Annotated in this window: 34 protein-coding genes; 3 read left to right on the top strand and 31 right to left on the bottom strand. The window is 66.9% G+C overall.

Annotated elements, in window-relative coordinates:
- The 18 genes from B0W88_RS06010 to B0W88_RS05925 form a co-directional block, all read right to left on the bottom strand.
- The coding region (locus B0W88_RS06010; protein ID WP_255378649.1) for a pilus assembly protein at window positions 1-4,419 on the bottom strand (4,419 nt) is incomplete at its 3' end.
- Window positions 4,420-4,440: 21 nt separating this feature from the next.
- A complete protein-coding gene (locus tag B0W88_RS06005) occupies window positions 4,441-5,097 on the bottom strand; it encodes a hypothetical protein (RefSeq protein ID WP_144006630.1) in 657 nt (218 codons plus the stop codon).
- 5 nt (window positions 5,098-5,102) lie between these two features.
- The gene (locus B0W88_RS06000) at window positions 5,103-6,221 is read right to left on the bottom strand and encodes a PilW family protein (protein WP_158080805.1); all 1,119 of its coding nucleotides are present in this window, start codon (window positions 6,219-6,221) and stop codon (window positions 5,103-5,105) included.
- 2 nt (window positions 6,222-6,223) lie between these two features.
- The gene (locus B0W88_RS05995) at window positions 6,224-6,640 is read right to left on the bottom strand and encodes a prepilin-type N-terminal cleavage/methylation domain-containing protein (protein ID WP_077033747.1); all 417 of its coding nucleotides are present in this window, start codon (window positions 6,638-6,640) and stop codon (window positions 6,224-6,226) included.
- An 18-nt stretch (window positions 6,641-6,658) separates the two neighbouring features.
- Complete coding sequence (locus tag B0W88_RS05990) at window positions 6,659-7,270, bottom strand: Tfp pilus assembly protein FimT/FimU (RefSeq protein WP_077033746.1); 612 nt, start codon at window positions 7,268-7,270, stop codon at window positions 6,659-6,661.
- The gene (locus B0W88_RS05985) at window positions 7,264-7,734 is read right to left on the bottom strand and encodes a type IV pilin protein (protein ID WP_077033745.1); all 471 of its coding nucleotides are present in this window, start codon (window positions 7,732-7,734) and stop codon (window positions 7,264-7,266) included. Before B0W88_RS05985 ends, B0W88_RS05990 begins: the two co-directional genes overlap by 7 nt.
- 219 nt (window positions 7,735-7,953) lie before the next feature.
- Complete coding sequence (locus tag B0W88_RS05980) at window positions 7,954-9,429, bottom strand: glutamate synthase subunit beta (RefSeq protein ID WP_077033744.1); 1,476 nt, start codon at window positions 9,427-9,429, stop codon at window positions 7,954-7,956.
- A gap of 12 nt (window positions 9,430-9,441) precedes the next feature.
- Complete coding sequence (locus tag B0W88_RS05975; protein ID WP_144006628.1) at window positions 9,442-14,214, bottom strand: glutamate synthase-related protein; 4,773 nt, start codon at window positions 14,212-14,214, stop codon at window positions 9,442-9,444.
- Between the two features lie 117 nt (window positions 14,215-14,331).
- The gene (locus B0W88_RS05970) at window positions 14,332-15,036 is read right to left on the bottom strand and encodes a transposase (RefSeq protein ID WP_077033743.1); all 705 of its coding nucleotides are present in this window, start codon (window positions 15,034-15,036) and stop codon (window positions 14,332-14,334) included.
- A 36-nt stretch (window positions 15,037-15,072) separates the two neighbouring features.
- Complete coding sequence (locus tag B0W88_RS05965) at window positions 15,073-16,209, bottom strand: deoxyguanosinetriphosphate triphosphohydrolase (protein WP_077033742.1); 1,137 nt, start codon at window positions 16,207-16,209, stop codon at window positions 15,073-15,075.
- Window positions 16,210-16,211: 2 nt separating this feature from the next.
- The gene (gene aroB / locus B0W88_RS05960; RefSeq protein ID WP_077033741.1) at window positions 16,212-17,309 is read right to left on the bottom strand and encodes a 3-dehydroquinate synthase; all 1,098 of its coding nucleotides are present in this window, start codon (window positions 17,307-17,309) and stop codon (window positions 16,212-16,214) included.
- A 9-nt stretch (window positions 17,310-17,318) separates the two neighbouring features.
- A complete protein-coding gene (locus B0W88_RS05955) occupies window positions 17,319-17,894 on the bottom strand; it encodes a shikimate kinase (protein WP_255378648.1) in 576 nt (191 codons plus the stop codon).
- A gap of 12 nt (window positions 17,895-17,906) precedes the next feature.
- Window positions 17,907-19,901 (bottom strand): S-layer family protein, encoded by a 1,995-nt coding sequence (locus B0W88_RS05950; RefSeq protein ID WP_144006627.1) that lies wholly within the window; start codon window positions 19,899-19,901, stop codon window positions 17,907-17,909.
- Window positions 19,902-19,964: 63 nt separating this feature from the next.
- On the bottom strand, window positions 19,965-22,172 hold the full coding sequence (gene pilQ / locus B0W88_RS05945) for a type IV pilus secretin PilQ (protein WP_077033739.1): 2,208 nt from the start codon (window positions 22,170-22,172) through the stop codon (window positions 19,965-19,967).
- Window positions 22,169-22,702 carry a pilus assembly protein PilP gene (locus tag B0W88_RS05940; RefSeq protein WP_077033738.1) on the bottom strand — a complete coding sequence of 178 codons (534 nt, stop codon included), beginning with the start codon at window positions 22,700-22,702 and terminating at the stop codon, window positions 22,169-22,171. Before B0W88_RS05940 ends, pilQ begins: the two co-directional genes overlap by 4 nt.
- Window positions 22,699-23,379: a type 4a pilus biogenesis protein PilO gene (locus tag B0W88_RS05935; RefSeq protein WP_077033737.1), complete on the bottom strand. Its 681-nt coding sequence runs from the start codon at window positions 23,377-23,379 to the stop codon at window positions 22,699-22,701. The genes B0W88_RS05940 and B0W88_RS05935 overlap by 4 nt, the downstream gene beginning before the upstream one ends.
- 18 nt (window positions 23,380-23,397) lie before the next feature.
- The gene (locus B0W88_RS05930; protein WP_077033736.1) at window positions 23,398-24,015 is read right to left on the bottom strand and encodes a PilN domain-containing protein; all 618 of its coding nucleotides are present in this window, start codon (window positions 24,013-24,015) and stop codon (window positions 23,398-23,400) included.
- Window positions 24,012-25,091 (bottom strand): pilus assembly protein PilM, encoded by a 1,080-nt coding sequence (locus B0W88_RS05925; protein ID WP_077033735.1) that lies wholly within the window; start codon window positions 25,089-25,091, stop codon window positions 24,012-24,014. The genes B0W88_RS05930 and B0W88_RS05925 overlap by 4 nt, the downstream gene beginning before the upstream one ends.
- A gap of 300 nt (window positions 25,092-25,391) precedes the next feature.
- Between B0W88_RS05925 and B0W88_RS05920 the strand changes: the two genes are divergently transcribed.
- Window positions 25,392-27,785 (top strand): penicillin-binding protein 1A, encoded by a 2,394-nt coding sequence (locus B0W88_RS05920; protein ID WP_077033734.1) that lies wholly within the window; start codon window positions 25,392-25,394, stop codon window positions 27,783-27,785.
- Here the strand turns inward: B0W88_RS05920 and cyaY are convergent.
- Complete coding sequence (gene cyaY, locus B0W88_RS05915) at window positions 27,775-28,137, bottom strand: iron donor protein CyaY (protein ID WP_083748610.1); 363 nt, start codon at window positions 28,135-28,137, stop codon at window positions 27,775-27,777. The two genes, B0W88_RS05920 and cyaY, sit on opposite strands and share 11 nt — an antisense overlap.
- Between cyaY and B0W88_RS33485 the strand changes: the two genes are divergently transcribed.
- The gene (locus tag B0W88_RS33485; protein WP_158080804.1) at window positions 28,136-28,300 is read left to right on the top strand and encodes a lipoprotein; all 165 of its coding nucleotides are present in this window, start codon (window positions 28,136-28,138) and stop codon (window positions 28,298-28,300) included. The two genes, cyaY and B0W88_RS33485, sit on opposite strands and share 2 nt — an antisense overlap.
- Here B0W88_RS33485 and B0W88_RS05910 read toward each other — a convergent pair.
- From B0W88_RS05910 to B0W88_RS05885, 6 genes are all read right to left on the bottom strand, one after another.
- Window positions 28,297-29,289 carry an ABC transporter ATP-binding protein gene (locus B0W88_RS05910; protein ID WP_077033733.1) on the bottom strand — a complete coding sequence of 331 codons (993 nt, stop codon included), beginning with the start codon at window positions 29,287-29,289 and terminating at the stop codon, window positions 28,297-28,299. The two genes, B0W88_RS33485 and B0W88_RS05910, sit on opposite strands and share 4 nt — an antisense overlap.
- Window positions 29,286-30,272 (bottom strand): ABC transporter ATP-binding protein, encoded by a 987-nt coding sequence (locus B0W88_RS05905; protein WP_077033732.1) that lies wholly within the window; start codon window positions 30,270-30,272, stop codon window positions 29,286-29,288. Before B0W88_RS05905 ends, B0W88_RS05910 begins: the two co-directional genes overlap by 4 nt.
- 2 nt (window positions 30,273-30,274) lie before the next feature.
- On the bottom strand, window positions 30,275-31,183 hold the full coding sequence (locus tag B0W88_RS05900) for an ABC transporter permease (protein WP_369973845.1): 909 nt from the start codon (window positions 31,181-31,183) through the stop codon (window positions 30,275-30,277).
- Window positions 31,184-31,195: 12 nt separating this feature from the next.
- Window positions 31,196-32,173, bottom strand: a complete 978-nt coding sequence (locus B0W88_RS05895) for an ABC transporter permease (RefSeq protein WP_077033731.1) — start codon at window positions 32,171-32,173, stop codon at window positions 31,196-31,198.
- A gap of 103 nt (window positions 32,174-32,276) precedes the next feature.
- Window positions 32,277-33,386: a porin gene (locus tag B0W88_RS05890; RefSeq protein ID WP_077033730.1), complete on the bottom strand. Its 1,110-nt coding sequence runs from the start codon at window positions 33,384-33,386 to the stop codon at window positions 32,277-32,279.
- A 201-nt stretch (window positions 33,387-33,587) separates the two neighbouring features.
- A complete protein-coding gene (locus B0W88_RS05885; protein WP_077033729.1) occupies window positions 33,588-34,649 on the bottom strand; it encodes a porin in 1,062 nt (353 codons plus the stop codon).
- A 230-nt stretch (window positions 34,650-34,879) separates the two neighbouring features.
- On the opposite strand from B0W88_RS05885, the gene coq7 reads away from it, so the two are divergent.
- Window positions 34,880-35,527 (top strand): 2-polyprenyl-3-methyl-6-methoxy-1,4-benzoquinone monooxygenase, encoded by a 648-nt coding sequence (gene coq7 / locus B0W88_RS05880; RefSeq protein ID WP_077033751.1) that lies wholly within the window; start codon window positions 34,880-34,882, stop codon window positions 35,525-35,527.
- Between the two features lie 10 nt (window positions 35,528-35,537).
- Here coq7 and B0W88_RS05875 read toward each other — a convergent pair whose 3' ends face one another.
- The 6 genes from B0W88_RS05875 to B0W88_RS05850 form a co-directional block, all read right to left on the bottom strand.
- On the bottom strand, window positions 35,538-35,960 hold the full coding sequence (locus B0W88_RS05875) for an OsmC family protein (protein ID WP_077033728.1): 423 nt from the start codon (window positions 35,958-35,960) through the stop codon (window positions 35,538-35,540).
- Between the two features lie 326 nt (window positions 35,961-36,286).
- Window positions 36,287-37,111, bottom strand: a complete 825-nt coding sequence (gene kdgR / locus B0W88_RS05870) for a DNA-binding transcriptional regulator KdgR (protein ID WP_077033727.1) — start codon at window positions 37,109-37,111, stop codon at window positions 36,287-36,289.
- Between the two features lie 36 nt (window positions 37,112-37,147).
- On the bottom strand, window positions 37,148-39,433 hold the full coding sequence (locus tag B0W88_RS05865; RefSeq protein ID WP_083748609.1) for a pectinesterase family protein: 2,286 nt from the start codon (window positions 39,431-39,433) through the stop codon (window positions 37,148-37,150).
- Complete coding sequence (locus B0W88_RS05860; RefSeq protein WP_077033725.1) at window positions 39,430-40,596, bottom strand: oligogalacturonate lyase family protein; 1,167 nt, start codon at window positions 40,594-40,596, stop codon at window positions 39,430-39,432. The genes B0W88_RS05865 and B0W88_RS05860 overlap by 4 nt, the downstream gene beginning before the upstream one ends.
- Before the next feature lie 2 nt (window positions 40,597-40,598).
- The gene (locus tag B0W88_RS05855) at window positions 40,599-41,894 is read right to left on the bottom strand and encodes an ABC transporter substrate-binding protein (RefSeq protein WP_077033724.1); all 1,296 of its coding nucleotides are present in this window, start codon (window positions 41,892-41,894) and stop codon (window positions 40,599-40,601) included.
- Window positions 41,891-42,266 (bottom strand): TOBE domain-containing protein (locus B0W88_RS05850; protein ID WP_144006626.1); only part of this gene is annotated, 376 nt, incomplete at its 5' end. The genes B0W88_RS05850 and B0W88_RS05855, both read right to left, overlap by 4 nt.

The raw sequence follows: 42,266 nt of genomic DNA, 5'->3' as shown, positions 1-42,266 counted from the left end.
GCCCGGCCCCGCCGGCGTGCAGTCGGTGGCGACGCTGGACGGCTTGTTGGCCGCCGCCGTGAGCATGTCGAAGGACAGCTCCATGTCCACGTTGATGCGCTCGCCGGCCGTCAGCAGGTCCACGTACCAGCCGTTGTTGACGGCCCAGTTGACCGGGGTCGAGGTGCTGCCGATGACGCGCGGAGAGTCGCTGCTGACCGCCTGCTTGACCAGCTTCGCGCCGGTCGACCGGGCGTTGCCGATGCCGGTGGAGCCGAGACTGTCCTTGATGGCATAGATGCTCTGCGCGTCGGTGTTGGTGACGTCGGTCTTGCCGAGGTAGCGGCCGGTACCCACGTAGACGACCGCCCAGCTGCCGCCGTTGGCATCGACCTGGCCGAGCTGGGGCATTGTGGTGATCGGCTGCGCCTTGCCGCTGGCGTCGGTCAGCTGGGCGATGCTCAGCGCGGCGTTCTTCGGATCCTGGATGCCGTCGATGTCGAAGCGCCAGACATTGCCCAGCAGGTCGCCGGCGTAGAAGCGCTTGCCCAGGTTCTCGGTGTCGGAGTCCACCCAGACGTTGAGCTTGTTCAGGCCGCTCGAATTGCCGGCCGAGCCGACGCCGGTGTCGATGGTCTTGCTGGCGAGCACCGGGGCGCCGGTGATCGCGTTGACGACGAACAGGTGGCCGCCGCCATCCGGGTTGTTGTAGCCGGAGGTGAAGGCGACGATCCAGGTGCCGTCCTTGCGCTTGGTGATGACCGGGTTGCCGAAGGTATAGCCCAGGGAGGAATCGGTGTACTCCCACAGCGCCACCGGCGTGGCCGGGTCGGTGATGTCCAGCGCGTAGTAGCCGCGGCCACCCGAGTTGAGCCCGCCGACCAGGATGGTCCGCCACTTGCCGGCGGTGGCGTCATAGACGTCGCCGACCGCCGGGGTCGCGTCCACGTAGTACTGGTGCTTGGAGGCATAGAAGCTGTCCGCCAGCAGGTACAGGTTGGGCATCACCAGGCGCGGGATGTAGGCCCAGCGCTCGGTGCCCGAGGAACTGGTGGCGACGGCATTCTTGGTGCTCGGGTCGATCGTCGTCTCGGCATTGAAGGCGTGCAGCATGCCGTCGTTGGCACCGACGTAGATGGTCGGCTTGCGCCCGGACTGCGCGTTCTTGAAGCCGGCGTAGTTGTTTTCCGTGTAGTTGAACGCGGGCTTGCCGACATACACCGGCGAGGAGTTGACGATGTCGCCCAGCAGCTTGGCCGGCGTGCGGTACTGCGCCTGCGGCTGCCCGCGCAGGAAGCTGAGCAGGTTGGCGCCGGAGTTGAAGTTCGTCAGCGCCGTGCCCGACAGGCCGGCGCACTGGGACAGCACCGGCGTCTTGTTGCATGCGTTGTCGAAGTAAGCCAGCTCGGTGCTGGTCATCTTGGTCGTGTCGTAGACGAAGGGCTGCAGCGTGCCGGTGAAGCTGCCGGCGGTGCCGCTGGGGCGGAAGTAGTAGATGTTGCGCGTGGTCGAGGTGGACAGCTGCGCGGCGGCGGACCAGATGGCCAGGTCCACCGGCTTGCCGTCAGCGCCCAGCGCGGTGGTGGCGACGACGCCGGTGGTGACGTCCATCGAGTAGGCGCGCAGGTCGCCGGTCCAGTCCTGCGACTGGAACTGGGCGACGAAGACGCCGTTGTCGCCCTGCACCGGCTGCAGCGTGCTGGTGGCCGCCGCGGAGGACGAGCCCTTGACGCCCTGGATGGTGCTCAGCGTAGCGGCCAGGCTGCTGGCCAGCGTGCTCGGGTCGGTGGCGCTGAAGTAGCGGCCGCGCCCGTTGACGGCGGCGTGCCAGAGGTCGTCGATGTTGACGGCGCCGGCATCGCTGCTGGGCACCGGCCAGTTGGCCGCGCCGCTCTTGACGTTGGCATAGTCGCCGCTGGTCTGGCTCAGGTAGTTGGGGTCATACAGCAAGGTCCCGCTATTGCCCAGGCTCAGCGTGTAGGTGCTCATGTGCAGCCAGGTGGCCGTGTCGTCGCCGAAGCCGACGACGGGCTGGGTGCTGTCGCAAAGGCTGGTGGCCAGCGCGCCGGTGCAGTTGCCCATGCCCGTGGTGCGCAGCGCATTGGAGTAATAGAACATGGCCACGTCGGCCAGCGAGCTGGACGAGCCGCCGCTGCTGGTGGTCGTCGTGGTGGTGGTCGGGTTGGTGGTGGTGGTCGTGGGCGTCGTGCTGGTCGTCGTGGCCGTGCCGACCACGGTGCTGCTGCTGGGCGTCGTCGTGACGTTGTCGGGGATCGTCGGCAGCGCGATGGCGACCGGCGTGGTCGCCGCGCTCGCGCTGGAAACGCAGGTGGCGGTCACGGTCGGCGTGCTGGTCTGGGTCCAGGCGGTCCAGCCAAACGTGCCGTTCTGGTTGGCCGGGGGCGTGGGCTGCGGTTGCGTCGGTGCCTGGCTGCCGTTGACGACGCCGGTGTCGCTGATCGGCGTGGTGGTGCTGTTGCTGGTGCTGGTCGTGTTGTCCGAGCTCTGCACGCCGTTCACCGCGATGATGGTTTCGGTGTAGTTGGTAGTCGTCGAGTAGCCGGTCACCACCGTGCGCGACTGCTGCGTGTCCAGCGAACTGATGGTGGTGCTGGTCAGCGTGGTGCCCTTGTTCTGTGTCTCGGTCCAGGAGTACTGGAAGGACTTGCCGCTCGAGCAGCTGCTGCCGCTGAAGGTGACCGTGCCGGTATTGCCGGGCGTCCCGATGCCGCGCGCCAGCCCGGTGATAGTGACGGTGAAGGTCTTCGTGTCGACGGCCGTGATCGTGTAGGGACCGCCGTTGAAGTTCGAGACCGAGAGCCCCGACAGCGTGACGCTCTGGCCGGCCACGAAGTTGCCGGCGGTACCGAGCTTGACGGTCAGCGTGCAGCTCTGCTTGCCGCCCGAGGTGTTGGAGCAGCTGGTCGCGATGGTCGAGGTGGCGAAGCCCGGGCTGGTGAGCGAGTAGTTGGTGCGCTGCTGTGCGTTCGTCGGCGTGTACTTGATCGTGACCGTCGTGGTCTTGTCGGTCTTGACGTCCGGCGTGGTCACCGTGGACTGGTAGCTCGTCGTCGCGCTCCAGGTCTTCACCGTCTTCACGGTCGAGGTGTTGCCGTCGTACTGCGGCCGGGGCGTGGCACCGCCGTCCTGCTCGCCGACCAGGGTGGTGTTGTCGAACTTGTAGGGACCGTAGTTCGTCGCCGCCGTGCCGTTGGAAACCTCATCCTGGGTGTTCCAGTAGCCGTCGGTGGACAGGATCGTGAAGTTCTTCTGGCACGAGTACTGGATCGGGTCGTAGGTCTGGCCGGACACCTGCTTGGCATAGTAACGACCGACCTTGGACAGTGCGCCGCGCAGCGGCGTGTAGGGCCCCGGCACGGCCCCCATCAGCTTGCTGTAGAAGCTGGTCTTCTGCGTGCTGTCGAAGTCACGGACGTTCAGGAAGGTGGTGCCCTCGGTAACGCCCGTGTCGGAGATGGTCGTGAAGCCGATGCGATAGTCACTGCCCATCACCGCGAAGGCCTGGCTGGTGCTGGTCTGCATCATCAGCATGCGGGTGCGGTAGTACTGGTACCAGTTGGCGTAGTTCTGCGCCTCGGTCGAGGCGGCCGTGACCATCTTCAAGGTGAACACGCCCGCGCCGGGCGAGGCGCTGATGGCGCTGTTGCATTCCTTGTAGAAGGTCGAGCTGGTGTCCAGGCTGTTGCCGGGATAGCGGTAGCTCATCGCAGTACTGCTGCCGCTGTAGGCGTAGTAGTACTGCTGCACGGGGGAGTCATCGCCGACGGTGACCGTGCTGAGCGTGCCCGAGCCGACGGCCAGCAGCACGTTGATGGACAGCGCACCAGTGGATGAATCCCAGCTCGCCACCGTGCCCACCATGTACTTGGCGCCGGTGCTGGACGTGCTGTTGTCGAACACCGTCACGATGTTGCCGGCCACGTACCAGGAACTCTGCTTGCTGCTGACGTTGATCGTCAGGTTCAGCGTGCCGGAGGAGACGATGGTGGCCGAGGTCTGCGAGACCGTGCGCTGGTTGTAGGTGCCGGTCTTCGCGTTGCCGCCGCTCAGAAAGCTGGTGGACCCAAGAGCAAGGTTGTTCCCGCTGGCGTCCTTGGGCGGCGAGTAGCTCAGCGCGGGGTTGTAGGCCACGCCATTGCACTGGGAGCTGCGGCGACCGTACTGGATGGCGTTGCCAAACTTGTTGCGGGCGGGGACGACATAGTCGGCATCGTCGGGCAGGTAGTCCGACGCCATCGAGCCCGAATCGTCCAGGATGAACATCACGTTGGGCTTGACCTGGCTGGTCGAGGTCGTGAAGAGCGGCGCGGTGGCGATGTCGGTGTCGGCACGGGCGGGGCTCGCGAGGGCGGCCGCCAGCAGCGCCAGGCCGCCGAGCCAGGCGCGGCTGCGTTGCAACGGATCAAATGTCGGATTCATAGCAGTCCCCTGAGCCCTGGATCAGAAATGCACCAATGTCTCGGTGTAGGCCACCGTGCCGCGCGCCCCGACCGTGCGGGTCAGGATGCGGTAGGCCGTGCCCGTGGAAAAGGTCGTGAAGCGGCCGCCCGGCTTGAGCGCGCCGCGCTGGTGCGTGGTGGTGGTCTGCGCCGTGACCGGCGTGACGCAGCTGTTGCTGCTGTCGTTGGGGCCGGCGTTCTTGCACAGCCGCGTGATGACATAACGCGAATTCCCGTCGGCATCCAGCGCCTGCGTCTTCAGGCACACCGGCGTGGTCTTGGCGCTGACGCTCTGGCAGTCGTCGCCCTTCCAGTCGGGCACGACGACGGCGGTCGCCGAGGTGGCGACGAGGCTGCCCGTCGGGTCGAGGTTGGCCGGCGCGGTGGAGGAATAGCCGTTGGCCGGGATGTCGCTATCCAGCATGCCGGACACGGCCGTGCTGTTCTGCAGCCAGGTGATCGCGCTCTCGGCCGTCAGCGAGCCGGCCGCGACCGCATCCTTCTTGAAGCCCAGGTTGCCCAGCACCAGCATGCCGGTGTCCACCGAGCGCACCAGCGCCACGGCGCCGATGGTCAGCACCGCCAGCGCGCAGAGCGCGAACAGCATGGACACGCCGCGCTGGGCCGAGGCGGCAAGGCGCCGGGCTGACGTCGTCATCGTCTTCATGATTTCCACAGCTGGTTGCGCAAGGGGACGAGCACGTCGAAGACCTTGTAGCGGTAGTGCTTCCAGTCGGCCGCGCCGTCCACGTGCAGGGCGATGCAGTTGGAGGTGCCGCAGGCGCTGGCGCCGGTGATCGTGCCGACGCTGCCGACGTCCCACTGCGGGTTGCTCGTCGTCACCTCGTCCTTCTCGTACTCGGCGCTGCGCGCCACCACCGCCAGGCGCACCGCGCGCACCTTGAGCCAGTCCGCGTTGCTGGCGGGGGTGACGCTGTCGTAGGTGTCGATGATGTTGTCCCCGTCGGTGTCCTTGCCGTACAGCGCCTTGAGCATGACGATGTTGGACTGCACGTCCTGGGTCGTCGCTGCCTGGGTACTGACGCTGTAGCTGGTCTGGCGTAGCCGCATGTCGGCGGTGAGCGAGAAGCTGATGTCGTTGAGCGTGCCCAGGTTGACGAGGTAGGCCCCGGCGGCGGTAGCCTTGGTCGGGTACTTGTTGGCGTTCCAGCTGTTGTCGTTGCGCATGACGACGGTGGTGGTGGACGGCGTCGCGGGCGGATCGACGTCGCTGGCCTGGAACACCTCGCAGGTCGTGTCCGGCGAGCCGTAGACCAGGGCCAGCAGGTCGCCCTTGGCGATGCCCAGCGTCGACTTCACGTTGAAGGTCGTGTTCTGGTTGGAGGAGCTCTGGTTCGGGTCGTAGAAGGGCGCCATCAGGGGCGCGGCCATCACGAAGTTGGTCTTCGAGCTGGACAGGATGCGCACCGCGTCGGCGGTGCTGGCGTTGCCGGCCGTGATGATCACCGGCGCCAGCACCGGCGGCGCGCCGGCAATGGCGGCCCCGCCGCTCTGGACCGACAGCGTGCAGCCGGCGGTCCAGGAATCGGTGACGATGCCGTAGCCGGCCATCTTCAGCTGCCGCTCGATGGTGTAGATCGCCAGCCCGCCGTTGATCTGGGCATCGGATCCGCTGGAGGTCGTGCGCCGCTGGTTCTCAGCATTGACCAGCACCGCGGCGATCGCGATGGTCACCAGCAGGCCCACGGTCATGCCCACCAGCAGCTCGATCAGCGTGAAGCCGGCCTGGCCGGGCGCAGGGTTGGTGTGCGTGCGCATCATCATCACGGCTGCCAGATCATCGTGGTGGAGAAGCTGTTGCGGTCGCTGCCCTGGGCCCAGCTCACGGTGACCGTGATCGTGCCTGTGGCCGTCGCCGCGGCGACGGTGGCCTGCCCGGACGGCAGCCTGACGCCGACGCGGCGCAGCCAGTCCTTGCAGCGCGCATAGGCCGCGCACTGGTCGCCGTTGTACGAGGCCAGGTTGGCCGGCGCGTCGGTCTGGATCAGGCCGAACAGCTCGGAGGCGAGGTTGGAGGCATCGGCGCGGTAGTGGGCGGAGCTCTGGGCGCGGGTCATCGAGGCCTGCAGTCCGATCAGGCCGAGGATGCCGAAGGCGAAGATCAGCATGCCGACGAGCGCCTCGATCAAGGCGATGCCGCGCTGCTGATGACGCTGATTCCTGGAGTTAGCGCGAGGCATGCGTGTGGTTCCTGCTCATCAAAGCGTCGGGCAGACACGCGGGTCGCCGGCCGCCACGTCGGGATCGCAGTTGCGCACCGAGCCGCCGGCCTCGACGACCACCCGCAGCCGGCGACCGCCGCCTGCGGCCAACGTGACGTCGATCGTCTGGATCGGGTCGGCCCCGTCGGCAATGACCTGGCCCAGCCCGTTGAAGGTCACATGGTTGGCGGCGTTGGCGCCCGAGGACTGCGCGCTGATGCTGACGGCGCTGCTGGACTCGCCCGCCTGCGAGCGGAAGGCCAGCTGTGGCGCGTCCGTCAGCGAGGCCACGGCATTGCACTGGCCAGCCGGATTGCCCACGCTGACCACCCACTGCGAGGAACTCGACGACACGCTGCACGAACTGCCGGGCACGCTGGAGGTGGTGTCGGACACCAGCCAGAAGGTCACGTTGCCGTTGCGCCGCAGCGACTCGTTGCGCGCGCGCTCGATGCCACCGCGCAGCGACTCCGCCACGTTGCGCATCTTGATGCTGGTCAGCCAGTCGGCCACGTAAGGCATCAGCCGGGACAGCACCAGGCCGAGCACGATCAGCACGACCATGACTTCGACCAGGTTCACCCCGCGCTGACGGCTTCTGTTCAGCATTCGTCGCCCTTGATCAGCCAGCAGGACTTGTCGACCGTCTGGCCCTTGAACTTGCTCGTCTTCATCAGGCCGGTGTTGTCGATCGAATAGACATGACCGGAAGCTGCCGTCCCGGTCTTGCCGCTGGCGGTGATCGTGTACCCCGCCCCGCCGCCGGACACCGCGCAGCCATAGGTGAAGTACTTGGCGCCGTTGGGCGCGAAGGTGTTCCAGCTGGGCGCGGCCACGCCGCCGGTGGCGCAGGCGGCGCTGGTGCCGTAGTTGCGGTTGTCCTGGAAGAACTGCTCCATCTGCACCCGGTAGGTGGACAGCGCGGAAGTGGCCTCGGGCAGCTGTCCGCGGCGCACGTAGTCGGTATAGGCGGGGATCGCGACGGCCGCCAGGATGCCGATGATGACCACCGTGATCAGCAGTTCGATCAGGGTGAAGCCGGCCGTGCGGCGGGGGCGGTGGTGCAGGCTCATGGTGTTCTTTTCCTAACGGTCTGTCTCGACGCAGCGCGATGGGCGCCATTCTCGGCAGCACCGGCCTGGGGCGCCGTGAACAAGTGCACACATTAATCCCTAGTTTCGACGAACGGGAGTGGGCTGGCGACCAGTGGCGCGGCCTTTGTAACGAATCGTCGGGCGCGGAAACGACAGAAGCCGCCCGAAGGCGGCTTCTTTTTGCTAAGCGCTGAAGGGTCAGCGCGGCAGGTCGCTGGTCCCCATCAGGAACTCATCCACCGCCCGCGCCGCCTGGCGGCCTTCGCGGATCGCCCACACGACCAGGCTCTGGCCGCGCCGCATGTCGCCCGCCGCAAACACCTTGTCCACATTGGTGGCATAGCCGCCGGTGAAGTCGGTCGTCGCCTTGGCATTGCCGCGGGCATCCTTGCTGACGCCGAAGGCATCGAGCACGGTGGCGATCGGGGCCGTGAAGCCCATCGCCAGGAAGACCAGGTCGGCCTTCAGCGTCTGCTCGGTGCCCGGCACTTCCGTCAGCTTGCCGTCCTTGAACTCGACCTTGACGGTCTTGAGGCCGGTCAGCTTGCCCTTCTCGCCGACGAATTCCTTCGTCGAGATAGCAAACACACGCTCGCAGCCCTCTTCATGGCTGGACGAGGTGCGCAGCTTGATCGGCCAGTAGGGCCAGGTCAGCGGGCGGTCTTCTTCCTCGGGCGGCTGCGGCATCACCTCGAACTGGGTGACGCTCTTGGCGCCATGGCGGTTGCTGGTGCCGACGCAGTCGCTGCCGGTGTCGCCGCCGCCGATGACGATGACGTGCTTGCCGTCGGCGCGGATCTGGCCCTTCAGCTTGTCGCCCGCGTTGACCTTGTTCTGCTGGGGCAGGAACTCCATCGCGAAGTGCACGCCCTGCAGTTCGCGGCCGGGCACCGGCAGGTCGCGCGAGTTCTCGGCACCGCCGGTCAGCAGCACGGCGTCGAACTGTGCCTTCAGCTCATCGGCGCTGATGACTTCCTTGGCCCAGTTGGTGACCTTGTGGCCTTCGGGGATCGAGCCGACCAGCACGCCGGTCTTGAACACCACGCCCTCGGCTTCCATCTGCGCGACGCGGCGGTCGATGTGCGACTTCTCCATCTTGAAGTCGGGGATGCCGTAGCGCAGCAGGCCGCCGACGCGGTCGTTCTTCTCGAACAGCGTGACGCTGTGGCCGGCGCGCGCCAGCTGCTGCGCGGCGGCCATGCCCGCCGGGCCGGAGCCGACGACGGCGACCGTCTTGCCGGTCTTCACCTTGGCCACTTGCGGCTTGACCCAGCCCTCGGCCCAGGCGCGGTCGATGATCGCGTGCTCGATGGACTTGATGCCTACTGCGTCGTCGTTGACGTTCAGCGTGCAGGCCGCCTCGCAGGGCGCGGGGCAGATGCGGCCGGTGAACTCGGGGAAGTTGTTGGTGCTGTGCAGGACGGTGATCGCGGCCTTCCAGTCCTCATTGCGGCCGCGATACACGAGGTCGTTGAAGTCCGGAATGATGTTGTTGACCGGGCAGCCGTTGTTGCAGAAAGGCGTGCCGCAGTCCATGCAGCGCGCGCCCTGCACCTTCGCCTGGTCGGTGTTCAGGCCGATAACGAATTCCTTGTAGTTCTTGACCCGCGTCGGGACGGCCTCGTAGCCCTCTTCCAGACGCTCGTACTCCATGAAGCCGGTGACTTTTCCCATGGTTCTTCTTCCTCAGACTTTGGCGGCGGCGCCGGCGGCGGGGGCCTTGGCGTGGACGATGGCTTCTGCAGCTTCCCTGGCGGCGTGGATCTCGCCCAGGGCGCGCTTGTACTCGTGCGGGAACACCTTGATGAACTTGGCGCGTGAGGCGGCCCAGTTGTCCAGCAGCTCGCGGGCGCGCTGGCTGCCGGTCCAGCGGTGGTGGTCTTCCAGCATCTTCTTGACGATGGCCTCGTCGGTCTGCTGCTCGCTGCCTTCGCCGAGGTGGTGCCAGATGGCCTTGTCGACGGTCGCTTCCTGCTCAGGCGAAGGCAGCAGCTTGTCCAGCGCCACCATCGAGGTATTGCAGCGCTTGTGGAACTCGCCGTCCTCGTCGAACACGTAGGCGATGCCGCCGCTCATGCCGGCCGCGAAGTTGCGGCCGGTCTTGCCCAGCACCATCACCGTGCCGCCGGTCATGTACTCGCAGCCGTGGTCGCCGGTGCCCTCGACGACCGCCGAGGCGCCCGACAGGCGCACCGCGAAGCGCTCGCCGGCCACGCCGCGGAAGAAGGCCTCGCCGCGCGTGGCGCCGTAGAGCACCGTGTTGCCGACGATGATGTTCTTCGTGGCGTCGCCGCGGAAGTCGATGGACGGGCGCACGACGACGCGGCCGCCGGACAGGCCCTTGCCGGTGTAGTCGTTGGCGTCACCGATCAGGTAGAAGGTGATGCCCTGCGCCAGGAAGGCGCCGTAGCTCTGGCCGCCGGTGCCTTCCATCTGGATGAAGATGGTCTGGTCGGGCAGGCCCTCGGGCTTGCGGCGGATCAGCTCGCCGGACAGCATCGCGCCGACCGTGCGGCGTACGTTGGTCACCTGCTGCATGAACTGCACCTTTTCGCCCTTCTCGAAGGCGGGGAGGCACTTCTCGATCAGCTTGACGTCCAGCGCCTTGTCCAGCGCGTGGTCCTGCTTTTCCACGTGGATGCGGGGCACGTCGGCCGGCACCTCGGGGCGATGGAACACGCGGCTGAAGTCCAGGCCCTTGGCCTTCCAGTGGCTGATGCCCTTCTTCGTATCGAGCAGGTCGGCGCGGCCGATCAGGTCCTCGAACTTCTTGATGCCCAGCTGCGCCATGATCTGGCGCGCTTCCTCGGCGACGAAGAAGAAGAAGTTGATCACGTGCTCGGGCTTGCCGGTGAACTTGGCGCGCAGCACCGGGTCCTGCGTGGCGACGCCGACCGGGCAGGTGTTCAGGTGGCACTTGCGCATCATGATGCAGCCCTCGGCCACCAGCGGCGCGGTGGCGAAGCCGAACTCGTCGGCACCCAGCAGCGCGCCGATGACGACGTCGCGGCCGGTCTTCAGCTGGCCGTCGGTCTGCACGCGCACGCGGCCGCGCAGGCGGTTCAGCACCAGGGTCTGCTGCGTCTCCGCCAGGCCCAGCTCCCACGGCGTGCCGCAGTGCTTGATGGAGGACCAGGGCGAGGCGCCGGTGCCGCCGTCATGGCCGGCGATCACGATGTGGTCGGCCTTGGCCTTGGCCACGCCGGTCGCCACCGTGCCGACGCCCACTTCCGACACCAGCTTCACCGACACGTCGGCGCGCGGGTTGACGTTCTTCAGGTCGTGGATCAGCTGGGCCAGGTCCTCGATCGAGTAGATGTCGTGGTGCGGCGGCGGCGAGATCAGGCCGACGCCCGGCACCGAGTAGCGCAGGAAGCCGATGTACTCGCTGACCTTGCCGCCCGGCAGCTGGCCGCCCTCGCCGGGCTTGGCGCCCTGGGCCATCTTGATCTGGATCTGGTCGGCCGACACCAGGTACTCGGTCGTCACGCCGAAGCGGCCGGAGGCGACCTGCTTGATCTTGGAGCGCAGCGAGTCGCCGTCCTTCATCGTGTAGTCGGCGGCGATGACCTTAGAGCCGATGACGTCGGACACCTTGGTGCCGTCGGTGATCTTGATGCCCTTCAGCTCATTGCGATAACGGGCCGGGTCTTCGCCGCCTTCGCCGGTATTGCTCTTGCCGCCGATGCGGTTCATCGCGATGGCCAGCGTGGAGTGCGCTTCCGTCGAGATCGAGCCGAGCGACATCGCGCCGGTGGCGAAGCGCTTGACGATGTCGGCGGCCGATTCCACTTCCTCGACCGGGATCGCCTTGGCCGGATCGAACTTGAACTCGAACAGGCCGCGCAGCGTCATGTGGCGCTTGCTCTGGTCGTTGATGATCTGGGCGTATTCCTTGTACGTGTCGAACTTGCCGGAGCGCGCGCTGTGCTGCAGCTTGGCGATCGCGTCGGGCGTCCACATATGGTCCTCGCCGCGCACGCGCCAGGCATATTCGCCGCCGGTCTCGAGCAGGTGCTCCATGATCGGGTCGTCGCCGAAGGCGGCCTTGTGCAGGCGGATCGCTTCCTCGGCCACCTCGAACACGCCGATGCCGCCGACCTGCGTCGGCGTGCCGCGGAAGTACTTCTCGACGAAGTCCTTCTTGAGGCCGATCGCCTCGAAGATCTGCGCGCCGCAGTAGGACATATAGGTCGAGATGCCCATCTTGGACATGATCTTCGACAGGCCCTTGCCCACGGCCTTGATGTAGTTGTAGATCGCCTTGTCGGCGCTGAGGTTGCCGGGCAGCTCGGCGTGCATGCCGCTCAGCGTTTCCAGCGCGAGATAGGGGTGGACCGCCTCGGCGCCGAAGCCGGCCAGCACGGCGAAGTGGTGCACCTCGCGGGCGGTGCCGGTCTCGACGACCAGGCCGGCCGTCGTGCGGCGGCCTTCGCGCACCAGGTGGTGGTGGACGGCCGACAGCGCCAGCAGCGCGGGGATCGCGATGCGGTCGGCGCTGAGGTGGCGGTCGGTGATGATCAGGATGTTGTGGCCGGTCTTGATCGCGTCCACGGTCTCGGCGCACAGCGAGGCGAGCTGGGCCTCGACGCCTTCGCGACCCCAGGCGGCCGGGTAGGTGATGTCCAGCTCATAGGGCTTGAACTTGCCGTTGGTGTGGGCCTCGATGCCGCGCAGGCGGGCCATGTCCTGGAAGTCCAGGATCGGCTGGTGCACCTCGAGGCGCATCGGCGGGTTGACGGCGTTGATGTCCAGCAGGTTCGGCTTCGGGCCGATGAAGCTGTTCAGGCTCATCACGATGTTCTCGCGGATCGGGTCGATCGGCGGGTTCGTGACCTGGGCGAAGAGCTGCTTGAAGTAGTTGAACAGCGGCTTGTCCTTGCCCGAGAGCACGGCCAGCGGCGAGTCGTTGCCCATCGAGCCGATGCCTTCTTCGCCGTTCGTGGCCATCGGCGCCATCAGGAACTTGATGTCTTCCTGCGTGAAGCCGAAGGCCTGCTGGCGTTGCAGCAGCGGCGTCGCAAACTCGGCCTTGGGTACCTCGACCACCGGCAGGTCATCGAGCTTGACGCGGACGTTCTCGATCCACTGGCGGTACGGACGCGCGTTCGCGTACTGGTTCTTCAGTTCCTCGTCGTCGACGATGCGGCCCTGCTCCAGGTCGATGAGGAACATCTTGCCCGGCTGCAGGCGCCACTTCTTGACGATCTTGTTCTCGGGGATCGGCAGCACGCCGGACTCCGAGGCGAGGACGACCAGGTCGTCGTCGGTGATGCAGTAGCGGGCCGGGCGCAGGCCGTTGCGGTCCAGCGCGGCGCAGACCTGGCGGCCGTCGGTGAAGGCCATGGCGGCGGGGCCGTCCCAGGGCTCCATCATCGCGGCGTGGTACTCGTAGAAGGCGCGGCGGCGCTCGTCCATCAGCTCATGCTGCTCCCAGGCTTCCGGGATCATCATCATCGCGGCGTGGGCCAGCGGGTAGCCGCTCATCGTGAGCAGCTCCATCGCGTTGTCGAAGGTGGCCGTGTCGGACTGGTGCTCGAAGCTGATCGGGTAGAGCTTCTGCAGGTCGTCGCCCAGCACCGGCGACTTCATCACGCCCTCGCGGGCACGCATCCAGTTGAAGTTGCCCTTGACGGTGTTGATCTCGCCGTTGTGGGCCACCATCCGGTACGGGTGGGCGAGCGGCCACTCGGGGAAGGTGTTGGTGGAGAAGCGCTGGTGCACCAGGGCGATGGCGGAGACCACGCGCGGGTCGGCCAGGTCCTTGTAGTACTTGCCGACCTGGTCGGCCAGCAGCAGGCCCTTGTAGATGACCGTGCGGCAGCTCATGCTGGGCACGTAGTACTCGCGGCTGTGCGTGAGCTTCAGGGCCTGGATGGCGCTGCTGGCGGTCTTGCGGATCACGTAGAGCTTACGTTCCAGCGCGTCGGGCACGATGATGTCCGGGCCGCGGCCGATGAAGATCTGGCGGATCACCGGCTCCTTCTCGCGCACGGTGGGCGACATCGGCATCTCGCGGTCCACCGGCACGTCGCGCCAGCCCAGCAAGACCTGACCCTCGACCTTGATCGCGCGGGCCAGTTCCTGCTCGCAGGCCAGGCGGGAGGCGGCTTCCTTGGGCATGAAGATCATGCCGACGCCGTACTCGCCGGGCGGCGGCAGGTCGATGCCCTGCAGCTTCATCTCGGCGCGGTAGAACTCGTCCGGGATCTGGATCAGGATGCCGGCGCCGTCGCCCATCAGCTTGTCGGCGCCGACGGCGCCGCGATGGTCGAGGTTCTCGAGGATCTTGAGGCCCTGCTGGACGATGTGGTGCGCCTTGTGGCCCTTGATGTGGGCGACGAAGCCGAGGCCGCAGGCGTCCTTCTCGTTCTCGGGGCGGTAGAGGCCGTGGGCGCTCAGGTCCTGTTTTTCTTGGTCGATCTGGGCGGCGGTGGTGATCGGGATGATCTTCTGCATGGCTCTCTCCGCATCGGAAATGGCAAACGAGCGCGAAGCTTACTGCGCCGCAGCAAAACGCTCAATCAAGAATAATTGGGGTCAGACTCTTATTGAATGAAACGAGTCGTTCGCACATCAATTAATTGGGGACATAGTCGATTTCGGCGGGCGGCCCCGGCGACGCGGGCTGACCGGCCGATCCGTCACCTCGCCGATCGCTCGCAAGAAGGGTGCCGAACCGAGCGGCCAGCCCTTCAGCGCCGCCTCGCCCAGCCGTTTCGCCTCGTCCTCGGTGACGCCCTGCTCCAGCCAGGCCTTGTAGGCCGCTTCGCGCTCGAAGGGCGTGTTGCCGATGCCCCAGAACAGCGCGTGGTCCAGGACCAGCGGATCGCGCCGCTTCCCCAGATGGTGCGCGGCGCTGGACCAGCGGTAGTCCTCCGGGCGGACCGCCTGGCCCAGCCGCTGCGGATTGGTCTCGATGAAGCGCATGCAGGCGAGCAGGTACTCACTTGCTTCCAGCGGCGCGGCGCGGAAACGTCCGTCCCACAAGGTGCCGCTGCGGCCGTGGCGCTTGTTGAAGGCCGCCACGTAACGGCGGCCGAGCGACTGCATCATCCGGCTCAAGGCCTCGTCGGTCTCCGGCGTGGCCAGCAGATGGATGTGGTTGTCCATCAGGATGTAGGCGTGCACCGCCACCTTGTGCAGCGCAGCGCATTCGCGCAGCTCGGCGAGCAGGCGCTCGCGGTCCGTATCGTCGGTGACGATGGCCTGGCGGTTCAGGCCGCGCTGGATCAGGTGGTGCGGATGACCGGCGAGGGTCAGTCTTGCGAGGCGAGCCATGGCGGGATCAGCATTTGAGTCTGACCCCGATTATGTTCAGAACAAAGTGCGCCCGGTCAGCCGCTGGTGCTCCTTCATCGCGAAGCGGTCGGTCATGCCGGCGATGTAGTCGGCGATGGCGCGGTAGCGGTCCTCGGCCAGCGCGTATTCGTCGGGTAGCAGGGTCGGGTCTTGCGCGTAGAGGGCGAAAAGCTCGCGCAGCAGCGCCTCGGCGCGCACGCGCATGTCCTGCACCTGCGGGTGGCGATAGAGGTTGGCGAAGAGGAAGCGCTTCAGCTCCGTGCTGGCCGCGCGCATCGCGGGGCTGAAGCGGATCAGCGGCTTGGCTTGCGCGCGCACCGCATCGGCATCGGCTGGCGCCGCGTGATCGAGCGCGGCCTGGCTGGCGTCGATGATGTCGTAGACCTGCGCCGACAGCATGCGTCGGATCGTGTCGAACAGCAGGCGCTTGCCCTTCAGGCTCGGAAACTCGGCCAGGGTGGCACGCAGATGCTCCGCCACCAGCGGCACGGTCTCCAACTGCTCCAGCGTCACCAGGCCGGAGCGCACGCCGTCGTCGACGTCATGGGCGTTGTAGGCCACCTCGTCAGCCAGGTTGCACAGCTGTCCTTCGAGGCTGGTCTGCCCGCCGTGCAGGAAGCGGTGGGCGATGCCGCCCGGTTCGGCCGCCTCGATGATCTCGGCATAGCGCTTGGCGCAGTGCTTCAGGATGCCCTCGCGGGTCTCGAAGCAGAGGTTCAGCCCGTCGAAGGCCGGGTAGCGCTGCTCCAGCGCATCGACGACCCGTAGCGACTGGAGGTTATGTTCGAAGCCGCCGTGCGTCTTCATGCAGTCGTTCAGCACGTCCTGGCCGGCGTGGCCGAAGGGCGTGTGGCCGAGGTCGTGGGCCAGCGCGATGGCCTCGATCAGGTCTTCGTCGAGCCGCAGGCTGCGGCCGATCGAGCGGCCCAGCTGCGCCACCTCCAGCGAGTGCGTCAGCCGCGTGCGGAACAGGTCGCCCTCGTGGTTCATGAACACCTGGGTCTTGTAGACCAGACGGCGGAAGGCGGTGCTGTGGATGATGCGGTCGCGGTCGCGCTGGAACTCGCTGCGCGTGGGCGCCTGGGGCTCCGCGACGCGCCGGCCGCGGCTGCGAGTGGGGTGACTTGCGTACGCGGCCAGTTTTGCTGTCATCGTCAGGCGGTGTGAGCCTCGATGACCTGGGCCACCAGATCGTCCGGCGCGGGCCGCATCGACGCCGTGCCCAGCGCCTCGATGACGACGAAGCGTATCGCCCCGCCCTCGGCCTTCTTGTCCACGCGCATCAGTTCCATGTAGCGCGACACGCCGAGCTTGGGGCCGACGACCGGCAGGCCGGCCCGCTCGATCAGGATCTTCATGCGAGGCAGGAACTCGGGCGGCATCAGCCCGAGCCTGACGCTCAAATCGCTCGCCATCACCATGCCGCAGCCGACGCCCTCGCCGTGCAGCCATTCGCCGTAGCCCAGGCCCGTCTCGATCGCGTGACCGAAGGTGTGGCCGAAGTTCAGGATCGCCCGCAGGCCCTGCTCACGTTCGTCCTGGCCGACGACGTCGGCCTTGATCTCGCAGCTGCGCCTCACCGCATAGGCCAGCGCCGTCTTGTCGCGCGCCAGCAGCGCGTCGATGTTCGCTTCCAGCCAGCCGAGAAAGGCGGCATCGGCGATCGGGCCGTACTTGATGATCTCGGCCAGGCCGGCGCTCAGCTCCCGCGGCGGCAGCGTGTCCAGCGTGTCCAGGTCGGCGATCACCCGCTGCGGCTGGTAGAACGCGCCGATCATGTTCTTGCCCAGCGGATGGTTGATCGCCGTCTTGCCGCCGACCGAGGAATCCACCTGCGAGAGCAGCGTCGTCGGCACCTGCACGAAGGGCACGCCGCGCATGTAGACGGCGGCGGCGAAGCCGGTCATATCGCCGATGACGCCGCCACCCAGCGCAAAGAGCACGGTCTTGCGATCGCAGGCCTTGGCCAGCAGGTGGTCGAAGATCGTGTTGAGCGAGTCCCAGTCCTTGTGGGCCTCGCCGTCGGGCAGGATCACCGCGTCCACGCGCCCGTAGACGGGCGCCAACTGGCGCTTCAGGCGCTCCAGGTAGAGCGGCGCGACGGTAACGTTGGTGACGATCACGGCCACGGCGGCACTGGGCAGGCCCTGCCAGCTCGATGGCGCATCCAGCAGCGCGGAGCCGATCAGGATGTCGTAGCTGCGCTCCTGGTCGAGCGCGATGGAAACGGTGGTCGGGACAGCAGCAGTCATGCCCCGAGTTTACGGGTGCTGCTGCGCTCCCACCGTGGCGGCCACGCGAGCCGGGTCGATCAGGCCGGCCAGTTCGAGCTGCATCAGCGCCATGTTGACCAGGCCGTGCACCGACGGGCGGCCGGTCTCGAGCACGTAATGTGCACAACGGCGATACAGCGGATCGCGCTGCGCATACAGCTCCCGCAGCTTGGCCAGCGGGTCGCGCACCTGCAAAAGCGGGCGCTGCGTGTCGTGGCGCAGGCGGCGGAACAGGTCCTCGGGCGTGGAGCGCAGGTAGAGCACCGTCGAGCGCGAGTGCAGCAGCTCGCGGTTGGCCTCGCGCAGCACCGAGCCGCCGCCGGTGCCCAGCACCAGTTCGCCGTCCTCGGACAGGATCCGCTGCAAGACCTGACCCTCGATGTCGCGGAACGCAGCCTCGCCCTCGCGGTCGAAGAAGCTGCGGATGGACTCGCCGAGCCGGTGCTCGATCTCGGCATCCGAGTCGATGAAACGGACGCCCAGCTGGCGGCCCAGCTGCTTGCCGACGGTGGACTTGCCACCGCCGGGCATGCCGACCAGGGCAATGATCCCGGTCGGGCTCACCTCACACCCGGATCAGTTCGAGTCCGTGCAACTGGTCGACTGACCGTAGGGGCTGATGCGGTACGCAGGTGCGGGAACATGGGTGACGATGGATGTGGCGTCGGCAGGCAAGGTCGCGACGGCTGTCGGACTCGGAGAGTATGCCGGAGGACTGAGCACGCCCCCTGCCGCGGCGGTAATGCGGTAGTTGACCCAGGTGGCCTTGTCCTTGAGGTACTGGATCACCAGGATCGCCGACCCGTTGGCATCGGTCACCGTGCTGCCGGACATGCTGATGCTGACGTCCGACTTGCGCGGATCCAGCTGCGCATTTCCATTGATGTCCTCGCCGCTGTCGATCGCGCCGTTGCGGTTCAGGTCCTCGTTGAGGCAGGTCGCGGTGATCGTCTGCACCCAGATGCTGTTGGCCGCATCCCAGGTGTAGAAGCCCTTGTTGTAGCTGATCAGGTCGATCGAGGGCGTGATCTGCACGTTCGCCTGCGGGTTGCCGGCGGTGTTGACCACCAGCAGGCCGAAGCTCTTGACGAGGTTCAGGTTGTTGTTCGAGAAGCCGACCGTCTCGTTCTCGCCGATCGTGATGGACACGGGCTCCGACACCACCGTCAGCGTGGTCAACGCCTGGTTGGGGCAGGCACCGGCGGCAAAGTCGGTCAGCGACCAGCAGGCGCGGATGGTCACGCCGTTCACGGGGCTGGAGCGGGTACCCGGCGAGTAGGTGGTCGCCACATTGCCGTTGGCGTCCGAATACACGATCGACGTGCCCGAGCCGAGCGTGCCGCCAATGCTGTTGCTGTCGCCGTTCAGGTCGAAGCGCACGCGCACGTTCTTCACCGGCGCGTTGTTGGCACCGAGGAAGAGCGCACTGATCGCCGCGAGATTCGCCGTGCCGGTCGAGTTGACGGCCACCACGTTCGGCGCGGCCGAGAGCGTTGCCGAGGACACGGCCGGCGTTGCGTCCGGCACGGAGGACGTGCTCGACGGCACGGTCACCGTGGTCTCGGACTTCGCACCGCCCGCAGTGGCGGTGATCAGGATCGCGCCTGCGGTCGCCGGCGCCGTGTAGGTGTACGGATAGGCCCCGTTGATGTCGGTCACGCCGGTTGCCGTCGGCACGCCCGGACCCGACACACTGATTGCCACGCCGGGCATCGGGTTCTTGTTGACGTCGGTCAGCGTGTACTGCACCTGGTTGCCGGTGCTGCCCGCGGTGAGCACGGACGGCACGGCCTGGCCTTGCAGCTGCGCACCCGTGACCTGGAACGAAGCGGTCTGGACCAGCGTACCGCTGGTGGCGGTGATGGTGATCAGGCGATTCGACTTGTCGGCGCCGATGGTCGCCACGGCGGTGACGACGCCGGACGCATTGGTGGATCCGCCCGAAGTGATCGTGCCGTTGTTGTCGATGGCCAGCGTCACAGGAATGCCAGCCAGCACATTGTTGGTGGCGGTCACCGCGGTAACCGTGACGTTGACGGGCGTGCCGCCCGCATTGCCCACATTGCTCCGGTCCAGCGCAACGGTGATGCGCGCCGCGGTTGGCGTGGTCGCGGAGGCCGGCGGGTCGACGACATCGAAGGACACCGATCGCGTGATGCTGCCGCTGACGACGGTGATCGTCACCTTGCCGTTGGTCGTGCTGTTGCCCAGCGTGACGACGGCCTTCAGCTGCCCGCTGGTGTCGGTGACCGTGCCGGCCGGCGTGGCGATCCCGCGATCCACCGAGAACGAAACGCCCACGCCCGACACCACATTGCGGTTGGCATCGACCGCAGTCGCGGTGACCGTGACGCCGCCGGTGTCGATGTTGGTGATGCTGGACTTGTCCAGCACCACCACGAGGTCGTTGGCCGTCGCCGTCGGCTTCGCCGGGCTGCTGGCCGAATCACCCGGCGTGAAGACGGAGGTCCCCGCGTTGGAGCCCCCACCGCACGCCGTCAGCACGCCCGCCAAGGCCAAGGCCAGCAGGCCCTGCACCGCACGGCGTCCCATTACAACGAGATTGCTCACTTTTTCCTCTCCTGCCGATCTGTCTCGGCTTCTTCCTACCGCGTTTCCCTGGACCGAATCCGCTCAACGCACCGGCGCCCGCTCGCTGACCACCTTCGGCGTCAGGAAGATCAGCAGCTCCGTCTTGCTGGACGTCTTGGACTTGTTCTTGAACAGGTTGCCGAGGATGGGGATGTCACCCAGCAGCGGCACCTTGGAGATGTTCTCCTGCTCGTCCATCGTGAAGATGCCGCCGATGACGACGGTGCCGCCGTTCTCGACCAGCACCTGGGTCTGCACGTGCTTGGTGTTGATCGAATAGCCCTGTGGCGTCAGCGTGCCGCGGCTGTCCTTGGTGACGTCCACGCTGAGGATCACGCTGCCTTCCGGCGTGATCTGCGGCGTGACCTCGAGCTTCAGGTTGGCCTTGCGGAACTGCACCGAGGTGGCGCCGCTGGAGGTGGCGACCTGGTAGGGCAGTTCCTCGCCCTGCTCGATCAGCGCCTTGACCTGGTCGGCGGTGATGACGCGCGGGCTGGAAACGATCTTGCCCTTGCCGTCGGCCTCCAGTGCCGAGAGCTCGAGGTTCAGGAAGCGGTTGGCGGCCGAGCTGAACAGCGACAGCGCGAAGGTCGCCGCGGTGCCGGAAGCGAAGGCGTCCGAGGAGACGTTGGCCGGCAGGTTGACGAACTGCGTGTTGCCGAGGTCGGTTGCGGTCGACGACTGCCGGGTCTGGTAGGCATTGGACGCGTAGTTGTTGCCCACGGTCACGTAGTTGCTGCCGCCGACGCTATAGCCCGGAATGCCACCCTGGATGCCGCGCAGGTCGCTGGTGCCGAGCTTGACGCCCAGCGAGCGGCCGAAGGTGTCCTGCGCCTCGACGATGCGCGCCTCGATGAGCACCTGGCGCACCGGGATGTCGATCTTGGCGATCATGGCCTGGATCTCTTCCAGCTTGGCCGGCGTGTCGGAGACGAACAGCTGGTTGGTGCGGGTCTCGTAGATCACGCTGCCGCGCGGCGACAGGATGCGGGTCGTGGTCGAACCGCCGCCACTGCTGCTGCCACCACCCTGGCCGGTGGTCTGGCCGGTCAGTCCCTTGGCCACTTCCTCGGCCTTGGTGTAGTTCAGCTGGAAAGCCTGGGTGCGGAGCGGCTCCAGCGCGGCGATCTGCGCCTTGGCCTCCAGCTCCAGCTTCTCCTTGGCGGCCAGCTCGTCCTTGGGCGCGATCAGCAGCACGTTGCCCGACTTGCGCATGCCCAGGCCCTTGGCCTGCAGGATGATGTCCAGCGCCTGGTCCCAGGGCACGTCCTTCAGGCGCAGCGTGACGTTGCCGGTCACGGTGTCGCTGGTGACGACGTTGAAGTTGGTGAAGTCGGCGATGACCTGCAGCAGTGCGCGCACGTCGATGTTCTGGAAATTCAGCGACAGCTTGTCGCCGGCATAGCCCGGCCCTTGCGTCAGCTTGTTCGGGTCGACCTTCTGCGGGCGCACCTCCAGCACGAATTGGTTGTCGCTCTGGTAGGCGCTGTGCTCCCAGGCGCCCTTGGGTTCGACCACCAGGCGCACCCGGTCGCCGGTCTGGCTGGCGGTGACGAACTGCACCGGGCTGCCGAAGTCGGTCACGTCCAGGCGGCGGCGCAGCCGCTCGGGCAGGCTGGAACGCAGGAACTCCACGACCAGGTTCTGGCCCTGCTGCTGGATGTCCACGCCCACCTGGGTGCTGGGCAGGTTGACGATGACGCGGCCGGCGCCATCGGGGCCGCGGCGGAAGTCGATATCACGCAGGGCCAGCGGCGCGTCGTTCTGGGCCTGGGCGAAGTGCACCGGCTCCGGCGTGCCGGGCGCACGGGCCGCGGCGGTCGGCGCCTCCAGGATCAGCAGCAGCGCATTGCCGTCGAGCTGCGCGCGATAGCCCGAGGCCTGGCGCAGGTTCAGCACGATGCGGGTCCGCTCGCCGGCCTGGGCGACGTTGGCGGTGCGCAGGTTGCCCTGGTTGAACTCGACCACCGAACGGCCGATGCCGTTGATGACGCCGGGCAGGTCGATGGCGACGCGAGGCGGCGTCTGCACGGTGAAGCCGTTGGGCACTTCGCGCAGCGGCTCGGACAGCTCGATGCGGACCACCTCCACGCCGGCCTGCTGCGTGCTGTTGATGGCCTTGATCGTCGCCTGCGCGAAGGCCTGCGATGCCGATCCCAGTCCCAGGGCCAGGCCCGCGGCCAGCGTCCAGGTTGCGCGCCAAACGTTCCTCATCCGGGACTTCTCCTGCAGTGCTGGCTTCTTGTTCATCGACCCTTCTCCTGAAGCTGGAGGGTACTTGTGCGTTCTATCCACTCGCCCGCAGCGTCCTGGACGACTTCCCGCAACGTCACATCGGTTTCTGAGATCTTCATGATTCGGCCGAAGTTCTGGCCGAGGTAGTCCCCGACCTTGACCTGGTAGAGCAGGTTGTCCACCCGCAGCAGCGCATAGCGCTTGTTGTCGCGCGTGAGGCTGCCGACCATGCCCATGCTGTCCAGCGGATAGGCTTCCAGCGGCTCGCGGCGGCGGTTCATCTCGGCCGTCAGCAGCGAGTTGGGTTGCGCAGCCTCCTGCTTGACCGCCACGCTCAGCTTCTGGACGCTGAAGGGGTCGACGCCACCGGCGGCCTCGTAGGGCTGGGGCAGGAACTTCTTGGGTGGCAGCAGCGGCTTGATGGTGGCATGGGCCGCGTGGCGCTGCTCCTCCATCCACTGCCGCAGTTCGTCCAGGTCGGCGGAGCAGCCGGCCAGCAGCAGGCCAGCAAGTAGCGCCGTGGGGAAATAGGCTGCGCGCATCATGGCTTCTTCGGCTTGGCGGCCGCCTTCTTCTGGTCGGCCAGCTCGGTCTGGTCCAGATAGCGGTAGGTGCGGGCCGTGGCCTCCATGGCCAGGTTGCCGCTGTTGATGTCCTTGCCGGTGGGCGCCACGACGACCAGGTTGTGCAGGGTCACGATGCGCGACAGGTTGGCCACGTCGGCGGCGAAGGCGCCGATGTCGTGATAGCGGCCCGACACGCGCAGCGAGATCGGCAGCTCCGCGTAGTCCTTGATGACCATCTGGCCGGGCCGGAACAGTTCGAACTGCAGGCCGCGGCCGAGGCCCGCCTGGTTGATGTCGGACAACAGCGCATCCATCTCGGCCTTGCCGGGCAGCTGCTTCTCGAGCTGGGTCACGTATTCCTCGACCTGGCTCTTCTGCTTGCGCAGCTCGGGCAGGTTCACCGCCTGGGCCAGCTTGGCCTTGAAGTCTTCCTTGAGCACCGGCTCGCGGGCGCGCTCGGCGTCGAGCTTGGTCTGCTCGTCCGACAGCAGCAGCAGCCAGCCGAGGACCACCACCAAGATGCCCACGGCCACGAAGGCCGCCACCTTGGGCAGCGTGGGCCACTGGCCGGGCTCCTTGGGGTTGAGGCCGCGGAACTGGTCCTGCACGCCCTCGAACCAGGCGTTCAGATCGAAATTGAGTGCCTTTGTCGCCATGGCTGTCTCTGTCTTCACTCAGGGCTTGGCCGCCGAGGCGGGCAGCGCAGCGCCCGGCGCTGCTCCGGGCTCGGCCGCCGGCGCCTTCATCGTCACACGCATCGAGAACTCGAACAGCCGCTTCTGGTCACGCGTGTTGGCCGTCAGGTTGGCGACCTTGGTCTCCACCAGCTCGGGCTTCTCCAGCCATTCGGAGTTGCGCGACAAGTTGCGCAGCAGCTCGGACACGCGCTCGTTGGTCTGCGCGATGCCGGTCAGGTTGACCACCTTGTCGGCCTGGCGGATGGCCGTCAGGTAGATGCCCTCGGGCACCAGGCGGGCCAGCTCGTTGAGCAGGTGCACCGGCGTGTTGCGATCGGTCTGCAGGTCCTCGACCGCCTTCTGGCGCGCCTTCAGCGATTCGATCTCGGAGCGCAGGTTCGCGATGTCCTTGATCTGCACTTCCAGGCGGCTGATCTCGCTGCCCAGATACTGGTTGCGGCGCTGCTGCTCGGAGGTCAGCTGCTGCAACAGCAACAGGGCCGCCACGACGACGCCGGCGCCCACGGCCGCGGCCACGCCCAGGCCCACGAAGAAGGCGTTCTTGCGACGCTTGCGCTTCTCTTCCCGGTACGGCAGCAGGTTGATCAGGATCACTGGAAAAACCTCCGCATCGCCAGACCGCAGGCCGTCAGGTAGGCGGGCGCCTCGCGCCGCAGCTTGGGCTCGCGCACGGCCGAGCCGAGCGCCATGTTCTCGAAGGGATTGACCACCATGCAGGCGAAGCCGGTGAGCTCGGTCACGCGCTCCTTGAGGCCCGGCAGGGTGGCCGTGCCGCCGGCCAGCATCACGTAATGCACCTTGTGGTGCGGCGTGCTGGTGAAGAAATACTGCAGCGCCCGGCCGATTTCCTGCGACAGGCTGTCCACGAAGGGATTCAGCACCGCCGATTCATAATCTTCCGGCAAATCGTTGGACAGTTTCTTCTGCTCCGCCTCTTCGAATGAAAAGCCGTATTGGCGCGAAATCAGCTGCGTCAGCTGCGAGCCGCCGAAGGCCTGGTCGCGGTCGTAGAGCATCTCGTCGTCGCGCAGCACCTTGAGGCTGGTCGTGTCGGCGCCGATCTCGAACAGCGCCACCAAAGCGTCCTTGCCGCTGTTGGGCAGGTTGGCGATCAGCCGGCCCATCGCCATGCGCGAGGCATGCGATTCGATGTCCAGGATCACCGGCCGCAGGCCTGCCGCCTCGGCCAGGCCCTGGCGGTCCTGCACGCGATCCTTGCGGGAGGCGGCGATCAGCACTTCCACGTCGCCCACCGAGGTCGGGCTCGGGCCGATCACGCAGAAGTCGAGGCTCACTTCGTCCAGCGAGAACGGAATGTACTGGTTGGCCTCGGCCTCGACCTGCAGTTCCATCTCCTCGTCGCGCAGGCCGGCGGGCAGCATGATCTTCTTGGTGATCACGGCCGATTGCGGCATGGCCAGCACGGCGTCGCGCGTCTTGGAGCCGCTGCGCGCCACGACGCGGCGCACCGCGTCGGCCACCTCGTCGAATTTCTCGATCTGCCCGTCGGTAATCCAGCCTTTTTCGAAAGGCTCGGTGGCAAACCGCTCGAGCACCATTTCCCCATTGACGCTCTGGTTCAGTTCAACCAGCTTTACGCTGGACGAGCTGATATCCAAGCCGATCATGGGCGGGTGCTTGCGTCCCCGCAGTACGTCAAGAAAGCCCATGACGCTATTCCCCAAGAAACCTGCCGCCGCGCAGATTCATGAATTGCTGCAACATTTGGCGTCAGACTATTAATAAGTTACTTGAATGCTAGCAGCAAAGCCGTTGAGCCCCCAAGGTTTTGGGGGTGCCCAGAGTAAGTCGCCGTTGCGAAACATACACGCATGAGCAGTCGTAAAAGGCTGTAAGCCGCCCGCCGTTTGCGGACTTGTTCACAGTTGGAGAAGGACCTGCTGGCGCTTTTTCGGCACAGCCAGCGCCCCTGCGGGTTTTCTATAATCAGGGCACCGCATCGGAGGCCCATGAGCGACGCCAAGAACAAGACCCCTCAGAATCCCCCCTCTGAGTCTCGCCCCGCTTCTCGCAATCCCACCCTCGCCTTCCTCACTCGCGCCTTCGCGGGATTTGCGGGAGTGCTCGTGGCCGGCGCATTTGGAATCGCGCTACTGGTGGCCCTGGCCCTGGCCATGGCATACCCCAACCTGCCCGATATCAGCGGGCTGACCGACTACCGCCCGAAGCTGCCGCTGCGCGTGCTGTCCAGCGACGGGCAACTGCTCGGCGAGTACGGCGAGGAACGCCGCAACTACCTGCCGATCAAGGACATCCCCAAGGTCATGCAGGACGCCGTGCTGGCCATCGAGGACGCCCGCTTCTACCAGCACGGCGGTGTCGACTACCTGGGCATCATCCGCGCCGGCCTGGCCAACGTCGGCGAGTCGCGCAGCCAGGGCGCCTCGACGATCACGATGCAGGTGGCGCGCAACTTCTACCTGACCACCGAGAAGACCTTCACCCGCAAGATCTACGAGATCCTGCTGGCGATGAAGATCGAGAATGCGCTCTCGAAGGAGAAGATCCTCGAGATCTACATGAACCAGATCTTCCTGGGCCACCGCGCCTACGGCTTCGCCGCGGCCAGCGAGGTCTACTTCGGCAAGCCGCTGAAGGACGTCACCGTGGCCGAGGCCGCGATGCTGGCCGGCCTGCCCAAGGCCCCTTCCGCCTACAACCCGATCAACAACCCGCGCCGCGCCAAGGTGCGCCAGCAGTACATCATCGAGCGCATGCTGGACAACGGCTACATCACGCCCGAGCAGCGCGACGAGGCCAAGGCCCAGCAGCTGCGCTACCGCACGGTGACCGACCTGCCCTCGCACGGCGAGTTCGTGGCCGAGTCGGCCCGCCAGCTGATCTTCAACCAGTACGGCGACGAAGCCTACACCCGCGGCCTGAACGTCTACCTGACGATCCGCGCCGACGAGCAGAACGTGGCCTACCGCGCGCTGCGCCGCGGCATCCTGGACTACGAGAAGCGCCAGGTCTACCGCGGCCCCGAGGCCTATGCCGACCTGCCCGCCGACCCGGCCGACCTGGACGTGCGCGTGGCCGAGGCGCTCGCCGACCACCCGGCCAACGACGAACTGCTGGCCGCCGTGGTGCTGGAGGCCGACCCGAAGAAGGTCGTGGCCGCGCTGCAGAGCGGCGAGTCGATCACGATCACCGGCGACGGCCTGAAGCCCGCCACCTCCGGCCTGGCCGGCACCAACCCGAAGACCAAGATCCGCCGAGGCGCGATCATCCGCGTGGTCAAGGGCACCGATGCCAAGACCGGCAAGGACAGCTGGACGCTCACGCAGCTACCGGAGGTCGAGGGCGCATTCGTGGCGATGGACCCGCGCAACGGCCGCTTGCGCGCGCTGGTCGGCGGTTTCGACTGGGCCAAGAACAAGTTCAACCACGTGACCCAGGCCTGGCGCCAGCCGGGCTCCGGCTTCAAGCCCTTCATCTACTCGGGCGCCCTGGAGAAGGGCTTCACCCCGGCAACGATCATCAACGACGCCCCGCTGTTCTTCGACGCCGGCGCCACCGGCAGCCAGCCCTGGGAGCCGAAGAACTACGACGGCAAGTTCGAGGGCCCGATGACGATGCGTCGGGCGCTGGCGCAGTCGAAGAACATGGTGTCCATCCGCATCCTGCAGTCGATCGGCGCGAAATACGGCCAGCAGTGGGTGACCCGCTTCGGCTTCGATGCGGACAAGCACCCGGCCTATCTGACCACCGCGCTCGGCGCAGGTTCAGTCACGCCGATGCAGATGGTGCAGGGCTATGCGGTCTTCGCCAATGGCGGCCACCGGGTAGCGCCGCAGCTGATCTCACGCGTGACCGACGCCAAGGGCCGCCTGCTGTTCGAGGCGCCCGCGGTGACGCTGGGCGAGGACAGCCGCGTGATCGAGGCGCGCAACGCCTTCATCATGAACAGCCTGCTGGAGGAAGTGGCCCGCACCGGCACCGCCGCCAAGGCCCAGGCCACGCTGAAGCGCCCCGACATCGGCGGCAAGACCGGCACCACCAACGACTCGATGGATGCCTGGTTCAACGGCTACCAGAAGGAGATGGTCGCCGTGGCCTGGATCGGCTACGACACGCCGCGCAAGCTCGGCGACCGCGAGACCGGCGGCGGCCTGGCCCTGCCCGTGTGGATCGAGTACGCCGGCTTCGCGCTGCGCAATGCGCCGGTCGAGGACCAGCCGGTACCCGAAGGCGTCGTCAACGTCGGCGGCGAGTGGTACTACGACGAGTACAGCGGCAACGCCGGCGTGCGCGCGCTGGGCGGCGACGATGCGTCGGGCAAGCTGCCTCAGACCGGCAGCGAGGACGAGAAGAAAAGCATCCTCGACCTGTTCAAGCGCTGAAGTCCAGGGCCTTGCCGGCCTGGGCGCTTCCTTGCTCGGACAGCACATCCAGGAACTCGACGCTGGTCTTCGTATCGAGCCAGCGTCCGTCCACGTGGCGGAAGTGGAAGCCGCCGCCGCGCGCCGCCAGCCACAGCTCCTGCAGCGGCGGCTGGGTGTTCAGCACGATCTTGCTGCCGCCCGGGAAGCTCAGCTCCAGCAGGCCGCCGCTGCGGTGCGAGTCGATGTCGATCACGTCCTCGTCCAGCCAGCGGTCGATCAGCGCTTCGATGCGGTCGAGCAGGGCGCGGGTCTGCGCGTGGTACTCGGCGTCGGACAGCGGCGTGGCGGCGGGTGCAGGAGTCTGGGACATGGGCGATAAACTGCTTTTGATGATGAACAAGAACCGACTGCTGCGAAGTGTAGGCCTCGCCACCCTCTCCCTCTGCGCCGCGCTGCTGATGGGCTGCGGGCAGAAGGGGCCATTGGTGCTGCCGAAGCCGGCGGGCGCCGCCAGTTCTCCGCAGCAACGCTAGATCCGGCCTTCCTCGACGGCGTGGCAGGCGATCTGCACGCCGCCGATCGTCAGCAACGCCGGCCGTTCGGCCTTGCAGCGTTCGTTGGCATGCGGGCAGCGCGGGTGGAAGCTGCAGCCGGTGGGCGGCTGCAGCGGATTGGGCACCTCGCCCTGCACCGGCGTGCGGCTGCGGCCGCTCATGTGGATATCGGGAATCGCGTCCAGCAGCATGCGCGTGTACGGGTGCCGCGGCCGCGCGAACAGCTCGGCCTTGCCGGCCAGTTCGACCAGACGGCCGAGATACATCACGCCCACCCGGTCCGCCACGTGCCGCACCACCGCCAGGTTGTGCGAGATGAACAGATAGCTCAGGCCCCGCTGGCGCTGCAGGTCCTTCATCAGGTTCAGCACCTGCGCCTGGACGGAAACATCCAGAGCCGAGGTCGGCTCGTCGCACACCAGGAACTCGGGCTCGGTGGCCAGCGCTCGGGCGATCGAGATGCGCTGGCGCTGGCCGCCGGAGAACTGGTGCGGGAACTTCTCGCTATCGGCAGCCGTCAGGCCCACCGACTGCAGCAACCCAGCCACGCGCGCCTGCAGTTCGGCCTTGCCGGTGACCAGGCCGTGCTCGATCAGCGGCTCGGCCACGATGTCCTGCACCTTCCAGCGCGGGTTCAGCGAGGCATAGGGATCCTGGAAGATCATCTGCATGCGGCGCCGCAGGGCCGCCGCGCCACTGCCGGCCAGCGTGGCCGCCGCATCGGCGCCATCGAAACGGACGGTCCCATGGGTCGGCGCATACAGGCCCACCAGCAGCCGCGCGACGGTGCTCTTGCCGCAACCGGACTCACCCACCAGCGCCAGCGTCGTGCCGCGTTCGATGGCAAAGCTGATGCCGTCGACCGCATGGACGAACAGCCGCCCCTTGCGCTCGATGACGCGGTTGAGCCAGGGCGGCGAGACCTCGAAGGTCTTCGCCAGGTCCTGCACCTCGACCAGCGCGGTCATGGCGCCACCTCCTCGGCCAGCAGCCAGCAGGCGGCCCGGGTGCCCGGCGCCGCCAGCAGTTCGGGCCGCTCGACCCGGCAGCGCTCGAAGACACGCGGGCAGCGCGGGTTGAAGGCGCAGCCGGTCGGAATCGCGTTGAGGCGGGGCATGGAGCCGTCGATCTGCAGCAGGCGCTCGCGGTCCTCGTCCATCGCGGGGATCGAGCCCATCAGGCCGACCGTGTAGGGATGGGCCGGCCGGTGGATGACCTCGGCCACCGGGCCGATCTCGACGATGCGGCCGGCGTACATCACGGCCACCCGGTCGCAGGTCTCGGCGATCACGCCCATGTCGTGCGTCACCAGCATGACCGCCGCATCCTGCTCGCGGCAGACCTTCTTCAGCAGCGAGATGATCTGGGCCTGGATCGAGACGTCGAGCGCCGTGGTCGGCTCGTCGGCGACGATCAGCTTCGGCGCAGCCGCCAGCGCCAGCGCGATGACGACCCGCTGGCGCATGCCACCGGAGAACTGGTGCGGATACTGGTCGATGCGCTGTTCGGCAGCGGGAATGCCGGTGGCCTGCAGCAGCTCGATCGCGCGCCGGCGCGCGGCGGCCTCGTTCATGTCCAGGTGGGTGCGGATCGTCTCCACCAGCTGGCGGCCCACCGTGTACAGCGGGTTCAGCGAGGTCAGCGGGTCCTGGAAGATGGCGCCGATCTGGCGGCCGCGGATGCGGCGCATCTGCTCGTAGGGCAACTGGTCGATGCGCCGGCCTTCGAGCAGGATCTCGCCGCCGGCGATGCGGCCCGGAGGATCGAGCAGGCCGATGATGGCCGCCCCGGTCAGCGACTTGCCCGCACCGGATTCGCCGACCACGCCGAGGATCTCGCCCGGCGCGATGTCGAAGGACACGTCGTCCAGCGCCAGGAGCGTGCCGCGCCGTGTCGGGAACTCGACACGCAGCTTGCGCACTTCCAGCAGGGATGAGGAGGATGAAGCCATGTTCAGCGCAGCCGGGGGTTGAGCGCGTCGCGCAGCCAGTCGCCCAGCAGGTTCAGGCTCAGCGCGATGGTCACCAGCATCGCGCTGGGCCAGACCAGGATCCACCACTCGCCGGAGAAGAGGAAGTCGTTGCCGACACGGATCAGCGTGCCCAGCGAGGGGCTGGTCGGCGGCACGCCGACGCCGAGGAAGGACAGCGTGGCCTCGGTGATGATGGCCGCCGCCACCTGCAGCGTCGCCAGCACCAGCACCGGGCCCAGCACATTGGGCAGCACGTGGCGGCGCATGATGCGCAGCGGCCGCACGCCGATCACCCGCGCCGCCTGCACGTACTCCTTGTTGCGCTCGACCAGCGTGGAGCCGCGCACCGTGCGCGCGTAGGACACCCAGCCGGACAGCGAGATGGCGAGGATCAGCACCGCGAAGGCCAGCACGTCATGCGCGTCCGGATACAGCGCGCGGCCCACGCCATCGATCAGCAGCGCGATCAGGATCGAGGGGAAGGACAGCATCACGTCGCAGACCCGCATGATGAAGGCGTCCACAACGCCGCCGACGAAGCCGGCCAGCAGGCCCAGGCCCACGCCCAGCACCATCGAGATCAGCACCGAGGCGAGGCCCACCAGCAGCGAGATGCGCGCCCCGTACATCAGCGCCGACAGGATGTCGCGCCCCTGGTCGTCCGTGCCCAGCAGGTACTTCACGCTGCCCCCTTCCATCCATGACGGGGGCAGGCGCGCGTCCATCAACTCCAGCGACGCCAGGTCGAAGGGGTTGTGCGGCGCCACCCAGCCGGCAAAGGCCGCGCAGAACAAGCACGCGAGCGCCAGCAGCGCCGCCACGATCGCCACCGGCGAGGAGCGGAACGAGTGCCAGACGTCGCCGTCGAAGAATCGCTGGAGCGAGGCCATCATCGTCATCGATCAATGCATCCGGCCCTCGACGCGCAAGCGCGGGTCGACGCTGAAGTAGAGAAGGTCGACGACCAGGTTGATCGTCACGAAGATCAGCGAGATCAGGCACAGGTAGGCGGCCATCACCGGGATGTCGGCGAACTGCACCGACTGGATGAAGAGCAGGCCCATGCCGGGCCACTGGAAGACGGTCTCGGTGATGATCGAGAAGGCGATCAGCGAGCCCAGTTGCAGGCCGGTGATCGTGATCACCGGCACCAGCGTGTTGCGCAGCGCGTGGCCGAAGTAGACGGTGCGGTTCGTCAGGCCGCGTGCCCGGGCGAACTTGATGTAGTCGGTGCGCAGCACCTCCAGCATCTCGGCGCGCACCAGGCGCATGATCAGGGTCAGCTGGAAGATCGCCAGCGTGGTGGCCGGCAGCACCAGATGGCGCAAGCCGTCCAGCGTCAGCAGGCCGGTGGTCCAGGGGCCGAGGGCCACCACATCGCCCCGCTGCGAGGCCGGCAGCCAGGTCAAGCCGACGGCGAAGACCAGCATCAGCAAGGGCCCGATCACGAAGGTCGGCAGCGACACACCCAGCAGCGACAGGATCATCAGCAGTTGCGAGTCGCCCCGTCCGCGCCGCAGCGCGGCATAGACGCCCAGCGGGATGCCCGCTCCCAGCGCAATCAGCGCAGCCACCGCCGACAGCTCCAGCGTGGCCGGCAGCCGCTCGACGATCAGGCTGGAGACGCGCCGCCCCTGCCGCAGGCTCAGGCCGAATTCACCCTGCGCCGCATTGACCACGAAATGCGCGAACTGGACCGGGGCAGGCTTGTCCAGCCCGAGCTCGCGCCGCAACTCGGCACGCTGCTCCGGCGTCGCATCCTGGCCCAGCATATTGCTCACCGGGTCGCCGACGTACTGGAACATCATGAAGGCGATGAAGGCCACCGCCAGCATCACGATCAGCGCTTGCACGAGACGACGGAGGATGAAGACGAGCATCAGGTCGGGGTCAGGTCTTGCGTTGTAGGACTGCGCTCGATTGTGTCCGAAAAAGAAAACGGGCCGCGATGCGGCCCGTTTCGTTCACCCGATCGGCTGGCGATCAGAAGCGGTGGCGCAGGCCCACCATCGCCTGGTAGCGGCGGCTTGCACCGTTGGTGTAGCCCTCGCCGTTCTTGAAGTTGGTGCGATCGGCCTCGAAGTAGGCATCGGTGCGCTTCGAGAAGGCGTAATCAGCCACGAACGACAGGAAGTCGGACTTGTACTTCGCGCCGGTGGAGTCGATCTTGTGCTCCATGTGGTAGTACTCGGCGCCCAGGTTGATCTGCGTGGTCAGCTGGTAGGTGCCGCCGAACATGATCATGTCGCGCTGCTGGGAGGACGTTGCCGGAGCGCCTGCGCCGGTCGTCAGCGCGGTCAGCGCGGCGCCGTTCAGGAAGCCCGCGGCATAGGTCGCGGCCAGGACGTTGGCGCCGGCATCGAACTTGTTCTTCATCCAGGACAGGTTGACGTAGATCGGACCGTCGGTGTACGCACCACCCAGGATCGTGCCCTTGACCTTCTTGCCGAGCGAGGTGGCCGCGCTCGCGCCCTCCGTCTGCAGATAGCCGCCACCGAAGGCGAACGGGCCGGACTGGTACTTGATGGCGCCACCGGCCGACTTGTCGACCGCCGAGCCTTCACCGGCGCTGACCTGCAGTTCAGCGGTGACCGGGCCACCGACGAACTTGTACTTGACCATATTGTCCTGGCGGTTGTTCAGCGTCATGCCGAGCTCAGGCTTGTACTGGTCGATGTAGGTCGAGTACTTGTACGAGGAGAAGGTCGTGGCGTTCAGGTCGAACAGCACGTTGTACTGGCGACCCAGGGTCACCACACCGAAATCGTTGGAAGCCAGGCCCACCCAGGATTGGAACCAGAAGACACCCGCCGGCGAAGAGCCCGCCGTGGTACCGGTGTCCAGGGACAGCCGGTGTTCCAGGTTGGCCAGGGCGCGCATGCCACCACCCAGGTCTTCGTTGATCGTGAAACCGAGGCGACTCTGCGACAGCCCGCTGTTGGCCAACGTGTTCTTGCTGACACCGGGGTTGGCATTGCTGGTCCGCTTCATGGCGGCATCGACGATGCCGTACATCGTCACCGTGCTCGGCTGAGCCCAGGCTGCGGTCGTTCCTGCGGCCAGAACGGCCAATGCCAGGGTTGCTTTTTTCATCGATGTCTCCTGCTGTGGATTTGTGGGAACCTGATTGATTCTCTAGGAACATCGCGCGGACACCGAACATCCTGTTGTCCACAGCCAACAATGGCTAACCCTGTGTCCAGACGATACATCGCCACGAACGGACGCAAAAAAGCCGCCCGGAGGCGGCTCTTGCAATCGGCAGGACAAGCCTGCCGGAAAGCGCGCAGCTTCTTAGAAGCTGTGCTTGATGCCGACGTCGACGCTGCCCGACGAACCGTTGCGCACGGGGTTGTAGGCGTCGGTCAGGGCAAAGGCGGAGTTGCCCTTGTTCTTGATCTCGCTCACGTTGCCGTACAGGCTGGTGCGCTTGGACAGGCTGTACACGTAGCCGACCGAGAAGTGCTCGGCCTTGTCGCCCAGGTTGGCCGGAGCCAGGCGAGCGGCGTCGTTGAACTTGCTGTTCGTGTACGAAGCCAGGATCACGCCCGGGCCGACCGGAGCCGTGGCGGCGATCGTCCAGTTGTCCTGCTTGCGGGCGCCGAACTTGATCTGCGTGTAGATGAAGGCAGGCTTCACCATGCCGAAATCGTAGTTGGCAGCGATGGTTGCCAGCTTCAGCTTGTCGGTCGCGCCGTCGATGGTGGTCTGGTTCAGGGCGCCAGCCACGTGCAGGGCGTTCAGCTTGTAGCCGATGCGGCCGCTGAACTGCTTCTGGCTCAGCGAACCCGTGGTGCCAGCGCCTTCGCCGGCAGCCACGTTCAACTGGCCGTAGAAACCACCCAGGTTGCCCGGGGTGATGTAGATGGCCTGGTTGTTGTTGCGGTTCTGCGTGCTGTCGCCGAACAGTTGGGCGCCTTCGCTGCCCAGCGTCGAGTACGTGTTGTACATCGCGCCCTGGCCGACGTTGCCGTACGGGTCGAAGTCGTCCAGCGTCAGTTCCGACGCGGTCTTGTCGCGGCCGAGGCGGACTTCACCGAAGTCGCCCATCAGGCTGACGGTCGAGCGACGGTTCCAGTAACCAGCCGTGGACGAGCCACCCGCGCCGGTGTCGGCGCCGACGCCGCTTTCCAGCCAGAAGCCGGCCTTCAGGCCGCCACCCAGATCCTCGACGCCACGCACGCCCAGGCGGCTGCTGTTGTAGCCGTCCTTGGACAGGCTGAACTTCGACTGGCCGTTGGACTTCGTGTAACGGGTAGCCAGATCGATAACGCCGAACAGCGTGACCGACGACTGCGCAGCAGCGGTACCGGCGATCGCGCTCAGAACTGCGAACGCAACGATCGATTTTTTCATTAGAAAGCTCCTAGAAAATCAATGAGGCCCCGCCGTGCAGAAAGCGCTGCGGGGCGACCTTCCCAGGTGGAAAGTTGCGCCATTCCACCAGACGGCCGAGGCCTAGGGAAGTTCCTGATAGATAATTTTTGAAAAGTCGTTGTGACTCAGCAACAACAACCAAATCTCACAAAACCGACACAAGGCCCGTTCCATGCTCGCGGCCTTGCCATCAACGCGCCATGCATTCGATGAACCAACGCCCTGCCCTGTCGGGTCCCGACCGCCTGCTGGCCAGCCTTGACGAAGGCCTGCGCACCGTCTTCGGCAAGCCCGCGGCACGGCGCCCTTCCCCGGCCGACGGCGTCGCCCACGACGAACCGCTGGCCCCGCAGGAGCAGCGCCTGGCCGGCGCGCTGATGCGGGTCAATCACGTCGGCGAAGTCTGCGCCCAGGCACTGTATCAATCGCAGGCCATGTTCAGCCGCAGTCCCGCGCTGCGCGCGCACTTCGCACAGGCGGCGCAGGAGGAGCTTGACCATCTGGCCTGGACGCGACAGCGCGTCGAAGAACTGGGCACCCACACCAGCTGGCTCAATCCCTTCTGGTACGGCGGCGCCTTCGCCCTCGGCAGTCTGGCCGGCCTGGCCGGTGATCGCATCAGCCTGGGTTTCGTCGTCGAGACCGAGCGCCAGGTCGAACAGCATCTGGCCAGCCACCTCGAGCGCCTGCCCGCGGGCGATCACGCGTCGCGGGCCGTCGTGGACCAGATGCGCGACGAGGAGGCCCGCCACGCCGACGAGGCGCTGCAGGCCGGCGCCCGGTTGCTGCCGCCGCCGGTCAGGGGCCTGATGAAGCTGGCCGCCCGCGTGATGACGGGCACGGCGCACTACGTCTGAGGCAGGACGATCAGCCTTCGACGATCTCCACCGAGGTCGTGATCGCCGCCGTCTTCGCCAGCATGATGCTGGCCGAGCAGTACTTCTCGTGCGACAGCGCGACGGCCCGCTCGACGACTTCCTGCTTCAGGCCCTTGCCGGTGACGACGAAGTGCATGTGGATGGCGGTGAACACCTTGGGCTCGACCGGCGCGCGCTCGGCCTTCAGGCTCACCTGGCAGCCGCGCACATCGTGGCGGCCGCGCTTGAGGATCAGCACCACGTCATACGCGGTGCAGCCGCCGGTGCCGGCCAGCACGGTCTCCATCGGCCGCGGGGCCAGGTCTCGCCCCCCGCCGTCCGGCGCGCCATCCATCGTCAGCAGATGGCCGCTGCCGGTCTCGGCAACGAAGCTCATGCCGCCCGCGCCCATCCAGTTGATCGTGCATTCCATGGTCCGAAAACTCCTCTTTCTGCTCTAGGGCGCAATTAGTCCACAACTTTCTGGTCGGAATATATTGCGGCGCAACATAGCCAGCGCTAGAATTGGATCCAAGCAATGCAAAAGGCAGTGTTCCTGGCGATCCCAAGAAGCTCCTGGCGCAACGCACCGTTTGTCTCCTCCACCGCCTCAATGGTGGATTCAACCCTGAGTTCGTGAGAACTCAGGGTTTTTTTTGTGCCCCTCGCCTGGGCTGCTGGCCCTGGACGGGCAGCAGACCAGTCGGTCCCCCAGGGGGGCGGCCCGGCGGGCGCCCCAGTCCAACACGAATACCGCGGTCAGCGGCTCGATTGGACGTCGAGCGGGAACTTGGCGCAGCCCAGGCGCGTGGAGATGTCGCGGCTGGCGTTGGTGAGCATCTGCACGACTTCCGGTGCCTTGGCTTCATCGAAGCGGAAGGTCGGGAAGGAGACGCTCATGCCGGCGATGGGCTGGCCCAGGCGGTCGAAGATCGGGATGCCGAGGCAGCGGATGTGGTCGTCGAACTCCTCGCGGTCCTCGCCGAAGCCCTGCGCCTTCACGCGCTCCAGTTCGGCCAGATAGGCCTTGGGCTCGACGATGGTCTTGTCGCGGAAGCGCTGGAAGTTGATGCCGGCCATGATGCGCTCACGCCGGTCCGGGTGCTCCCAGGCCAGCAGCACCTTGCCGATGGCGGTGCAGTGCAGCGGCGCGCGGCGGCCCACCTTGGAATACATGCCCAGCGTGTGGCGCGAGTCGATCTTGTGGACGTAGATGATCTCGCTGTCGATCAGCGTGCCCAGGTGCACCGTCTCGCCGGTCGTGTCGGCCAGCATCTGCATGTGGTGGCGGGACAGGTCGACGAGGTCCGGGTACTGCAGCGCCTTGGCGCCCAGCTCGAAGGCCTTCATCGTCAGGCCGTAGCGCTCGCTGTCGGACTCCTGGCGCACATAGCCCAGGCCCTTCATCGACTGCAGGAAGCGGTAGACCGTCGCCTTGGGCATGCCCAGCCGCATCGAGAGATCGGAGATGCCGGTCTCGTGCCGCTCCGACAACTCCTGCAGGATGGCAAAGACCTTCAGGACCGCCGCTACCGATTCCGGCTGCTGTTTGCCGCCGGAGCCTTCATTGGAATCGTCATCCATCGTTTTGACTTTATCGGGCTGGTGTTTCAAAAACGATTATGGCCGCAAACCCCGTGCTGCGCCGGCAGCCTCGCGGATGCGGGCTGCCGCCTGCTCGGCAGGTTCGACCGGCTCGGCCAGCCACTGCGGCTGCCAGCCGACTTCGGCCGACAGGCTCGCCTGCGGATTGGCCGCACGCAGTTCCGCCAGCAGGTCCACCGGCTTGCCGTTGAGCACCGAGCCGCGGTCGCTGAAGACGCTGCCCTTCCACCAGTGCACCAGCTTGCCCGCCGGGATGTCCGCTGACATGTCGAAGGCATTGGCCTCGCTGACGATGCGCGAGTTCACGCCCACGCCGAGCGAGTAGCCATAGGCGTACGGCACGTCGCTGCGGCCGACGAAGAGGTTGTCGTAGACGTGGACCTGACCCCAGCGCACCCGCGGCGTGCGCTCCTTCACCTGCTCGAACAGGTTGTGGTGCAGCGTCACGCGCAGCCGGCCCTCGTCGAGCTTCTGCGAATCGCTGCTGCCGATCAGCATGGTCTTGTCATGCTGGGTGAAGCGGTTCCAGGAGACGGTCACCAGGTCCGACTGCTGGGTGATGTCCAGCAGGCCGTCGTGGTGCTGCATCTTGCGGCCCAGCGCGATGCGCTCGGCCTGGTCGGGCCGCAGTCCGTCGTCGAAGGTGCAGTGGTCCACCCACACATGGGTGGCGCCGCGCAACGTGATCGTGTCGTATTCGGAGTTCCACTCGCCGTTGGCGTTGTCCTTCGGGTCCCAGGCCGGGAACAGGTCGTAGGCGTCCGAGAAGTGGAGGTTGCGGACGATGATGTTGTCCACCTTGCCGAGGAACAGCGTGCCGCCGGTGATCGCCGCATCGCGGCCGATGCCGACGATCGTCGTGTTCGACGACACGCGGATCACGATCTGCTCGGCCTGGCGCTTCGCCGAGCGCGCCCGCGCCTCTTCCAGCGGGCCGGTGATCGGCGCCTTGCCCCAGACGGCCGGGTCGTAGGTCTTCAGGAAGGCCTCGAAATCGAAGGCCGGATCGCGGAAGTCCTCGAAGCCGAGGCGTTTGCCTTGCGCATCGAGGGTCAGGTCGATCAGGCCCTCGATGCGGACGATCTTCGGCCGCTCGCCTGCGGCGCGGAAGGCCGCCAGCAACTGCTCGCGATTGCGCACGGTGAACACGTCGGCCGGTGCTGCATCGGCGCCGCCGCGCGTGCCGCCGTCGGCGGCGGCCCAGCCGTCCTTCGCAGGCAGCACTTCGCGCGACAGATCGCGGACATTGCCATATTCGGCAAAGCGATTGCCCTCGGCCGTGTAGGGCCGGCGCGAGGTCGAAGCCGACCAGCCGGCCAGATGCGCGCCCAGCTCGCTGTCGCGGATCAAGGCCTGGCCGTCCGGCGAACTGCGCGCCTTCCACTCGCCACGCGCCACGCCGAAGTCCCAGGCGCGGCCCAGCGAGATCGAGGCCGGTGCCACGCCCGGCTCGGCCGTCAGCCGGCTGTCCACGACCAGGATCCCATAACGCTGATCCCAAGCGGTATCCGGCGCCAGCACATGGCCGCCGTTGCCGGGCTTGCGGCGGCCGGCGCGGCTGCGGATCTCGCTGTGGTCGATGACCAGCGCGGCGGCGCCGAAGATGAAGTCCACATCGCCCGTGATGAAGCTGTCGCGCACGTAGACGCGGCCGGGCCGCGCGTAGAACGTGTCCTGGTGGCCGACCAGCCGCACGTCCTGCAGCTGGATGCGGTCGCCGCCGGTCATCAGCGCCACCGCCTGGGCACCTCCGGATTCGCTGACGTCCGCCGGATAGCCGATGCCGTCGCGCACCTGGTCCATCGCATCGTTGGCGATGGTCAGTCGCGCCACCTGCATGTCGTCGCTGAACAGCGCGACGCTGGCGCTGCCCAGCGTGCCGGTCGTCGTCGCCTTCGGGTCGGGCAGGCAGCGGTTGATGCCCTGCGGTCCCTCGGCGTTGTAGTGGCCGGCGACGATCACGACGGCGCTTGGATCGCCCGCGCCATACAAGGTGACCGGCGCCCTGCCCTTGACGCAGACCTGCTCGCGGTAGGTCCCCGGCCGCATCTCGATGTAGACGCGACGGCCCTGGGTCGGCACGGCATCCAACGCCGCCTGCAGCGTGCGATGGGTGCCGCTGCCGTCCGCGGCGACGACGAAGTCCGGCTTCGTCCATTCCTGCGGCTTCAGCGGCTGGGGATGCCAGTCGCCCAGATAGTCCTGCATGCGGTACTGCGCCGCCTGCACATCGCTGAGTTGCGGCCGCTGCGCCTGCGCCGCCAGCGCCACGAACGCCAGGGTCAATAGAGCCAGCCTCATGCCAGGTCCGCCAGGTACAGCGCCGGCTCGCCCGGCCTTTCCTTGTCGCAGCTGAACAGCACCTGCTTCTCGTCGGGCGTGAAGCTCGGGTGCGGGTGCGTGACCTGGCGGCTGTCCTTGTAGACGCCCCAGCCGCTGTCGTGACGGGCGATGGCACGGGTCTCGCCGGTCTTGAGGTCGAACAGGTGCAGATAGGGGTCGCCGGTCAGCATCTCGTTGCTGGCCGATGAATCGCCGCTGGCCTTGCCGCAGCCGTCGCCGACGATCAGCGTGCCGTCGAAGTTGCTCATCAGGTGCGAGCACGGCGGCATCGCGGAGAGCAGCCGGTTCTCCAGCGTCACCGGATCGAGGCTGTAGATCCAGCGCTCGGGCGAGGAGTGGTCGTAGCTGACGTAGATCATCGCGCTGCCGTCCGGCACCCAGAACTCGTGCGTGCAGCTCTCGCCCTCGCGGTGTTCCTTGGCGCAGCGGCGGTTCGTGCCGTCCTCGTTGATGAACCACATGCGCGCATCGATCAGGTCGTGCGGGCCCTCGTGGCAATAGGCCACGGTGTTGTCGTCGAAGGGGCGGTACTGCGGGTGGCCCAGCCAGCCGCGCTGTTCGAGGATCACGGTCCGCGCGCCCGTGCGCAGGTCCACGCTGAAGAGCCGGCAGCGCGGCTTCTGGTGGAACATCTCGTTGAACTTCTGCCAGGTGTTCAAGGGGAACCAGTCGTCGGCATGGATCTCGATGCCGACCATCTTCGTGCAGTCGCTGTTGCTGACCCAGGTCCCGTAGCCGACCCAGCCCTGCGGCACGACGTAGACGACCTCCTCGCTCAGGTCGGCCAGCGAGAGGCGAATCAGCTGCCGCTCCGCGCGCACGAAGTACAGGTACTGGTCGTCCGGCGACATGAAGCCGCCGAAGGTGTTCTCGCCGGCCTGGTCGGTCAGCTGCGTGGCGACCTGGCTCTGCAGGTCCAGCAGGTGGTAGTTCCATTGGCCGTCGCTGCGGCCGAACTCGCCTGCGAAGACCAGCTTCGAGCCATCATTCGAGAAACACTTCTGGTAGAAGTAGTTGCGATGGCAGGTCACATCCAGCGGCGTCAGGCGGGTGACACGGGCGCCGGTGTCGGGATCCTGGTGCGACTCGAACTTCAGCTGGCGTTGGGTGGCTTTGCTCATGATCACTTGATCCGCTTAAGTAGTGCGTTACCTTCATTGACCAGCCGGCCCGCGGCCTCCTGGTCCGATGCCTTGCCGTAGGCCACCGTCTCGAACACCTCGCGCATGAACTTGTTCATCCGCGCATGCTCGAACAGCGGCGAGGGCAGCTCGATGTTCCCGGCCGTCTTCTGCACCTTGATCTGCTCGTAGGCCGCCAGCTCCAGCGGGGGGATCTTGCCGGCGTCCAGCAGGGTCTTGAACGGCGCCTCGGCCGAGGGCAGGCCGCGAGTGCGGCCGAGGATCTGCGCGGCCTCGGGGTCGGTCAGCAGGAAGTTGACGAAGCGCGCCGCGAGTTCCGGATGCTTGCAGTTGCGGCCCACGGTGAACATCAGCGTCGGACGGCCGAACATGCCGCTGTTCTTCGCGCCGGGCAGCGTCGGGAAGGCGCCCAGCGCCAGCTTCTGGTCCTTGTCCAGCGTGCTGGAGCGCAGGCCGATCACCGAATCCCAGGTGTAGTTGCCGGCCCAGTTGCCGACCACCCATTCCTGCTCCTGCTCGGTCGCCTTGTCCGCGCCGCCGAGGCTCGCGCGCAGCGGCAGTGGCACGCCCACGTGCTGCTCGATCAGCCGCCGGTAGGTCTGCACCCATTCCAGCGCCGCGGCGGGGCTCATCGCCACCTGGGGCGCCTGCGGGTCGATATAGGCGGTGCCATGCTTCTGCTGCACATAGGCCTGCGAGAGCAGGATCATGTCGTAGAGCTCGCCGTCCAGCGGGTAGGCCTGGTCGCCGAGCTTCGCCTTGAACACAGGACCCGCGGCGAACAGCTCATCCCAGGTCTTCGGCAGCGCGAGGCCGGCGCGACGCCAGGCCGCCTGGTTCAGCAGCATGATGCGCGCGCTGTACGAGACCGAAAGGCCATTGAGCTTGCCGCCCACCATGCCCATGGCCAGGTCCTCGGCGCTGAACTGGCTGAGGTCGAGCACCTGCCGGTACTGATTCAGGTCGGTGAAGCCGTTGCCACGCTTGCTGAACATGGCCATCCAGGCCCAGTTGATCTGCATGACGTCGGGCTCGGAGCCGCCGGCGATCTGGGTGGTCAGCCGCTCCAAGTAGCCGTTGAAGCCCATGTACTCGGCCTTGATCTTCACGCCCGGATGGCGCTGCTCGAACAGCGCAATCGCCCGCAGCGTGGCCTCGTGCCGGCCTGCGCCGCCCCACCAGGAGAAGCGCAGCACGGTCTGGCCGTTCGCATCGGTACGGCCACAACCTGCCAGCGGCGCGGCCAAGGCGGTGAGCAGCAGCTCGCGGCGCTTCATGACGAGCGCAGGCTGGCGCCGCTCTCGGCGTCGAACAGATGGGCCTGCCCCATCTGCACATGGAAGACATGCGCCGCGCCGCGCTGCTTGTCGGCCAGTCCATTGAGCTGGTCGGCCGGCACGCGGGCGGTCAGCGGCAGGGCGCCCAGGTCGAAGTGCACATAGACCTCGCTGCCCATGTGCTCGACAAAGCGCAGCGTGCCGGGCAGCTCGACCGTGTCGTGGCGCGCCGCAGCGGTGATGTGCTCGGGCCGCAGCCCCAGTTTCACCGCACGCGGCCGGCCCGCCAGCGAAACGAAGCGGCCCGCCGGCAGGGGCAAGACCTGGCCCCCGATCGCCACGCCGCTGCCGTTCGCCAGCTCGGCCTCATGG

This window comes from Pelomonas sp. KK5, assembly GCF_001984095.1.
In the GTDB taxonomy this organism is placed as follows: domain Bacteria; phylum Pseudomonadota; class Gammaproteobacteria; order Burkholderiales; family Burkholderiaceae_C; genus KK5.
Note: the sequence above shows the minus strand (reverse complement) of the source record. Positions and strands in the feature narration are given on the sequence as shown.

Bases quoted from the DNA above. Each gene is read 5' to 3' on its own strand.
- B0W88_RS05860 (WP_077033725.1), bottom strand. From the start codon at position 40,596: ATGAGCAAAGCCACCCAACGCCAGCTGAAGTTCGAGTCGCACCAGGAT.
- B0W88_RS05935 (WP_077033737.1), bottom strand. From the start codon at position 23,379: ATGGCGACAAAGGCACTCAATTTCGATCTGAACGCCTGGTTCGAGGGC.
- B0W88_RS05975 (WP_144006628.1), bottom strand. From the start codon at position 14,214: ATGCAGAAGATCATCCCGATCACCACCGCCGCCCAGATCGACCAAGAA.
- B0W88_RS06000 (WP_158080805.1), bottom strand. From the start codon at position 6,221: ATGATGCGCACGCACACCAACCCTGCGCCCGGCCAGGCCGGCTTCACG.
- B0W88_RS05985 (WP_077033745.1), bottom strand. From the start codon at position 7,734: ATGAGCCTGCACCACCGCCCCCGCCGCACGGCCGGCTTCACCCTGATC.
- B0W88_RS05895 (WP_077033731.1), bottom strand. From the start codon at position 32,173: ATGCTCGTCTTCATCCTCCGTCGTCTCGTGCAAGCGCTGATCGTGATG.
- cyaY (WP_083748610.1), bottom strand. From the start codon at position 28,137: ATGTCCCAGACTCCTGCACCCGCCGCCACGCCGCTGTCCGACGCCGAG.
- B0W88_RS05885 (WP_077033729.1), bottom strand. From the start codon at position 34,649: ATGAAAAAATCGATCGTTGCGTTCGCAGTTCTGAGCGCGATCGCCGGT.
- coq7 (WP_077033751.1), top strand. From the start codon at position 34,880: ATGAACCAACGCCCTGCCCTGTCGGGTCCCGACCGCCTGCTGGCCAGC.
- B0W88_RS05910 (WP_077033733.1), bottom strand. From the start codon at position 29,289: ATGACCGCGCTGGTCGAGGTGCAGGACCTGGCGAAGACCTTCGAGGTC.
- B0W88_RS05970 (WP_077033743.1), bottom strand. From the start codon at position 15,036: ATGGCTCGCCTCGCAAGACTGACCCTCGCCGGTCATCCGCACCACCTG.
- B0W88_RS05980 (WP_077033744.1), bottom strand. From the start codon at position 9,429: ATGGGAAAAGTCACCGGCTTCATGGAGTACGAGCGTCTGGAAGAGGGC.
- B0W88_RS05920 (WP_077033734.1), top strand. From the start codon at position 25,392: ATGAGCGACGCCAAGAACAAGACCCCTCAGAATCCCCCCTCTGAGTCT.
- B0W88_RS05890 (WP_077033730.1), bottom strand. From the start codon at position 33,386: ATGAAAAAAGCAACCCTGGCATTGGCCGTTCTGGCCGCAGGAACGACC.
- B0W88_RS05905 (WP_077033732.1), bottom strand. From the start codon at position 30,272: ATGGCTTCATCCTCCTCATCCCTGCTGGAAGTGCGCAAGCTGCGTGTC.
- B0W88_RS05995 (WP_077033747.1), bottom strand. From the start codon at position 6,640: ATGCCTCGCGCTAACTCCAGGAATCAGCGTCATCAGCAGCGCGGCATC.
- B0W88_RS33485 (WP_158080804.1), top strand. From the start codon at position 28,136: ATGGGCGATAAACTGCTTTTGATGATGAACAAGAACCGACTGCTGCGA.
- B0W88_RS05965 (WP_077033742.1), bottom strand. From the start codon at position 16,209: ATGACAGCAAAACTGGCCGCGTACGCAAGTCACCCCACTCGCAGCCGC.
- B0W88_RS05900 (WP_369973845.1), bottom strand. From the start codon at position 31,183: ATGGCCTCGCTCCAGCGATTCTTCGACGGCGACGTCTGGCACTCGTTC.
- B0W88_RS05925 (WP_077033735.1), bottom strand. From the start codon at position 25,091: ATGGGCTTTCTTGACGTACTGCGGGGACGCAAGCACCCGCCCATGATC.
- aroB (WP_077033741.1), bottom strand. From the start codon at position 17,309: ATGACTGCTGCTGTCCCGACCACCGTTTCCATCGCGCTCGACCAGGAG.
- B0W88_RS05940 (WP_077033738.1), bottom strand. From the start codon at position 22,702: ATGATGCGCGCAGCCTATTTCCCCACGGCGCTACTTGCTGGCCTGCTG.
- B0W88_RS06005 (WP_144006630.1), bottom strand. From the start codon at position 5,097: ATGACGACGTCAGCCCGGCGCCTTGCCGCCTCGGCCCAGCGCGGCGTG.
- kdgR (WP_077033727.1), bottom strand. From the start codon at position 37,111: ATGGATGACGATTCCAATGAAGGCTCCGGCGGCAAACAGCAGCCGGAA.
- B0W88_RS05875 (WP_077033728.1), bottom strand. From the start codon at position 35,960: ATGGAATGCACGATCAACTGGATGGGCGCGGGCGGCATGAGCTTCGTT.
- B0W88_RS05865 (WP_083748609.1), bottom strand. From the start codon at position 39,433: ATGAGGCTGGCTCTATTGACCCTGGCGTTCGTGGCGCTGGCGGCGCAG.
- B0W88_RS05855 (WP_077033724.1), bottom strand. From the start codon at position 41,894: ATGAAGCGCCGCGAGCTGCTGCTCACCGCCTTGGCCGCGCCGCTGGCA.
- pilQ (WP_077033739.1), bottom strand. From the start codon at position 22,172: ATGAACAAGAAGCCAGCACTGCAGGAGAAGTCCCGGATGAGGAACGTT.
- B0W88_RS05990 (WP_077033746.1), bottom strand. From the start codon at position 7,270: ATGCTGAACAGAAGCCGTCAGCGCGGGGTGAACCTGGTCGAAGTCATG.